The sequence below is a fragment of the Flavobacterium movens genome (genome assembly GCF_039581425.1).
GTDB lineage: Bacteria > Bacteroidota > Bacteroidia > Flavobacteriales > Flavobacteriaceae > Flavobacterium > Flavobacterium luteolum.
This window is the reverse complement of the sequence record NZ_JBCPXY010000013.1, coordinates 57672-115342: the sequence shown is the minus strand read 5'-3', so window position 1 is coordinate 115342 and position 57671 is coordinate 57672. Positions and strand designations below refer to the sequence as shown.

Sequence of the window (57671 nt, the reverse complement as noted above, 5' to 3'; positions counted from 1 at the left end):
TGGACTACTTTTAAATCTAATCTGTTAGATGGAATTGAGTATTATAAAAATTTATTTGAATCGACGTCAGTCTTTAAGGGTCATCTTGATCAACTCGATTCTTGTAAATCAGAATTAGTTGGTATTAAAATTCCCGTTTCAGAGTTGGTTTAAAATTGAAAACCCCAAATTAAAATTTAATTTGGGGTTTGTTTTTATTTATAGAATAATTATTCCTTCTTCTTATTTTTACTATCAATAACAGCTCCTGTTCCAGTTCCTAATGCTGCTCCCGCTAAACCGCCAATAATGGCACCTTCGCCTTTTTTCTTACTGACAATTGCTCCTGTTGCAGCACCTACTCCAGCACCAATTACAGCTCCTTTAGCAGTTGCGCTCCAACCTTTCTTTTTAGCTGGTGCAGCTGCCGTTGTTGCGTCTTGCTGATGCACTACTACAACTTTCTCTTTTTGAGCTTCGATCTTTTCCTCGTTTAATTTCGCCATTTCAGTCTTCATCGAATCGATAACACGCTGTTTGTTAATCTCAACTTTCATTGAATCAATACTGGCTTGCTTGGCTTTATTTATATCTACTTTGCTCTGATTTTGGCAAGAAGTTAAAAATATCACGGTTAATAAAATATATAAGCCTTTCATGATTGTAAGTTTTAAAAAATTATACATTACAAAGTTCTTAATATCTGCTATAATGATTATTACAGAATTTCTTAGAAAGTTTATAAGATTTGAAGATTTTCTCGCTGCGTTTTATTTTTCAAGCTGAATGAAATTAATCTCGCAAAGTCGCTAAGACTCAAAGTTTTATTTTTTTTAAGCTTAATGGCTTCCAGCTTCAGCTGGATGAAAAAAAGTGATCAAAAGAAAAAGGCTTTAGCCAAACTGCACTAGTTTGGCTAAAGCCCCCTTAACTTCATCTTTAATACCCCAGCTAAAGCTGGAGGCTATTTAAAAAATCTTTTTAATCCTTTTAATCTGTGGCAAAAAAACTTTGCGCCTTCGCTCCCGATAGCTATCGGGATTGCAAGATTAATAAATTCTTACTTTCCTAAAATTCCTTTTTTAAGAATTTGCCCGAAATCGTACATATCTTCATAAGAACAATACAAAGGAACAGGCGCCAGACGAATTACGTTTGGTTCACGCCAATCTGTAATAACTCCGTTTTTCATTAAATAATCAAATAAAGCTCTTCCTTCACCGTGAAGAAAAACAGATAACTGTGAAGCTCTTTCTTCTGGATTTGAAGGCGTGATGATTTCAAAAGTACTTTCTACTTCTTTATCAATTTCATGAAGAATAAACTCTAGATAAGAAGTAATATGGTCACGTTTTTTGATTAATGCATCCATTCCAACCTCAGCAAACATTTCTACTGAAGCTAAATATGGTGCTAGAGAAAGAACTGGAAGATTACTAATCTGCCATCCATCTGCTCCGTGAACAGGATCAAAGTTTGGTTCCATTTTAAAACGACGCTCTTTGTTATGTCCCCACCATCCTGCAAATCTTGGCAAATCTGAATTATGATGTTTTTCGTGAACAAAACAACCCGAAGCATTTCCTGGTCCTGAATTCATATATTTATAACTGCACCAAGCAGCAAAATCTACATTCCAATCGTGAAGTTCTAATTTAATATTTCCAGCAGCGTGAGCCAAATCCCAACCCACTTTTGCTCCAGCTTTTTGTCCTGCGGCTGTAATGGTTTTAATATCAAAAACTTGTCCAGTATAATAATTTACTCCTCCAATTAATACCAAAGCCAGTTCGTCGCCAACTTCTTCAATCTTGGCTAAAACATCTTCCAGACGAATATTATGTTCTCCTTCTCTTCGTTTTATTTCTACAATTGCATCTTCAGGTTTGTATCCGTGAAAATTCACCTGACTTTGAAACATGTATTGATCTGATGGGAAAGCTTTCTCTTCGCAGATAATTTTATAACGTTTGCCTTTTGGCTGATAAAAAGAAACCATCAATAAATGAAGATTCACTGTTAAAGTGTTCATAACCGTAACTTCAGACGGAAGTGCGCCCACAATTTTACTCAATGGTTCAGCAAATCTTTCTTGATAATCCCACCAAGGTTTTTCGGCATAAAAATGACCTTCGACAGCTAGCTCTGCCCAGTCATTCATTACTTCATCTATATAAGCTTTAGTGCGTTTTGGCTGTAATCCTAGAGAATTTCCTGTGAAATAGATTACTCGTTTATCGTTTACTTTTGGAAAAATAAATTGCTCTTTATAATGGTTTAATGCGTCTTTCGAATCTAGCTCTCGTGCAAATTCGCGTGTATTTTGAAAAGTCATTGTGTTTTTGTTTTGGATGCTAAAATAACAAAAATTGTTTGTTTTGTTTCAGGTTTAAAGTTTCAAGTTGATATACTTAGTGTTTTTTTAACCGCAAAGTTCGCAAAGGATTTTTTATCAGGGCTATTGGTTACAAACGCTAAGTTCGCAAAGCTTTGTGTTCTTTTGCATTTGGCAAGCACAGACTCAGTAAAAAGTCCTTGCGAACTTTGCGGTTAAATTTCACAACGAACTTCAAACTTAAAACCTGAAACTTGAAACTTGAAACTTGAAACCATTAAAAAACAAAACCCGACAGGTTATAAAACTTGTCGGGTCTTCTTTATAATATAAATTCTAATTAAAGAATTAACATCGCGTCTCCGTAAGAATAGAATTTGTATCCTTCTTTGATTGCTTCGTCGTATGCTTTTTTCATTAAATCGTGTCCACAGAAAGCAGAAATCATCATTAATAATGTTGATTTTGGTGTGTGGAAGTTTGTAATCATACAGTTTGCAATACTGAAATCGTGAGGAGGGAAAATAAATTTATTCGTCCATCCTTCATAAGGATTCAAAGTATTAGCAGAAGAAACAGAACTTTCAATTGCACGCATAGAAGTTGTTCCTACAGCACAGATACGTTTTTTCTTTGCTTTTCCTTCATTAACAATATCGCAAGCTTCTTGAGTAATGATTAATTCCTCAGAGTCCATTTTGTGTTTAGATAAATCTTCAACCTCAACTGGGTTAAAAGTTCCTAAACCAACGTGTAAAGTTACCTCAGCAAAATTTACTCCTTTGATTTCTAATTTCTTCAAAAGGTGTTTTGAGAAGTGTAAACCCGCAGTTGGTGCAGCTACAGCTCCTTCTTCTTTTGCGTAGATTGTTTGGTATCTTTCAGCATCTTCAGCAGTTACTTCTCTATTGATGTATTTAGGAATTGGAGTTTCTCCAAGTTCTGTCAATTTATTTCTGAATTCTTCATAAGAACCATCGTATAAGAAACGTAATGTTCTACCACGAGAAGTTGTATTGTCAATTACCTCAGCAACTAACGAATCGTCATCACCAAAATAAAGTTTGTTACCAATACGGATTTTTCTAGCTGGATCAACTAAAACATCCCAAAGGCGTTGCTCTGAATTTAATTCTCTTAATAAGAAAACCTCAATTCTCGCTCCCGTTTTTTCTTTGTTTCCGTACAAACGCGCAGGGAAAACTTTTGTATTGTTAAGAATTAAAACGTCTCCGTCATCAAAATAATTGATAACATCTTTAAACATTTTATGCTCGATAGTGTTTTTTTTACGGTCAATTACCATTAAACGAGATTCATCTCTGTTTTCTGCTGGAAATTCAGCCAAAAGTTCTTTCGGTAAATTGAAATTGAAGTGTGATAATTTCATATTTGAGTTGTTGATTTTAGAGTGTAGCTTTTAGATTTGTTTATCTAAAAATTTAAATCGGTTGCAAATATACGATTGTGAGATAGGCGTTGTCAAGTGTTTTGATGTTTATTTTCAAAAGTCCTTGATTTACTGCACTTTCAGATTGACTTAAAAAGCTATTCTTTAAGTCAATTTTAACTTTTTTGAACTATATTAGAAACATAAGTTCATTTAAAGCAAACCTATAATTTGGCTAAAGCCAAAAAAACATCTATAAAACCTTGAGCTAAAGCTGAAAGCAAATCAATTACAAAAAAACATCTAAAATTCAACCATAAAAAAACCTCTGGTTAAAACCAGAGGCTATGTTTTTAATTTAAATGAACTTATGTTTCTTACATGGTTCAAAAACTACAATTCTGAGATTTGAAAGTTCAAGGCTTTTAAATCGTTCCAAAAATCTGGATATGATTTAGAAACTACTTCGGCATCATCAATAATAATTGGAACTTTTATTGCCAAAGGCGCAAATGCCATTGCCATTCTATGATCATTATAAGTTGCAATATGAATATCGTGTTTTATATTATCAGACTTTACTAAAGTTAAACTGTCGTTTGTAACAGAAATATTTGCTCCTAATTTAGTCAGTTCTGTTTTTAGCGCTTCTAGTCGGTCTGTCTCTTTAATTTTTAAAGTGTGAAGACCTGTCAAATAACATCCAATTCCTAAACCTAAACAAGTTACTACTATTGTCTGAGCAATATCTGGCGTATTGTTTAATTCAAAATTTACATCTTGATAATTAAACCCTTCCACTTTCTCCAAAGTCATTTTGTTGTTTTGGAAAGTAGTTTTTACACCCATTTTTTCATAAAGAGAAACTAATTCTGAATCTCCTTGAAGGCTGTTTTCTTTATAACTGCTTAAGGTTATTTTTGCAGCATCAGATAAAGCTACAAGACTAAAGAAATAAGAAGCCGAACTCCAATCAGATTCTACAACCATTTCTTTTGATTCAACAGTTTCTTTCGGATAAACTTTGATTACATTTCCTTCAAAACTTGTTTTAATATCTAAATCATTAAGCAAAGCCAAAGTCATTTTGATGTACGGAATCGAAGTAATTTCTCCTTCTAAAGTCAATTCTAGACCGTTGTCTAATTTTGAAGCCACTAATAAAAGTGCCGAAATATATTGGCTGCTCACATTTGCCGCCAAGTTTACTTTTGAAGCCGTAACTTTTTTTCCTTTAATTCGAATTGGCGGATATCCTTCTTCCTTTTCATAAGAAATCTCAACTCCTAATTGTCTTAAAGTGTCTACTAAAATTTTGATTGGGCGTTCCTGCATTCTACTAGAACCTGTCAAAACTACTTCTCTACCTTCGTTAACCGAAAAATAAGCAGTAAGAAAGCGCATTGCAGTTCCAGCATGATGAATATCTACAATTTCGTCATTTCCTGCTAAAGCTTTCTGCATTACTTCGCTGTCGTCTGAATTTGAAGTATTGGCTAAAGTAATATTGGGAAATAATGCTTTTAATAACAATAAACGGTTCGTTTCACTTTTAGAACCGGTGATATTTAGTTGCGAATCATCAATGGTGAATGGTGAATTCGTCGTTAATTTTAAATTCATGATATTAGTTATGAGTTGCAAATTATGAGTAACATAATCCAAGCGCGCAATTTACCACTCCTCGCTCGTAAATCAAAATTCACACTGAAATTTCACAATTATTTCAATTTATCGTTGTTTTTGTGACGATCTTTATCTCTAACCGATTTTAAGTCCATTTTTTTATCAAATGCAGCCTGTAAATCTATTCCTGTCTGATTTGCCAAACACAGCACAACAAAAACAACATCTGCTAATTCTTCTCCTAAATCTTTGTTTTTGTCGCTTTCTTTTTCAGATTGTTCGCCATAGCGGCGTGCAATAATTCTGGCAACCTCTCCAACTTCTTCGGTTAGCTGTGCCATATTAGTCAATTCGTTAAAGTAACGAACTCCATGTTCTTTTATCCAAGTATCAACATCCAGCTGTGCATTTTTCAAATCCATCTTCTATATTTTTTTAAGAATTATTTTTTCATTTTGGCTTACGATCATTTTCTGAAAAAACTCTTTTATCATTCCGTAATCCTCAGCTGCAAAAATACTATTGTTGATTTCTTTTTGACTTACAATTTGAATTTTGTTTTCAGTAACTGAAAAATTTAAGATAAAAGACATCTGTTTGTCTTCTGAAGTTATCTTTACTGGTTTTGGTATAGATTCGACAACATATCCTTCTGGAATCTGAATATTAAAATTATACTTTTCCATGTTTTTATATCCGAAATAAATAGGCATTTGTCTTCTTTCCTGATTGAAAGGGTTTTTGCTTCGGGTAAAAAACAACAATGGATTGACAAAAATCTTTCCCTGAATAATATCTGAACGACTGCCCGAAGAAAAAGAAAAAGTTTCAATAACAGACTGATCTAAATTTGATTTCTGATTTTCTATTTTATAATTTGAAATATTCAAACCTCCTAAATTATTTTCAAATTTTTCAAGATAAGCGTCTTCCGTTTTGGCTTTGTTTTCCTCTCTGAAACTGTATGCATCATATTCTGTTCGCTGCACTCTACCTTGACCATTCATTTTTCCGTCAGGGTCAATTTTGACTATAAGGCTGTAAATTTCTTTTGACTGTACTGCAGGATCTAATTCAATTTCTTGAGAATTTCCATCTTTCATAATTAATCTTCCCTTCCAATTTAAAACATTTAATGGTAAAATGTTAGGAGCTGTAAGCTTACGAGATGCATCCAAAAGAATTCTTTTCCCGTCAATTTCGGCTGCCGCTATAACGTAATTGAATCCTGTTCTTGTGGGATAAACCGGAAGTCCGTTCTGGATTGTACTTACTAAAACCGGATTTGCTTCTATACCAGCCGCGCGAAGCATATTTATCAGAATAAAATTGATTTCCGCAACATTTCCTGTTTGTTCTTTATAAGCTTTTGCGACGCCTTTTTCTGTATAACAACTATTAATTTCATTCCAGTTCATTCGATTTTTAACGTAAGTAAAAATCAGGTTTAATCTTTCATTTTTATCTTCTACGTTAGACAATAATTTATTTAAATCATCTGTAAATAATGTAATTTCATTAAGCTGCTTACCAAAACTTTCGTCTTTAAAAATAGTTTTGGCAACACCTTCCCAAGTTAAACTGTAATCTTTAACAGGCTGATCAGGAAGACGAACCCTTTCAAGTTCCTGCTGAATGCTTCCGCGATAATTTTCGAGGTTATTGATGTATGGTTCTTCTTTTAATGCCGGAACGTCTTTTCCTGTATAAAAAGTTTCAATTTGTTTATAGCTAAATGAGTTTGTCTGATTATAAGCGTTATCAAAGTTCTGACTGGCATTTGTAAATTTAGATTCCGTTTCTAGCGGAATTCCTCCGATTAAAAGCGGTTTATAGATATAAAACTCTGGAATCTGTGTTTTATAATAAAAATAGTTAACAGGAATATCAAACTGAATATCGAAATCTGGAAATTTTATAAGGTTTTCAGATCTTAAAACATATTTGTATTCAATAATAGAACCTTCTTTCACATTTGGCAGAGTGATCGTTTTTTCTTTCCAATACTTATTAATCTTAGTTTTAAATTCTCCCTGATTATTTAGTTTTGTTTTTACAATGTCTCCGTTCTCTAAATTATAGGTCATTGCTTCCGAAAATTCTAAACGATCCTCGTTTAACTTTTCATAACCAATATAAAAACGCACTTTCTGATCGGCCCAACTTAAACCTTCTTTCTTATAAATTTTAATTTTTACCTCGCAGACATGATTGGCATAAAATCCAACATCCTTGTTGTAGCCAAAATAAGTCCTACCTTTTTTAAACAAGATAGCAGCGGGTGCGCTGCTGTCTTTAGGATGGACTTTCTCATTTAATTCTGCAATCGTTACTTTGCCCAATTCATAATTTTGAGCTTGAATGGTTATTGTACTCCAAAAAAAGGCGACACATATTAGGAGAAATCTTGGCATACTATTTTTAGATACGTTTTAAAACTATTTTTTCAGTCTGTTTTGCAATCATTTCTTTATAGTAATCTTTAAGAACTCCATATTGTTCTCTAGATACTATAGGAGAATTAATTTGGTTTGATACTAACAACTGCAGCATATTATCCTTAACCGCAATATTATATCTAAAAACTCCAAGGCCTCCCTCCATTGACAATACGCCTGCAAGAGGAACTGTTTCTAAAGCAAATCCCTCGGGAATTCTTATACTAATAGTGTATTTTTCTACAAAAGGGAATCCAAAATCTACAGGATATTCTCTTGTTTCCTGTTTAAAAGGGTTTTCTGTATTGGTAAAAAAAAGCAGTGGTTTAATATATATTTTATCTCCAATTAACTCACACAAATTGGCACTAGCAAATGAAAAACTTTCTACAGCTGGCAATAAGATATCTTTTTGATTTAAACGGCTGTATTCGGTTATTTCGATTTTACCATACTTGTTTTCAAGATCGTCGATATAAACATCTTCTTTAACGTTTTCAAAATTATTTCTAGACTCCATTCCTTTGTGTTCGGTATACTGACGTCTTACTTTTCCATTTATTATATCTCCAGATTCAATTGTATAATCAATCGAAATATTATCAACTGCAAATTTTTTAGGGACTAAGTCAATGCTTTCTGAAGTTCCATTTTTACGAATTAATCTTCCTAACCAATTTAAATCTCTCAAAGGAAGTACATTTGGAGCTGAAAACGGATCTGTTGCATCGAGTAATATCATTTCACCTCCTGTTTCAACAGCTGCAATTACATAATTAAAAGCAGTCAAATTAGGGAAAAAAGCAATTCCGTTGGAACGCGTACTAATCAAAACAGGATTTGCAGTAAGTCCAGCACTTCTAAGCATTGCTGTGAGCATCAAATTAACATCTGCGCAATTTCCTATTTTTTCTTTGTATGCTTTTCGGACACCTTTTTCGCATGAATATCCCGTATGATTATTCCATTTTACGTTTGATTTCACATATTCTAAAATCGCTGCAATTTTGGCGGTAACGGTCGTCTTTCCTTCCAATACTATTTTAAGATCATCTTCAAAATACCCTGATTTGTTTAATTCCTGCCCAAAAGAATCGAAATCATAAATAGTTTTAGCAACACTTGTCCAATCTGATGAAAATGTTTTAGACAACTGTCCAGGAACGGCAATCCTTTCTAACTCAAAAGAAATCCCTGTTCTATAATTGTCAATATTATTTACATAAGCTTCTTCTCTAATTGCTGGGAGATTTTGAAAAACGTAGCTTGTTTCTGTAGCGACATAATTATAAGTATTTGCAATTTTTGAATTTATTTTAGGAGGAAAAAAACCTTTAAGATTTCTTTTAAATACAAAGGCATCTGGGAAAATTGTTTTAAATTCAGAATAATTAACTGGAATGTTTTCTTGAAAATTGAAATTATAAGTACTTAAAAATCCTCCTTCTTCTGTATACTGATATTCAATAATAGAACCTTCTTTTACTTCTGGAAAAGCTATTTTTTTTATCCAGTAATTATTATTGGTTTTTTCAACAAATTCGTTTTCAGGCTTTAACTTTGTCTTTACAATCTTTCCGTCTACTAAATTGTAGGTAAATGCACTGACAATATTTACATAATTTGTTTTTCCAGCTGCGAAATAAATCTGGACATTTGACAGATTATAACCTTCTCCCTTATAAATTTTAATTTTTTTTGCGGTAGTCTTTTGAGAATTTCCATTCATATGAAGATCTATAGTAACATTGCTATACAAAACAGCAGCAACAGAAGCAGAATCTTTAGGATATTTTTTTTCTTCCAGCTGTGCTATTGTAACATTTCCCAAAGAGTTATTTTGTGCATTGCCTTTTAGAAATGCACAAAACAAAAGAATCGAAATTAAGAGCCTCACCATAATCTAAATACGTTTTAAAACGATTTTTTCTGTTTCTTTGGCTATCATTGTTTTATAATATTCCTTTAGCATTTCGTACTTTTCGGCAGAAACAATAGCCTCATTTATCTGATGTAAGATAGCCAATTGTAAAGTATCTCCATTGGCTATAATATTAAATTTAAAAGCCCCAAGATTATCTTCCATAGATACAACAGCTGGAGCTGGCAATGTTTCTACTGCAAAACCTTCTGGGATTTTAATCGTAATATTATACTTATCTGCAAAAGGATAGCTAAAATCAACTGGATATTCTCGCGTTTCTTGTTTAAAAGGGTTTTTATCGTTGGTGAAAAACAACATCGGACTTACATATATTTTATCACCAATTAGTTCGCATAAATTATTTCCTTTAAAAGAATAAGTTTCTATAATAGGAAGAAGCATATCTTTTTCATTAGTTCTAGAGTAGTCACTAATTTCTATTTTATTATTTTGGTTTTCTAGCTTCTCTAAATATTCTTCTTCTTTTAAACTTTCAATATTACTTCGGGTAATCATTGCATTATAATCCATGGATTGTCTTCTTGTTTTCCCTGTAATCATTCCAGTATTATCGATACTATAAGTTAGAAAAACATTATCAGCTGATGTCTTTTCTGGCATTAAATTAATTTCTTCTGACGAGCCGTCTTTTCTAATCAATCTTCCTGACCAATTTAAAACTCTTAGCGGTAAAATATTTGGAACCGAAAATTTTTCTGATGCATCTAGTAAAATATATCCATTTGGTGTTTCAACCGCAGCAATTACATAATTGAATGCTGTTCTATTAGGAAACAAAGCAATACCATTTGATCGCGTACTTACTAAAACTGGATTGGCAGTTAAACCCGAATAACGAAGCATTGCCGTTAACATTAAGTTTATATCTGCAATATTACCTGTTCTTTCTTTGTATGCTTTCTTAACTCCATTATCACAGCCATAACCAACATAACTATTCCATTTTACGTTTGATTTTACATGATTTAATATAACAGCAATTTTCTCTTCAGGGGTGCTAATTCCTGTAAGTATTTTTTTTAAATCCTCTTCAAAATAACCCGTTTTATTTAATTCAGGACCAAAATCTTCATATTCATAAATCGTTTTCACCACAGAATTCCAATCTGTCGAATATTCTTTCATTGGACTATTCGGGAAATGTGTCAATGACAGTTCATGCTGAATACTAGAAGTATAATTATCGATATTATTTACAAAACTTTCTTCTTTTAAAGCGGGAAAGTCTTGAGCCACGTAGGTAATCTCTGTTTCTAAATAGTCTATTTTATCAGAATAAAATTCCGTTTGAGATACACGCCCTCCACTTCTTTCTTTTCCGTTGATTGTTATTGATCTCGAGTTTTTTAATGTTGTTGCTTTTGGAAATATATACCCTTTCTGTCTTGGCTTAAAGACATAATATTCTGGATAAGCTACTTTTAACTCTGAATAATTTACAGGAATTGAGGTTTGAAAATCCCAATCACGAATAATACCAGCATTTGGACATTTGATCGTATAGCGAAATTCTATTACCGAGCCTTCCTTTACATTTGGCATTGCGATTTTCTTTTGCCCCCTGTATTTAGAAATAACTTCATCAAAAGTTCCGTCGCTTTTTAATTTAGTTTTTTCAATTTTGCCATTAACTAAATTATAAGTTACTGCATCAGCAAAAAATACGCGTTCTTTTAAGTTATTCGTATTATAGTACCAAACTTGCTGATTAGCCCATTCGTAACCTTCTTTTTTATAAATTTTAATACGCGTTTCTACATCGGTCATCATGTAAAAACCATCATTTTGATCATACTCCATTCTAGAAACACCTTTTTTATAAAGGATTGCCGCTACAGCCGAAGTATCTTTTGGATGTACTTTCTGTTCAAGTTCTGCAACAGACACTTTTCCGAGTTTAAATTCTTGCGAAATTATTTTTGGACCAAGTAATAAAATCGCACAAAGGCTAAATAGTTTAATAATTTTCATTGGTAATTTTTGGTTGGTTTTGGTTTAAAATAGTTAGTTCTTGGTTAATATAATCTTAGCATTATCGTTTCTAGAAACTTGTTCCATAAACAAACGGTATTCATCATATTCTTTATTTGAATATTTTCCTTTGTTAAGGAACATAGATCTTTTATACGTTAATTTGTTATTGTCTTTTTTAATAATCTCGGTCTTGTATTCACCAAATTTTCCTTTTAGCTCATAATTTGACGGAAGAAATTCGATACTGTATCCTTCCGGAAGAGTAATCTCTATTTCATCGGTATCCAAATAGCCACGCTGAATTTGAAATGGATTTTTACGATTTCGAACCCGTTTTATATTCCCTGTATTCTGATTAAAGGCATCAACAACAAAAATCATTTTATTACCCGTCAGCGTTCCATAATTTGCTGCACTTAACTGAACATCCTCAGTAAAACGAATATTCTCTTTATCGTTGCTAAAAGTAATCTTACCCAATTTCAAATTATTGATATTCTCCCAATAGTCCTTATAATGCTCCTCTTTTTCATTTGGTTGCATGTTTTCTACTCGAGATTTAAGTGCGTATTGGCTTCCTTGGGATGCTATTTTTAATGTTCCTGAAAAATTCCCAGTCCCATCAATTGTATACGTTCCTTTACCGTCTTGAATATTTCCTTTGTCATCGTAAATTTTGGTGCGAACAATTTCTCCTCCTTCTGGTTTTACCACCAAAACATCACGATCGTCTGTAAAAATTCCTTGGTAACCAAAAGGATCATCTTGGCTTGTACATTCTAGCCAGATGTAATTATCTTTATTCGGAATCGCCAAAATCATGTGGTTTCCCTGCATCGAAACAAAATCAGACTGAATATCGGATTTATAGCGATCTCCGTATAAAATAGTGTTATACGAAGGAACGTCTACAGCCTGTAAAAGTGCTTTTGTATAATTAGACAATGCTTTGCAATCTCCATATCCTAGACGATCAACATCAGTTGCAAGCATAGGTTTCCAACCACCAATACCAACTGCAATGTTTACATATCGGGATTTTTTCTGGACATAATCATAAATGATTTTAGCTTTCTTTATATGATCTTTTTCATCACCAACAAGAGCTTTAATTTTGGCTTTGGTTTCTTCAGTTAAAACTGTAGTTCCAGTTAAGATTTTATCATCATACCATTTGCCAAATGCTTCCCAAGTAGTAGCATTTCCATCAACTCCTTCCAAGTGGAAGTTTTCTAATCCCATCATAACCTTAGGAAAAAGATCTGACGGAGAAGGACTAAGATCTTCTTGTTTTTGAGCAACTATATTTGTTGCTAAATAACTTAAATTGGTGTCGGTATCTGCTGTTTTTTTTATATTGAAATTATCAAATCGGAACTCTTTTTTCTTAAACCCCAATCCTTTAGGAAAAGTAACATTCAAAATACATTTTTCTATGCTTACGTAATAATTACCAATAAAATACCATTGTGGAATAAATGCTGTATTTGAAGTTTCTGTTTCGCACGTAAAAGCAATTGTAAAAGGATATGAAATTGGGGTATAGTCCAAATAAACTACTCGATTATCTGAAAAAAGAGTGCTTCCGCTTACTGCGCTTTGATCTCTAAAATCTTTTCTTTTGATTTTCTTTATCTCATTTCCTAAAGCATCATAAACGATTGCTTCAATATTTTTTATTGACTTTGTTTTATCATAATGACTAAAAGCGTCAATGTGATTCAATCCTTTTTCATTTAAAACAGAAACGACCCTTTGAGTTTTAATGTTCATGCTTCTTTGTGAAGCAATGACAATATCCATCTGGTCTAAACGAAGAACAGCGTTGGCATTTTGCGTTAAACTATCAGGAATAGAAAATATTGGATAAATGTTCTTTTGAGCAGAAGAATTCGCAGTATATAATAAAAAAAATAATGCGCAAAAAAGGTTTTTCATTAGTAGGTATTTTCGTCAAATATATATTATTTTCAGAAATCCTTAACAAATGTTTAATAATATTTTTATTCCCTATTTTTGCTGTCTATTACAATAGTAACTGGACCGTCATTTAGAAGACTAACTTTCATATCGGCACCAAAAATTCCAGTTTGGATTTTCTTATCGAATTCTTTTTCAACCACTTGAACAAAGTTTTCATACATTGGAATTGCAAAATCTGGTTTTGCTGCTTTTATGTAAGAAGGACGATTTCCTTTTTTAGTGGATGCGTGAAGCGTAAATTGACTGACAACGATTATATCTCCGTCAACATCTTGCACCGAGCAGTTCATAACATCATTTTCGTCTCCAAAAATTCTCATTTTAATGATTTTTCCAGCAAGCCAATCAATATCTTCCTGAGTATCGGCTTCTTCTATTCCGACTAAAATTAATAAACCTTTTTGTATATCGGCAACAATTTTAGAATCAACTGTTACTGACGCTTGGGAAACCCTTTGAATTACTACTTTCATTTATTTTTAAGTCTGAAAGTCAAAAGTCAAAAGTCAAAAGTCTAGCACGTTTCTAAAAAACTTTAAGACTTTTGACTTTTGACTTTCGACTAATTTTACTTTCTCGTTTCATCACTCGCAGCACGATCTTCGCCATAAGTATCGGTACGATAATGTTCGTCGTCACCTTCAAGGATTTTAAGGTAACTATTATAGCGTGACCAAGCAATTTCATCTTTTTCTAAAGCTGCTTTTATGGCACAATGTGGTTCTTCTTTATGCAAACAGTTATTAAACTTACATTGATCTTTCAATTTAAAGAATTCTGGAAAATAATCGGTGATTTCTGTTGGCTCCATATCAACGATTCCGAAACCTTTAATTCCAGGAGTATCAATAATTCGGGCATCAAAAGACAAATCGTACATTTCGGCAAAAGTTGTAGTATGCTGGCCTTGTTTGCTTTGTTCTGAAATTACCGAGGTCTTCAAATGAAGACTAGGTTCCATTGCATTTACCAAAGTTGATTTTCCAACACCCGAATGTCCAGAAAACATACTTACTTTTCCAATCATCATTTCTTTTAGCTTATCAACACCTTTATTTTCTGTTGATGAAATTCGGAGACATTTATATCCAATTTCCTGATAAATATGTTGCAAATAAAGCTGATCATCTAAAGTCTGTTCTGTTAAAGTATCGATTTTATTAAAAACTAGAACAGCTTCAATTCCGTATGCTTCGGCAGTAACCAAAAAACGATCAATAAAGCTAGTCGTTGTTGGCGGATTATCAATGGTAACCAATAAAAAAACCTGATCGATATTGGAAGCAATAATATGAATCTGCTTGGACAAATTAACCGATTTACGAACAATATAGTTTTTTCGTTCATGAATATTATGAATCGTACCGGTAACAGCATCCGAAGTTTCATCTAATTCATAATCGACAATATCGCCTACAGCAATAGGATTGGTACTTTTTATGCCCTTAATTCTAAATTTCCCTTTCATACGGCATTCCACAAAATCTCCTTGTTCAGATTTTACGGTATACCAGCTTCCTGTAGATTTGTATACGGTTCCTGTCATTCTTTTATTTTAGATTTCTGATTTTAGATTTTAGATTAAAACCTAAATCTTTTGCAAAGATAAATGAATAATTTTAAAGATGACTCACAGTTGAAACCGTATGCTATATTATGCAAAACAAAAATCCCCACCACTTTTTTCAAAGCAATGGGGATTTTAAAAAAACAATCTATTTTTAATATTGTGTTATAAGAAAACTTACCATTAGTTGCGAAACAAACTTAAATCAACTTATATCACTTATATACTTTAAGACAAAATTATGCGTTGAAAATTTTCTCTTGGTGACCAATACTTTCTTGGTGGATCGCTTTGAACATTCTCAAAACGAATTCTTCAGTAAGACCTTTTTTCTCACCTTCTAAAATCATTTTCCCTAAGATTTCATTCCAACGGTTGTTTTGAAGGATTGCAACGTTAGCATCTTTTTTCACCTGACCAATTTCGTCAGCTACTTTCATACGTTTTCCTAACAATTCTAATAAGTTAGCATCCAAAACATCAATGTTAGCTCTTAATTTTTTCATTTTTTGGCTGTACTCATCTGTAGTATCATCCGTTTTTCTGATAGTCAAATCTTTAATGATTTGTTTCAAAGCCTCAGGAGTTACTTGCTGAGCAGCATCAGACCAAGCATTATCTGGATCGATATGCGTTTCGATAATCATACCATCGTAATTCAAATCTAAAGCCTCTTGAGTCACTTCGAAAATCATTTTACGATCTCCAGTAATGTGAGATGGATCGATGATTAATGGCAAATCAGGGAATTTATTTTGCAATTCGATAGCAATCTGCCATTCTGGAATGTTTCTGTATTTTGTTTTTTCGTAAGTAGAGAAACCTCTGTGAATAACACCTAATTTCTCGATACCTGCCATGTGTAAACGCTCAACACCACCTAACCATAAAGCTAAATCTGGGTTTACAGGGTTTTTAACCAAAACAATTTTATCAGTTCCTTTTAATGTATCAGCAATTTCCTGAACTGCGAAAGGGTTTGCCGTTGTACGTGCACCAACCCATAAAACGTCGATATCGTGTTCTAAAGCCAGTTTACAGTGAGCTGCAGTTGCAACTTCAGTTCCCATTAATAAACCAGTTTCAGCTTTAGCTTTTTGCAACCATTTTAATCCAATTTCTCCAACACCCTCAAATCCTCCTGGACGAGTTCTTGGCTTCCAGATTCCAGCTCTGAATACGCTTACTTTTGAATCTTTTAATTCGTGAGCAATTTTTAAAACCTGATCTTCAGTTTCTGCACTACAAGGTCCAGCTATCACAAGTGGGTGATTTAAATTGAAATCTTCTAACCACTTTCTCATTTCTTTTTTATTTTCCATCGTTTTTATAGTTTACTTTTTTATAGTTATTCCGTTTAATATTTCTCTAATTTTATTTACACTTTCCATTTCTTCAAAAATGGCGTTGTAATTGTCGTCTGCTAGCAAATCTCTAAATTGAGTCAAATTTGCAATATAACCTTCTAAGGTTTCCAGAACGTATTCTTTGTTTTGTTTAAAAATGGGTGTCCACATTGCGGGTGAACTTTTTGCTAGACGAACGGTACTCTCGAATCCACTTCCCGCCATATCAAAAATATCCTGCTCGTCTTTTTCTTTTATCATTACTGTTTTTCCTAGCATAAACGAACTAATGTGCGATAGATGCGAAACATAAGCAATGTGTTTGTCGTGCGAAACTGGATCCATATATCGAATTCTCATTCCTATTTCGCTAAAAAGCTGTAACGCTTTTTCCTGCAATTTGAAAGCGGTTTTTTCCACTTCACAAATAATGTTTGTTTTTCCTTTAAACAAACCTTTTATCGCTGCTGAAGGCCCAGAAAACTCTGTTCCTGCAATTGGGTGCGTAGCAATAAAATTTCTTCTTTTTGGATGATTGGCAACCACATCGCAGATGGGCTTTTTGGTCGATCCTACTTCAAATACAATTGTTTTGTCTCCACTTGCATCCAGAACTTTAGGCAACACTGTCAGCGCCACATCCACCGGAACCGAAACGATTACAAAATCTGCTTTTTGTAAATCTTCGAAGCTTCCCGCTTCATCAATAACTCCAAGATCAATTGCTTCCTGCAAATGTTTTTCGTTATTGTCAATTCCGAAAATAATCGCATTCGGATGCTTTTCTTTGATGTCTAACACCATCGAACCGCCAATTAATCCTATTCCTATTACGTATACTTTCATAATTTTTTAAATTCCAAAATTTTAAATTCCAAATTCCAATTAAAAAGCTTCAACTTCGCTCAGCCTGACAATCTGGATAAAAATCTTGATTCTTGATTCTACAATCTTAATACTCTAAAATCGATCAATCGCTTCTTGTACTTTTTCTTCTTTCACACACAATGAGAATCTGATATATCCTTCGCCGTTACTTCCAAAAATGGTTCCTGGCGTGATGAAAATATGTTTGTCATATAATATTTCGTCAATGAACTTCTCTGCTGATTCAATTCCTTCTGGCAATTTCGCCCAAACAAAAAGACCAACTCCTTCTTTATAAACTTCGCAACCTAATTTTTCTGCAAGTTTTTCTGTCAATTCTCTACGGCGTCTGTAAATTTTGTTTTGGTCTTCGAACCAAGATTTATCACATTTTAAAGCAGCGATAGCACCTTTTTGAATTCCGTAATACATTCCGCTGTCCATGTTACTTTTTACTTTTAGAACTGCATCGATAATTTCAGCATTTCCTAAAACCATTCCGACTCTCCAGCCAGCCATGTTGAATGTTTTACTTAATGAATTCAGCTCTAAAGCCACATTTTTAGCGCCTTCAACCTGCAATAAACTCATCGGATTATCATTCAAAACAAAACTATACGGATTGTCATTGATCAATAATATATTGTGTTTTTTAGCAAAAGCAACCAATTTTTCAAATAACGCTAAACTTCCTCTCGCTCCTGTTGGCATGTGCGGATATCCCAGCCACATAATTTTCACTTTCGAAAGATCCAGTTTTTCTAAAGCTTCAAAATCCGGTTCCCATCCATTTTCTTCTTTCAAATCATAATAAACCGGAACTGCCTGAACCAAATTAGTTACTGATGTATAAGTTGGATAACCTGGATTCGGAATCAAAACGTGATCGCCTTCGTTTAAAAATGCTAACGAAATGTGCATAATTCCTTCTTTTGAACCCATAAGAGGTAAAATCTCATTATTAGGATTCACTTCAACACCAAACTGATCACGATAAAAATCAGCCATCGCCTGTCTCATTTCTGGCAACCCCTGATAGCTTTGATAACCATGCCCGTTTTCGTCTTGAATTGCTGCAGCGACTGCCTCAATTACTGCTTTTGACGGACTCAAATCAGGGCTTCCAATTCCCATATTGATGATCGATTTTCCTTCAGACATCAGCTGTCTCACTTCTCTGAGTTTTGATGAGAAGTAGTATTCTTCAACTGTGTCTAATCGTTTTGCTGTTGTAATCATTTTTTTTATTGCTTTAGGCCGTAAGCTTTAGGCTTTAGGCTCTTTTAAACTCTTTAATTTATTTTTTTGACTTTAAGACTTTCGACTTTCCAACTTTATGACTAAAATTTAAGACTCACTTAAAGGTTTTGTATTTTTATATTCTCCTAACACTTTAAAATATTCTGCCATGATGTTTAATAACGTTTTGGCTTTTGCGAAATCTTCGTATTTGTCGAATGTCACATCTACGAAGAATGAATATTTCCAAGGTGTTTCAATTTTTGGAAGCGACTGAATTTTTGTCAAATTCAGTTTGCAGTCACTCATAACATTTAAAACCGCTGCCAAACTTCCTCTTTTGTGATCTAATTCAAATTTTACAGAGGCTCTGTTGATTTCGTTTTCTGGCAAAAATGAATTTTGCTTTTTAATGATTACGAAACGAGTCATATTGTTTTTGATCGTTTGAATCGATGATGCAATAATATCTAGATCGTACATTTCAGAAGCGGTTACACTTGCAATCGCTGCAATTCCAGTCAATTGTTTTTCTTGAATTCTTCTAGCTGTTTCAGCCGTATCTTTATCCTCAACCAATTTGATATTTGGATATTGTTTCAAGAAATCCATACACTGCAAAAGTGCCATCGGGTGTGAATGAACTTCTCTTATGTCTTCAATTTTCTGACCTTTTAAAGCCATTAAATTCTGCTGAATGTTTAAATAATGCTCTCCAATTATGTGCAAATTATTCTTATCAATCAATGCATAATTCGGAATAATTGGCCCTGCAATTGAATTTTCGATCGCCATAACGGCCTGATCAGATTTTCCGGCAATAAGGCTGTCGATCAATTCTTCAAAAGACAGACATTCATCAATATCCACATTTCCAGAGAAATACTCTTTTACAACCTGATGATGAAATGATCCTTTAATACCTTGTATTGCAATTTTCGTTGTCATATAGTCAAAAAAAAATCCTGATTTGCATCAGGATTGTATATTAGTTTTATTTGTCTTAAATTTTATCTCAAATAACCATAGCACAATCCTGACTTCTACTAAAGAAGAAATAAAAATTGTTGCTAAAATAAAAACGGTTACTAGCCATTTTGTTTGTGTTTTGTTTTAAATTCTCTGCGAATGTATAAATTATTTTTAGCGCACCAAAAAAAAGATTGCATTTTATGAAACAAAAAGGGATTTCTTAACAAATTTAGCAGGTTTTGTATGATAATATAAAAAAATCGGCTTAAAATGAGAATATTAGAATGAGGTTCTAAGATTCTGAGATGCTAAGGTTCTAAGTTTTTTCGCCACGAATTCACGAATTAGTACAAATCTTTGTGGTTGATTCATTCAAATTACACAGATTACTCTCGATGTTTTTGTCATTTCGAGGAACGAGACTCGAGCGATAGCGAACAGGCGAAGCAAATCTCCACAAGAAGCTCGACAAAGATTGGCGATTTTGATTGTAGAGTTACTCGCGAAGATTTCTCGTTCCTCGAAATGACAAGATTGCGGTTATCCAAACAACCCCGAAACTGGTTTATTTATAATCCCAATTTTAGAATAATCGAAGTTCATTTTTTCTTTTAATAAAGAGGCATAGACACTTCTGAAATCAATTTCATATTTTAAATCGCCATTATCTAAGTCTGCCAGATTTGGATTTCTTCCTAAAATAGTTCCTTTATTATTTCCTCCTATGATAAACATTGGCGCTGCAGTTCCATGATCGGTTCCGTTGCCGTTGTCTTTTACTCGTCGCCCGAATTCTGAAAAAACTACAACTGTTACATTCTGTAATAACTGCGACTGCTTTAAATCAGAATAAAAACTATATAAGGAATCATTTAAATCAGTCAATTTTCGTTCGTGGATCGAAAGTTGATTATCGTGTGTATCAAATCCATTCAAGGATGTATAATATACTTTTGAGTTTAAATTTCCCTTTATCAATCTCGCAATCCATTCTAAATTTTTAGATAATTCAGTTTTTGGATAACTGATTTCTGTTTTAGATTTCGCCAAAGCTTTCTGAATTTCATCTGAACCTTCGGTAACTGAATTCGCAATTTTTCGAACAAAATCCAAATGCGGATTTTTGGACAATGTCACATCTTCTTCTCTAGATTTTACCTTAAATCGGTTCGGATCTTTTACAGTTATAAAATTCGGCTCCAATCCTTTTAAAGCCAAATTATCAATCGAATCTAAATTGATTCCTGCAGTCACCTGATGTCCGTTGCATTGCAAATCCAAAAATCTTCCAAGCCAGCCTTCATTCATATATTTGTTAGAATCGGTTGCAGTCTGCCAAATCTCCTGGCTTCTAAAATGGGAACGAATTGGTTCTGGATAACCCACATTCTGAATTACGGTCAAATCTCCGTTTTGTTGCATTTGGGCAAAATCTTTCAATGAAGGATGAAAAGCCATCCCTTTATTTTTACTAATCACCAAATCTTTATTTAAAGCAATTTTGGTCCTATAGTCATAATATAATGGATCATCGTACGGGATAAAAGTATTTAAACCGTCGTTTCCGCCATTGAGCTGTACAAAAACAACACATTGTTCCCCCACAATCAAATTGTTCTGAGAACCAAAAGCGTGTAAAAAATCAGGAAGTACAAGCAATCCGCCTGTAAAAGTTCCCGTCAATGTTAGAAAATTTCTTCTGTTCATGATTACTGCTTTTTATATTAATTGATATTCGGGAAGTTTTGTGATGTAGTTAAAAAGTCTGACCACAGCAAAATCAGCGTGCGGATCTTTGGGATCAAAATCGTATTTCAGAAGATTTTCCATGTCTTTTTGCATCGATTCGTTTACATCAAATAAAAGTCTATTCGATAATTGGGCAATAATGGTTTTATTGTTTCCGCTGGAATCAAAATCAATCTTCACATCGATTTTTTCGAATTCTGCTTTTGGCGACTGAATTTGCCCATCCATTGTGTTTAATATTTTTCTCGAAATTGTCCTTCCTTTACAAAGTAAATCTGAAGTATTGTTTCGCTGCAAATAAACCTGAGAAGTCAACCAGGAATTTCCGCCATCCCAACCTTTTACATTCACCTGATTATACAAATCCATTCCTTGTTGTCTCAAGAAAAGTGCAATCATAGCATTGTCAAAATCTTTAATTTCTAACTCATCAATAAGCTGAATAATATAAACCAATGGATCTTTGATTTTGTTTCCGGCATTTTCTTTGGCATATTCTTCTGTGAAAATTTTAGTCAGCAAAGGTTCAATTTCGAAGTTTTTCTTTCGAAAGTAATCGCCATAATGAACCACCAAATCTTCTGGCGGATTATCATAAACAAACCATTTAAGAATTTTTCGCGTGATTAAATATGGAATGTTTTTCTGTTCAAAAATAATATCGACTAAATCGTCTGCTTTCCAGTTTCCAGTTTTTCCGAAATAGATTTTATCGCTGTTGTCTTCTATATTTTTTCTGTAAACTGCGCCATCATCACCATAATTTAACCCTGCCAAAGCTCGTGCGCCGTTCTTAATATCGCTTTCTGAATAATTCCCAATTCCGATTGTGAATAATTCCAATAATTCCCGACTTAGATTTTCATTGAATTTGCCTTTTTTATTATCGACATTATCCAGATATTTAATCATGGCATTCGATTTCAGAATCTGTTTGGTTAATTCCTTAAAATTACCAAAAGCATTTTCGCGCAAAATCATGTTGTGCTGATAAATCCAATAATTGACTTTAACTTTTTGGGTTGTTGACACGAAGTGATTGTGCCAGAAACAAACCATGTTTTCACGAAGCGGAAATTCATCTGTCCGCATTTTATCAATCCACCACTTTCTGAATTCTATAGCCGAATAAACTTCTCTTTTGAGAACTTTCTTCTTAGCTACTGAATCAGCATCTTTAATGGATCGTTTTAATTCCTTTAGTTGAAGAAGTGTTTTAGGATCATCTTCTAAAAAAGCGGGGAGTTGTTTGTCAACTTTTGAAGCATAAGATTTTTTCAGAAATTTTTCAATTCCCAATTTCTCGATTTCATCGGCTTCTTTTCCTGAGAAGCCTAATCGTAAGGACCAAAGACTGCTTTTTTTCATCGTTCAGAAATTATTACAATAAGACTTGAATTTCTTTTAAAGGTTTAATTTTAAAAGAGACTAAGGTGCTAAGATTCTAAGGTGCTGAGTTTTGAAAAAGTCTTTGGTAATAATTAGAACGGGGAATTTTTGAGGATATTGTTTACACAATATTGGACAATCATAATCAAATATAGCCCGTGGTTTCAACCACGGGGAACGGATTATGGTTATGCCTTGTGTTCCCGTGGTTGAAACCACGGGCTATGTTTGAGTAAAAAGCTATAACAAAAAAAGCAGTTATCATGACGATAACTGCTTTTCATATATCAAATCTAAAATCTAAAATCTCAGATCTAAACTCTAAAATCATTAAGACCCACACATTTCACAATCCTCAGGATCTGCGGCTTGTGCTTTTAAAAGCATCGCTTTGTAATCCTCAACGCTGATTGCTTCAGTTTCCTGAACTAATGATGGAGCTGTTTCTTCTTTTTTATCGTTGTTTAATGTGAATTTAATCGCATCTACAGCCGCTTTTGTTCTTAAGTAATACATTCCTGTTTTTAAACCAGATTGCCAAGCGTAAAAGTGCATTGAGGTTAGTTTAGAATAGTTAGCATCTTGCATGAACAAATTTAGCGATTGAGACTGGTCAATAAAATATCCTCTTTGACGAGACATATCGATAATGTCTTTCATAGACATTTCCCAAACTGTTTTATAAAGATCTTTCAAGTCTTGTGGAATCTTATCAATGTTTTGAACAGATCCGTTATGACGCATAATTTCTTGTTTCAAATCTTCGTTCCATAAACCTAGTTTCACTAAGTCTTCTAGCAAGTGTTTGTTTACTACGATGAACTCTCCAGACAATACACGACGAGTGTAAATGTTTGATGTATATGGTTCGAAAGCTTCGTTGTTTCCTAAGATTTGAGAAGTCGATGCAGTTGGCATTGGCGCTACTAACAATGAGTTGCGAACTCCATGTTCTACCACTTCTTTTCTTAATGAAGCCCAGTCCCAACGTCCTGATAATTCTTCATCTTTCATTCCCCACATATTGTGTTGGAATTCTCCTTGTGACATTGGCGAACCTTCGAAAGTTGAATACGGTCCTTCTTCTTTTGCCATTTCCATAGAAGCGGTTACAGCAGCGAAATATAAAGTTTCGAAAATCTCTTGGTTTAATTTTTTCGCTTCATCACTTGTAAACGGCATACGCAACATAATGAAAGCATCTGCTAAACCTTGTACACCTAAACCAACTGGACGGTGGCGTAAGTTAGAGTTTTCAGCTTCTTTTACTGGATAGTAGTTTCTGTCGATTACTTTATTCAAGTTACGCGTTACACGTTTTGTAACATTGTAAAGTGCTTCGTGATCAAATTTTCCGTTATCAATAAACATTGGCAAAGAGATTGAAGCCAAGTTACAAACTGCGATTTCATCTTTAGAAGTAAACTCCATAATCTCTGTACACAAGTTAGAAGAACGAATTGTTCCTAAATTCTTGTGATTCGATTTACGGTTTGCTGCATCTTTGTACAACATATATGGTGTTCCAGTCTCGATTTGAGATTCTAGGATTTTCTCCCATAACTCACGAGCACGGATTGTTTTTCTTCCTTTTCCTCTAAATTCATAATCCGTATACAATGCTTCGAATTCTTCTCCGTAAACATCATATAATCCTGGACATTCGTTTGGACACATTAAAGTCCAAGTTGAATCTTCCTGAACGCGTTTCATGAATAAATCTGAAGTCCACATTGCGAAGAATAAATCTCTCGCACGCATTTCTTCTTTTCCTGTATTTTTCTTTAAATCCAAGAAATCAAAGATATCAGCATGCCAAGTTTCGATGTAAATCGCAAAACTTCCTTTACGTTTTCCGCCACCTTGATCTACGTAACGAGCTGTATCATTGAAAACTCTCAACATTGGAACAATTCCGTTTGAAGTTCCGTTTGTACCGCGAATGTAAGATCCAGTCGCACGAACATTATGAATAGAAAGTCCGATTCCTCCCGCTGACTGCGAGATTTTTGCTGTTTGTTTTAATGTATCGTAAATTCCGTCAATACTATCATCCTGCATTGCCAAAAGGAAACAAGAAGACATTTGCGGCTTTGGAGTTCCTGCATTAAACAACGTTGGCGTTGCATGCGTAAAGAACTTTTTAGACATTAAATCGTAAGTTTCAATTACTGATTTTAAATCGTCTAAGTGAATACCAACAGAAACACGCATTAACATATGCTGTGGACGCTCCACGATTTTTCCGTTTATTTTAAGAAGATAAGAACGCTCTAAAGTTTTGAAACCAAAGTAATCGTAATTAAAGTCTCTTGTATAAATAATATGAGAATCTAAAAAAGCAGCATTTTCTTGAATCACTTTGTAAACATCATCAGCAATTAACGGTGCATCTTGACCGTTTCTTGGGTTTACATAGTGATACATATCTTTCATCGTTTCTGAGAAAGATTTTTTTGTATTAGAGTGTAAATTTGAAATTGCCACACGCGCCGCTAATTGTGCATAATCCGGGTGGGCAATCGTCATAGATGCTGCAGTTTCTGCCGCAAGATTATCCAATTCAGAAGTCGAAACTCCATCATACAATCCTTCGATAACTCTCATCGCTACCTTTACCGGATCTACAAGCTCATTTAAGCCGTAGCACAATTTTTTGATTCTTTCTGTAATCTTATCAAACATTACGGGCTCTCTGTGGCCATCTCTTTTTACTACATACATAAGCTTACCTTTTATAGTTATTGAAAAAATGAAAGTACCTAGAGAACGGACTCCAGCACTTAAACATTGCGTGTTTTTAAATTAATTTTTGAGAATTACCAAATTCTCAATAGTTACTCATTTCAAATTCGAAAATCGAATTTAAATGCGTCAAAAATTGCTATTGAATCTGCGACTTGGGGAAAGAGATTCAACCTTAAAATATTCTTGTAATCTTTTTTTAGTGTCTCTAGAAGATAGACACTAAAAGTATTTTTGTTGTCTAAAAATCTGCATCAAATGAAATTTTCTGAGCATCACTATCTGTGTTCATCACACCAGATTTTTGATACTCTGCAACACGTTTTTCAAAGAAATTAGTTTTTCCTTGAAGAGAAATCATGTCCATGAAATCAAATGGATTCGCTGATCCGTAAACACGCTCGCAACCTAATTCTACTAAAAGTCTGTCAGCTACGAACTCTAGGTACTGTGTCATTAAACCTGCATTCATACCAATTAAACTTACCGGAAGAGATTCAGTTACAAACTGTCTTTCGATATCTAAGGCATCGACAATAATTTCTTTAATTCTTTCTTTTGGCACTTTATTTACCAAGTGATGATTGTGCAAGTGAACCGCAAAATCACAATGTACGCCTTCGTCACGAGAAATCAACTCATTAGAGAAAGTTAAACCTGGCATTAAACCACGTTTTTTCAACCAATAAATTGAACAGAAGGCTCCTGAGAAAAAGATTCCTTCAACTGCAGCAAAAGCAATAAGTCTTTCAGCAAATGAATCTGACTCGATCCATTTTAAAGCCCATTCTCCTTTTTTTGCAATAGCAGGAAATACTTCCAACGCATTAAACAATTCTGTTTTTTCTGCTTCGTCTTTTACATAAGTGTCAATCAATAAAGAATACGTTTCACTATGAATGTTTTCCATCATAATTTGGAAACCATAGAAAAACTTTGCCTCAGCATATTGAACTTCGTTTACAAAATTCTCAGCAAGATTTTCATTTACGATTCCGTCAGAAGCAGCAAAGAATGCTAAGATATGTTTAATAAAATATCTTTCGTCGTCATTCAATTTATTATTCCAGTCTGTCAAATCTTGGTGTAAGTCAATTTCTTCTGCAGTCCAAAAACTAGCTTCCATCTTCTTATACCACTCCCAAATATCATGATGTTTAATCGGAAAAATAACGAAGCGATTTTTATTTTCTTGTAATATTGGTTCGATTTGTGACATGACAGATTCAGTTAATTTTTTTATAGAATTTTTACACATTCAGTGCACTACAAAGATTGTCAATTAACGTCAAAAATAAAAGCCAAACTTATTCACAATCGGACGTAGTTTTTAACAAAGGCTTAAATTTGAAAAATTTTTCAGACAATAATTAATTTACTGCAAATGAATGATTTAAAAGCTATTTTACACTTCAAAAGCCCCGTAAAATATAGACTTTTTAGATTAAAAAGCAAGAAATTTTAAATAGTTTTAAAAAGTTTTTTTCGAGTCAAAAATTTATTTTTTTGAATCAAAAGTTGTAGTCAAAAAGACTATAATTTTTACTGTGGATTTTTATGAATTTTTGAGTTCTTCGGCAACTTTTTCTAGCTCCAAGTACCAGTCTTCGCCAAAACGTCTTATCAACGCTTCTTTTACAAATTTGTAAACTGGAACTTCCAATTCTTTTCCTAACGAACAGGCATCATCACAAATATCCCATTTATCATAATTGACTGCAGCAAATTCTGTGAAGTCTTTTACACGAATTGGATACAAATGACAAGAAACTGGTTTTTTCCAATCAACAAGTCCTTGGTTATAAGCTTGCTCAATTCCGCAAAGCGCAGTTTTTCCGTCAAAAATTACGTAAGCACAATCTTTATTATCAATAAGCGGCGTTTCGAGATCTCCGTCAGTTCCTTTTACCCAAGTGCCTTGAGCTTCGATTGCAGCAATTCCTTCTTTTCTTAAAAAAGGCTTTACTTTTGGATAGATTTCTTCTAAAATTTTTGTTTCGGCTTCGTTTAAAGGCGCGCCGGCATCTCCATCAACACAGCAAGCTCCCTTGCAAGCTGATAAATTACAAACAAATTCTTTTTCGAGGATGTCCTCTGATACTATGGTTTTTCCTAATTGAAACATTTTGCAAAGGTAACTAAAGATTCAGGAAATAAAAACACTCCCAAATATATGTTCTTAGTCTAAATAACCTGACTTACAAACCCATTTTACATGAATTTATAATCTGATTTATTAAAAGTAAAAGCGCTCTTTTCTAAACTAACACATTTCAGCGTTGTCACTTTTTTGCTTTTTAGATCTTTCATAGTCATATCCATCAGCAGAGTGCGTTCTTCAGGTTTAAAGTAATTTACAAATTCATCTGGCACTTTCCAGCCTTTTTGATTTTTAAACATATCTCCAAAACTCACTTTTGCTTCGTTTGTGTAATAACAAATAATATCGTGTTCATCGTTTGTCATTTGTATTCCTTTACAATTGTATCCTAAAAAAGTTTTATTTGGTAATGTCTTAATTGTGTATTTTGATTTTTCTCCCTCTTTTTTTGCCATTGCCGAATAATCTGGCATTTTTGAAGCTGTCGCCATTTTGCTTTTACCGTCACCAAAACCCGTCACCGTTATATTATTCTTAGAATCCATTATCATCATCATATTCTGCCCTTTCCCCTGATCAATATTCATTGCAAAATAAGAAGCGTTGGGCTCCAGAAAATAATTTGCATTCATTACCTTGCCTTCATCCGTTTTAATTTCCATGATATATTTCCAGCTAAAAGAATAAGAATCTGGAACTACCGAAGGATCAACTTTATTTTTTCCATAATTTAAAACAGCATTTTCCATACTTGCATTTTGATCAGCAGTTTTACTGCTATTCTGCGTTTTTTGTTCAGCTGCTTTTTTAATTTGCTGCCAGATTTGGGCTTGTGAACTATTGAACGAAAACAATAAACACAAGAAAACTATAACAAACACCATCTTTTTCATAACCTCCTCTTTTTAAATTAGAACAAATTTACCAATTGATTTTCAGTAAGTTATATTTTTTAACGTTTGATTTCATGAACTTTATTAAGACAGGCATTCAAATAAATTAAGTTCAGAAACAAAACGTCTTTTTTTCTTCGAATCAATAATTTAAACACAATAATGTTATAAATATCACATTTTACACACGCAATAGATGTTTTTATAACAAAAATACATTGTATCGAAAAAACACCTAACTTTATTAACTACTTTTGCAGCAGTTTTTTAAACCCTAAAAATCAAAGCGATATGTTAGAAATCGATTTTAAAGAAATCATTACCGTTAGTATGGTGCTTTTTGCCGTAATTGATATTGTTGGTTCAATTCCGATTATTGTGAATTTAAGAGCTAAAGTCGGACATATCGAATCTGAAAAAGCTTCTATCGTGGCCGGAGCCATCATGATTGTTTTTCTTTTTGTTGGAGAAGGTTTATTGAATTTAATTGGTATCGATGTCCATTCGTTTGCCGTTGCAGGATCGTTTGTTTTGTTCTTTTTAGCTTTAGAAATGATTTTAGGAATCAGAATTTATCGTGACGAAGAACCTGGTTCTGCTTCTATCGTGCCATTGGCTTTTCCTCTAATCGCTGGAGCAGGAACGATGACAACCCTACTTTCACTTCGATCTCAGTTTCATACAATTAACATTATCATTGCAATTGTGTTGAATATTATATTGGTTTACATCGTTTTAAAGTCATCCAAAAAAATCGAAAATCTATTGGGAGAGAACGGACTTGGAGTGGTTCGCAAGACATTTGGAGTAATACTTTTGGCGATTGCTGTTAAATTATTCGCTGCTAATGTTAAAGGTTTGTTTGTCTAAAATTTATTTTTATAAATTTACCCCGTAAAATTTCTAAAATACAACTTTAAGGCATTTTCTCCATAGAGTTCTACTTTATTATTTTAGGCAAAAACAAAAACAACCTTATGAAAATTTTCACTTCAATCTTAGTGCTTTTGGCATTAGCTTTAATCGTTTTTAATATTACGCTATTAGACTTTCAAAACCCTTTCCAAGGAGATAGTATGGTAGCTTTTATTGGAATCGCCGCTTCATTTTGCGCTGTTTTGATTCTTTTGATTTTTAGGATTTCAAAAAGAATTGAAGAAAAAATGAATGACAACAGATAATATGTTTGATGTTTTAATTATCGGCGGAGGAGTATCTGGAATGTCATGTGCTCTTATCTTAGGGTCCGCAAAAAACAAAACTTTTGTTACTGATAAAAAAATCGGAATTTTTACCCACCAGAAAAATTCTTCTTTACAAGAGGCAATATTTTATAACGCTTACGGAATTACACCAGGAAAATTAGGTTCTGAACTGCTTTCTGAAAGCACACAGGATTTAGCGACAACGTACCCGCACATTACACAGATTCCAAATGAAAAAGTAATGAAAATTGAGGGCAGTTATCCTGAATTTATAGTAGTGACCAACAAGAATTCATACAAAACAAAAAATATCGTGGTCGGAATTGGTTCAGCCAATACTTTCGACATTGAAGGTTTAATGCAATTTGTTGAACCTCACAAAAAAGCACTTCCAGAAAAACAACGAATTCAACTTAAAAATGAAGATCATAAAGTTACTGACGGCATTTATGTAATCGGGACTTTAGCGGGTTGGAGAAGCCAATTGGCAATTGCTGCCGGAAGTGGTGCAGCTGTAGCAACAGACATTCTTACTTTATGGAATAACGGTGTACAGACTCACGCTCACGATAGTATTCGATAAAATTATTAAACCATATAAGCAATATAAGTTCATTTAATCTATACGCAAAGTATAATATGAACTTATATCACTTATATGGTTTATTTTTTGAGTGACTGTTTTTTTTATTTAACCGAAACGATTTGGGTTACTTTAATATGGTTTTCCTCCTCGGTTTTCCATTTTTCTCCTTTAACAGATACTACATCTCCAATTTTTAGTTGTTTGTAGTTTTGAGGGCCGCCTACGTTTACAATACTAATTGTTGCAAAGTATACTTCTTTGCTTCTTTGGCGTCTGTTGTAATTTTTGCTGTGTAGCCATCTTTACCAGCTTCTATACCGTCTACTTTTCCTGAAACTACAGCATTTGCATCGTTTTTCATAGTCGTACAAGAAATTACAAAGGTCATTAAGAGTACTAGAAAACTTATTCTTTTTAAATTTTTCATATATTTTAGCTTAACCGCGAAGTTCGCGAGGATTTACGCAAGGTTCGCAAAGTTGTATTTTAAGTTAACATTAAATTATTTAATCAAACTTTACGCCAGCTGAACACAGCTTCCTGCTATAACTTTCAAATTTTTCCCTATTTTTTTCCAGACTCTTATATACTTGAAAACCCCATTAATCGGATTTCCATCATAAGACCCATTTAATGCAACTGTAACAGTAACTACAGCCGAGTCACCAATAATATTAACGATTTGATCAGAACCTTCCAAAGAATCAATTTTAATCTTTCCAGAACGATAGGTCTGTAAATCGAAATCTTTAGTAATGGTTTGCCCATCTGGCATATTAAACAATAAATCATCATGAAGAATGGTTTCCAAAGCCATAACATCCGATTTTTTAATTGCAGTTAGGAGTTCAATTTCTGCATTAACAACGGTTTCTATTTTCATGCTATAAAGATTTGAAGTTATTTCTTCGGAGTCAGAATTGTTTTTATCATGGCATCTTCTTTTAAGATCACATCATAATAATACAACTCTCCATACAACTGTCGGGCAAATTCAGCTGTAATATGACGGTTTACAAGTGCTTTCGTTTTATCCAATTTCAAATCCAGACCTGTCATCAAAATATAATTTTTGAACTTTTTAAAATACACGTCTGAGTTTTTCATTTTAGCCAAAAAAACAGCGAAACTATCACCTGCAAAAGCATTTCTATTTTTATCCAATTCTTCGAAAACAAAATGACCAACAATTCCTGTTTGCAGCAAATAAGCAACATTTTCATTTCCGTGCTCTGCTTCCATTGGCACAAAAACGTCAGGGACAATTCCGCCGCCGCCGTATACTATTTTACCTTTTGGAGTTTTAAATTTTAATGAATCAGCTACCTTTATGCTGTCTTTCGCATACAACTCTCCAGTAGCAATTCTAGATTCTGATTCTTTAAAATATTCTTCGTTCCCTTTTTTATATGGCTTCTGAATCGATCTTCCTGTCGGAGTATAATAACGTGCTACAGTTAATCGTACTGCAGATCCGTCATTGAAATCCATTTCTCTTTGAACTAGACCTTTTCCAAAAGAGCGCCTTCCGACAATTGTTCCGCGATCATTATCTTGAATTGCTCCAGCTAAGATTTCGCTTGCAGAAGCACTATTTTCATTAATTAAAACATAAACTTTGCCTGTTTCAAAACTTCCTGCTTTTGTGGCGTATGTTTTTTCGGTAGAACCGTTTTTGCTTTTTGTGAAAACGATTAATTGTTTGTCTTTCAAAAATTCATCTGCAATGGCAATCGCTTCTTCCATATAACCGCCTCCATTGTCGCGAAGGTCAATTACAAGAGACTGAATTCCTTTTTGTTTTAATCTCGTTAAACCTGTTTTGAACTCGTTGAAAGTAGTTTCTGCAAAACGGTTTATTTTGATGTAACCTACATTATCCCCAACCAACAAAGAAGCATCAACACTCTTAATCGGAATGATATCTCGTTTTACTTTAAACTTTAATTTCTTTTGTTCTGATTTTCTAAAAACAGTCAATTCAATTTCTGAACCTTGAAGGCCTTTTAATTTAGAAAACAAACTATCAGAAGGCAGTTTTCTGCCATATAATTTGGTTTTTCCTGCAAATAAAATACGATCGCCAGATTTTATTCCTGCTTTTGCCGAAGGTCCATTTTCGACTGGTTTTATAATGGCAACCGAATCTTTATACATGTAAAAATTGATTCCAATTCCCACGAAATCACCTTTCATGCTTTCGGCAACCTCAGCTTGCTCGCTTGGCGGAATATAAACCGAATGCGGGTCTAATTTGGAAAGAATATTATCGACTGTAAGATTTACAATCGAATCGGTATTGACGCTATCAACATATTCAGTATTGATAAAGTCAATGAGTTTATTAAGTTTGGTTTTAGAGTAATTTTTAGCCAAAAGCTGGTCGCTTGCTGGAGCATTCATAAGGCTACCAGCAATTGTTCCAAGAGCAAAAGTTGCTCCTATGACTATTGGCAAATATTTCGGATTAAATTTCATTACTCTTCTAAAACAGGAATATGTTCTACCTCTACGCCTGCTTTTATTAAAAATTGAATTCCAGAATCATCACGATATCCATCTTTATACACCACTCTTTTTATTCCTGACTGATGTATTAATTTACTGCATTCTTTGCAAGGCGAAAGCGTGATATACAATGTTGCGCCTTCACAAGACTGAGTCGATCTGGCTACTTTTAGAATGGCATTTGCTTCGGCATGCAAAACATCCCAGCGTGTTAATCCATCTTCGTCTTCGCAGCAATTTTCAAATCCAGAAGGCGTTCCGTTGTAACCATCGGAAATAATCATTCTGTCTTTTACAATAATCGCTCCGACTTGTTTTCGTTTACAGTAAGAAAGCAGGCTCCACTCTTTTGCAATTCGCAGATATGCTTTATCGTATTTATTCCTTTTTTTTACTTCCATTTAATTTATCTGTTCCAAATTGGGCTTTCGATAATCATCGGAATTACAACTCCAATAATAAAAGCCGACATTACAAGTGCCCAATCACGTTTTGAAAAACGGAAAACGGTCTGCACTATATATGAAATTACCAGAACCACAAAAACTACTACTAGCTGAGCAGCTTCTATTCCTAAGGCAAACTCTCCCAAAGGTAACAATTTTGAGGTTGCAGAACCTCCTAATATTGTTTTGAAATAATTAGAAAAACCAAGTCCATGAATAATTCCAAAGAATAAAGTTATGAAAAATACCAGATTTACGCCATCATTTTTTGAGGTCTTTCCAGCCGTAAATAAATGATAAAGAGCTGTTACCAGAATTGTAATCGGAATCAGAAATTCTACAACATCTACTTTTATGGCAATGATGCCGTAAACAGAAAGAATTAAAGCCAAAGTATGACCAATTGTAAAAAGAGAAACCAATAAAAAAATTCTTTTCCAGTCTTTAAAAAGATACGGAACGGTTAAGGCGATTAAAAAAAGAACGTGATCGTAAGCATTGATATCTAAAACGTGTTTTAATCCTATTTGAAAATAAATCCAAAATTGTGACATAGGTGTAATATAATTAAATAATTAGGGGTTGTAAACTTACGATTAATTTTCAAACTTAAATATTGAAGCCATCAAATCCTTCAATAAAGAAAAGTTAAATTTTATGAGAATTTTAAAATCGATAATTTAAAAATAAGGCTATATTTGTTTTACAAAAACTTTACAATTATGTCATTTTCAGAATTATTTGATAGCGAATTCAAGCAAAGAAACAAAGGACACTTTTCTGCTATCGTTCGTGTAGCATTAGCTGATGGAGTTGTATATCCAGAAGAAAAAGCCTTTTTAGACAAACTTGCTTCTCGTTTAGAAATTACAGAATCGGAATACGAAGAAATTCTTAGCGATCCGTTAAAATATCCGATCAATCCACCTTATTCATATGTTCAACGTTTAGAGCGTTTATATGATTTGACAAGAATGGTTCATGTTGATCATCATCTTGAAGACAAACAAGAAGTATTATTGAAAAAAATAAGTGTTGCGCTAGGATTCACACCAAGCAACGTAGATTATATTATTGCAAAAGCATTGTCATTGGTTGACAATAAAGTGGATGCTGATACTTTTATCTACGAAATGCAGCACATGCATAAATAGTATTCAGTAATCAGTTTTTAGTGTTCAGTTTTTATACTGAAACTTGACTGCAAACGAAAATTAAAAACACAAAACCCGATATTGATTTTATCGGGTTTTGTGTTTTAAACCCTTTATTTTGACTGCGTGATATTTATATTATCAAAATAGTTTCCTGACTGTAATCCTATATTAAGAACCCTTTCTGCACCCGTTGTATTTTTACTCATCGTAATAATCAAAGTGTTTCCGTTTTTCTTTTCTACTTCGAAAACATCATTTTTAAAGATAAAATTTTCAGAAGACAAATTTACAGTTCCTTTATCAATTCTTACTTTGTCTAATGCAAAGCTATTTACCCACCATCCTTTATATTCTGCAGTAATCGTAACTGTATTGGCCTCTGCCGTAAAAGAAGCTTCTTTCTTGGAAAGTTTAATCTCGTCTCCAGATGGTCCAAGCGGATAGTCTTTAATTTCATCGCTGCTGCAGGAAACAAACAAAACTGAAAATATTCCGAACAGAATCATCAATAGTTTTTTCTTCATCATAATTTACTTTTTGGTTTTTGATTAGTTTTAAGGCGCTTACAAAAAATTAATCCATAATTTCTCATAAACATTTGGTTCTTTTTAAAGATTGACAAAACTAAAAATGGTTGCGTCTTTTTTTTAATTATCTTAAAAATAAAACCCGACAGGTTTTAAAAATCTGTCGGGTTTGCCGTTCATAGTCAAAAACAACTTGAAACCTGAAACTTGAAACAAAAAAAACTTTAATTCGCTTCAGCCATAAATTCCTCAGCTTTTTCTACCATATTATAGCTTCCACAGAAAAAAGGCACTCTTTGGTGCAATTCAGTTGGCTGAATTTCCATAATTCTTCCGAAACCGTCTGTTGCTTTTCCTCCTGCCTGTTCTGCCAAAAACGCCATCGGATTACATTCGTACAACAAACGTAATTTTCCTTTTGGTGCTTTTGAACTTGTTGGATAAATATAAACACCGCCTTTAATCATATTTCGATGAAAATCGGCTACCAAACTTCCGATATACCTTGAAGTATACGGTCTGTCTCCTTCTTCTCGCTGGCAGTATTTAATGTAATTTTTCACTCCCTGCGGAAAATGCACATAGTTTCCTTCGTTTACCGAATAGATATTTCCGTTTTCTGGAAACTTCATGTTTGGATGCGAAAGATAAAAAGTACCTATCGCTGGATTTAACGTAAATCCATTTACTCCATGTCCTGTTGTATAAACCAGCATTGTAGAAGTTCCATAAATTACATAGCCTGCTGCAACTTGATTGATTCCCGGTTGTAAAAAATCCTCGCTAGTTACCGGAGTTCCAATTGGAGTTACTCTTCTGAAAACAGAAAAGATAGTTCCCACAGAAACATTTACATCAATGTTTGAAGATCCGTCAAGCGGATCCATTAAGATCACGTACTTATTATTATGACTGTTGTCGCTCCCCTGAACAGTAATAAAATCGTCGTTTTCTTCGGAAGCAATACCACAGACAATCTCACGGTTTATTAACGTCTGGATAAATACTTCGTTTGCATAGACATCTAATTTTTGCTGGTCTTCACCTTGAATATTCTGCGCGCCTACAGCGCCCACAATATCTACTAAACCCGCTTGGTTTACTTTATGATTGACCACTTTTGCTGCCAATCTAATAGAGTTGATAATTCGCGAGAGTTCTCCCGACGAATACTGAAATGCTTTTTGGTTCTCAATAATAAACTCTCCCAGTGTTTTATTGCGTTCTTCCATTTCTAAATCGTTATAGTTTTATTTTTAAGTCACAAATATCGCTTATTTTGTGAGAATGATTTAAAAATTATTTTGTTTGTATGCTACTATTGTATATTTGCTAATAATCTGCAAAAAGCACTAGTTAAAATGGAGCTTTTTTAGATAATAAATACGTAAAAATAAGAATACATGAATATTAGAAAAGGAAATCCTGAAGATATGAAATCGGTGTTAGGGCTTATTCAGGAGCTGGCTATATTCGAAAAAGAACCCGATGCGGTTGTCATTACAGAAGATGATTTGATACGTGACGGTTTTGGTGAAAAACCATTATTTAATGTTTTTGTAGCAGAGATTGAAAACGAAGAAAAACAGAAAGAAATTGTCGGAATAGCATTGTATTATTATCGCTATTCTACTTGGAAAGGAAAGACAATTCATCTTGAAGATTTGATTGTAAAAGAAAAGATGCGTGGGACAGGTTTAGGTTCTGCCCTTTATGCCGAAATCATGAAACAAGGAAAAAGAGATAATGTTAGAAGGGTTGAATGGAATGTTTTAGCCTGGAATACACCAGCAGTTAATTTTTACAAGAATTCTGGCGCAAGAATTCTAGAAGACTGGCAAGTTGTGCAAATGGATGAAGCAGGCGTTAATTCATTCTTAGAAAAATTATAAAAAAAATATTTAGCCACAGATTATAAAGATTAAAATGATTTTAAAATCTGTGTAAATCATTTTATCCCGATAGCTATCGGGAGTGGCAAAAAAACAAATACTAGGTTTCTGTTTGAGTCTGAAATCTAAAATCTAAAAATCTATTAATTAAAAAATGAGAGTATTTAAATTTGGAGGAGCATCGGTAAAAGATGCAGATGGAATTAAAAACGTATACGACGTTTTACAAAAAGTAGGTTACGAAGACGTAATTCTTGTAGTTTCGGCTATGGGAAAAACAACAAATGCTCTTGAAGTTGTAATCAAGAATTACTTTGAAAAATCGACAGAACTAAATGCTTCTGTTCAGGAAATTAAAAAATACCACAATCAGATCTTATTGGATTTGTTTGAAGATGAAAATCATCAAGTTTTCACTGCTGTAAATGCACAGTTTGATGAATTAGAATACTTTTTAGCTCATAATAAATCTCCAAATTACAACTTTGTTTACGATCAGGTGGTAAGTTTTGGTGAATTGATTTCGACTAATATCTTAAGCCATTATATGAATTTCAGAGGAATTCAGACGCAATGGCTTGACGTTCGCAATTTCATTAAAACCAATGCAAACTACAGAGATGCAGAAGTTGATTGGGAAACTACGCAGCAAAACATTAGTAAAAATGTTCCAAGAAAACAATTAAATATTACGCAAGGTTTCTTAGGTGCAGATGAAAATAATTTCACCACAACTCTTGGCCGTGAAGGTTCTGATTATACTGCTGGAATTTTTGCTTACTGCTTAAATGCGGAAAGTGTAACAATCTGGAAAGACGTTCCTGGAGTTATGAATGCCGATCCGCGTTATTTTGAAAATGCAAGTCTTTTAAACCAGATTTCATATCGTGAAGCTATCGAGTTGGCATTTTATGGAGCAACGGTTATTCACCCAAAAACATTACAGCCATTACAGAAAAAAGAAATTCCGTTATACGTAAAATCTTTTATCAATCCGTTATTAAAAGGAACTTGCGTTTCTAAAGGGGTAGATTTAGAACCACAATATCCATGTTTTATCGTAAAAAGAGAACAGCTTTTAATTTCGCTTTCGTCAATTGATTTTTCTTTTATTATGGAAGAAAACATCAGTGAGATTTTCGGTCTATTCCACGAATTCAAAATCAAAGTAAATTTAATTCAGAATTCTGCTATTAGTTTCTCTGTTTGTGTGGAAGATAAATTTGGAAATTTCCCAGAATTGAATGCAATTCTTTCTAAAAAATTCAAAGTAGAATACAACGAAAATGTAACCTTATATACAATCCGTCACTTTACAGAAGAGGCAGCACAAACTGTTGAAGCTAACAAAGAAGTTTTATTGAAACAAGTTAGCCGCGAAACTATGCAGATTGTCACTAAAGAATTAATCTAATATTGCTTTATAAAAGGTAATTATTTCAATTCAAATATATTTAAAAAAGGCTTCACTTAATTGTGAAGCCTTTTTTATACTCCTAACTCTTCCAAACTCTTTTTTCTTAGTATCAACAATATTAGAAGAAAATTATTACATTTATAAAAAATATAGAACCCGTTAACGATCGAATAATTTTAAAACCATATAATATATTATGTATAAAAGTGTAAAAATCATGACTTGGGTTGTTGTAGCTATTATCATGCTTGATGCCAATCAACATTTTCTTTCGGACAAAATGTTTGCCAATATAATGCTTTTGTTATTAGTTGCTTTCATCATAAATATAATTGGTTTGGGTCTCAAAAAAGATTAACTCAAAAAATAAAGAGAATAGTAATAATCTAAAAAAACTTAAAATGACCAAAAAGAATTTTTTACTTGTTTTTATCGTTCTTGGTTTATTATACATCGGTATCTCTTTAAGTCCATTGCTTACAAAAGATATTAAAGACATTTCTTATTCCGATTTTAGATTGGTAATTGGCCCTTTTCTCTCTACAATCGGAATTCTTATTACTTATACACAATTAAAAAAGGGAAAAGCAAACAAACAATAGCGATTTTCTACGGACTGAATTATCAATACTTGTTGTCTTGATATTATGTATTGTAAATGTATTATATAAAACAGAAAGGAATTTAAAACTAAACAAATCTAAAAATCATGAATAACATCTCATTCATCATGCCTCTGCTGGTAATCATTATTGCACTGGGATATCGATACAATAAAAGTAATTCTTCAAAAAAATGAAACAGAACCAAGAATCTTCTGAAGAAGAAAAAAACAATTGGAACCAAGATCCAAATAATTGGGTTTGGGGACTTTTCTATTACAATCCAAAAGACAAAAGATTATTTCCTCCAAAGAAAATTAAGGAATTAGGCTGGACGATTAATTTTGCCAATCCCAATTCGGTTTTTCTTTGTGTTGTGCTGATTCTGGTCTTGATGATTATATCTGAAAGTGTAAAATAATTTACCTCGCCCTATTATTCTCCGACTGCTCCACTTCTGACTTTTTATAAGTCGTCCTTTTTGAATCTCCAAAACTGTATGTTGCAATCAATTTAAAATAATTGCTGGTATACGTTCGATGATAATAAATCTGGGTTTGTCCGACGTTATAATCACCCGAAACCATAAACTTATGGAAGATGTCGTTTGCGCTAAAATTGAGTTTTAATGCATCTTTAAAAAAGTTTCTCTCAATTCCTAAAGTTACGGTCGAACGGCCATTTTCGCTTCCCAATCCATAACTTCTATCGCTTAAATACCAAGCCAAAACTTGCAATTTAAAAAGTTTAGGAATCGTAAATGTATTATTAGTATATAAATAGATCTGAGGCTCTACAGGACTAAACGCAAATGCATAATAATTGTCTATCGATTTCTGCCAGGTAATGCTTGCTGTATTAACAGAATTCCACCATTTGTAATTGAAAGATCTAGAAAGCGAAGCAAAAAAAGTATGCCCTTTTTCAAGATTTAATGCCCTTAAAATATAACTGTTTGGTGTGTCTCCACGTAAAGCCGCCGCAGAAATAGGATCAATTTTATACATATAGCCAACTTTAAAATCGAACTTTTTATACATCGCACCTATTTCAAAAGCATGTGTTTTTTCTGGAAGCAAATTCGGATTTCCTTCAATTGTCGTAAACGGATCCTGATAAATCACATACGGATTTAGAGCCTGATATCTAGGTCTTGTAATTCTGGAAACATACGAGAAATGCCCTTTCCAATCTTCTGAAAGATTAAAATTTAAAAGCACGTTTGGAAAAAAATTGCTGTACATTTTATCAAATTTATGAATTCCGTTGGCATTTGTAAATAAATCGTAACTCGTTTTTTCCGCTCGTACGCCAAGAGAAAAATTGACTTTTTCGTTCAATGTTCCGATATAATTAAAGTAAGTTGCTGCAATATTTTCGTTGTACTCAAAATCACTTGAAAGCTCATCGTCGAGCTCAAAATTTATATCATCATCAGAAATTAAAAAATCGGTTCCCGAGTTTATTGTGGCGTAGCTAAACTTCGCTCCTATTTCGAGTTTTGTTTTTTCATTTATTTTCTGCGAATAATCGGCTTGAATTGCTATTATATTAATTCGGCCTCCCACATTATTCTTTAAATATCTCTCCGAATCTGTTTCCTCAATCTCACTATTTTCGTCAATAAAATCTCTTATCGTCTGATTGTAATTCGAAAATTGTGATCCAATAAATAGTGTCGAACCTTTAGCCGTTGTCCAATTATAATTCAAATTAATAAACTGATTTAACAAAACATCATTTCGGTCAACATCTGTGGCATAAAAACTTTTTCCTGAATTATTAGTTATCGAATTTCTGCTTTCTGTAATTCCACCCAAATCATTCACATTGCCACTATAAGCCAATGAAATATAATTATTTGAAGAAAAACTATATTGAAGTCCGAATCCAAAATTAGAATAATTATTAAATCTTCTTTTCCAATCGGTTGTCAATTCCGATTTCATATAATCATCAGGATTTGGGCGTGTTCGGGTTGTATACAGCAATTCGCGATTTCTTCCTAATTGCAATCCATAATTGGTGACAAACGAGAATTTTCCTTTAGAATAACTAAAATCAAAAAGCGTGTTATAACTCGTTCCGCCAAATTTAGAAACGGTTACATGCTGATTAGCAGTCCCGATTATACCGTCTTCACTTTTTTTTTTGGTTATGATATTGATGACCGCTTTTCCTTCGGCATCGTATCTCGCAGAAGGATTAGAAATAACTTCAATTTTTTGAATTTGCGAAACGGGAATAGCGGCAAAACGTTCATAATTAATTAGAACTCCGTTGAGATAAATAATGGCTTCACCTTTTCCAACAACGCTTATTTCACCGTCGGCAACCACAACATTTGGCACTCTTCCCAACAATTCGTTTACCGAACTGCTGGTTGCCAAAACGGTTCCGTTTACATTGACATCAATATTTCCGTTGGCTCCATATTTTAATAATGAAGGTTGGCTTTTTACAACCACTTCATTTAACTCATTGTGCTCATTCTCTTTTTCATTTCCTTTCTCTTTAATGATTAAAGTATCTTGAGCAGGCTTTAATAACTTTCCGAAGAGCACATCATCACTATAATGACTTTTATCTGTAACTTTTTTTATGCGTTGTGCTTTTATCTCTATTGATGAAAAGACCAGAAAAAAAACATAAAGAATGACCAATTTTAACAATCTCATAAACTTTTACAATTAACAGTTTGACTTTTATTTGAAACAAAAGTCATCTGAAAATCAATAAATGAGATTCCAAAAAGCGAAATCAGGAGTACGAATTTATAAATCAGCACTTCATTCTAGGACTGCACAGCTTGCATTTGGTAATTTAACGGCGTAGTTCCCGTATGTTTTTTGAATGCTGTGAAAAAAGTTGATTTAGAATTAAAACCAACATCATAACCAACGGATTCCAAAGTTAATTTATCTGAAGAAGTGATAATTTTACAAGCTTCGTTGATTCTAAATTCGTTTACATAACTGGTAAAATTCTTTCCCAAATTATTATTCAGAAACTGTGATAATTGATGGCTCGAGATATTAATTTCCTGAGACAAATCTTGAAGTGTCAAGTTTGGATTTTTATACAAACTCTTTTCATTCATAGCATTATTCAGTTTTTCAAACCAGATTACAGCTTCTGCCGAATCTATTTTTTTATTCGAAATCTTTCCATTCAATAAAAACAAATCGTCTGTTTTTTTTCTGTATAAAAGAATCGAAATTCCTAAGTATAAAATGAATGAAAAAACAACCGCTCCACTTATATAGGTAGCTCCTGGTGCTCCCATAATCGCCAAGAAGTAAAATAGAAACAGTAAACAATTTCCAAAATAGAGCATTGAAAACCACATTTCGGCTGGAGTGTTTTTTTCTTTTCGGCTCAGGATTTTTTTCAAAATGCCACGAAGCTCAAAACCAGCAAAAACAATATAAACAAACCATTGAAAATAAATGATTCTTATGAAAAAGCCTCTCCAAAATTTTGGGTATAATTCATACGGATACAAAATGCCGATAGCAACGATTAATGTTCCCCAAAATGCTAGAATAAATTTCCATGATTTGGGCATTATCTGAACTTCATCGACTGCCGATTTAATAAAATAATACAAACATGGTCCGATGAAAAAACAAGCTGTAAGTCCAAACTGAAGATACATTTTTGGCAGTTCGGGATGAAAATAAACAAATACAGATTTTGCGATTCGGATACTTAATGCAAACAAAAGTGCACCCAGAAAATAATTCGTCAGATGCTTTTTCTTGGTAAAAAAGAAAAAATACACTCCGAGAATAATTCCGTTGAAAGCTCCTAAAGCACTAAAAAAGAATAAAAGTTCTTTGCTAGTATCCATAATTTAAATTGATTATATCCTAAACAAAGCTAAAATATTATTTTTAAATGGAAATTAATTAACTTTATAACAGTCAAATAATTCCATGAATTATGAAAAACATTAACGATCCAAGCGAAGAAACTAAAAACCAATGGGAAAATGATCCCAATAATTGGATTTGGGGAATGTTTTATTACAATCCAAAAGACAAAAGATCTTATTTTCCAAAAAGAATAAATGAATTTGGATGGCACGCCAATTATGCAAATCCCGTTTTCATTATAATCATCGCGTTCTTTGTTTTGATAATTTTGGCTTTTATTAAAAATGGAAAATAAGATATACTATTGACCAATAAATCTAAAATAACCTACACTGCAATTCACAATTATAAATACTACTTTTGACTTTTTAGAGTTAGAGTATTTATGTTGAAAAAATTACTGTTTTTGACGGTTTTCTTCTGGTTTTCTGCGCTTCAGGCTCAGGAAACTGAATCACTGTACAAAACCAAAAAAGTAATCGTTTCAAAAGACACTATTCGTCTTGAAAAAGTTGCCATCAACTCTGGATTTTTTGAAATCTTAAATACCAAAAACCAACCAATCGATTCTACTTCTTATAAAGTCGATTTTCAAAAAGGATATTTACTCTTAAATGAAAATTTCCAATCGGTTTCAGATACCTTAATTGTCAATTATCTTAATTATCCAGATCTTTTAACTAGAGAATACAGCCTTTACAAATCGGATCAGATTGTAAGCGGCGATGTTGGATCAGACAAATTATACCGAATCGATAATAACTCAAATGTAAAAAAAGTAACTCCTTTTGACGGACTGGAAACTTCTGGAAGCATTACTCGAGGCGTTACGGTTGGTAATAATCAGAGTACGGTTTTAAACTCCAATTTAGATTTACAGATTACAGGAAAGATTTCAGACAAAGTGAGTTTAAGGGCTTCGCTTCAAGACAATAATATTCCGTTGCAAGATGGAGGTTATTCGCAGAAACTCGATCAGTTTGATAATATTTTTATCGAACTTTTTAGTGATGACTGGAACATTCGCGCCGGCGATGTCTTTTTAGAAAACAGGAAAACTCAATTTTTGGGCTTTAATAAAAAAGTTCAGGGACTTTCTGCCAATTTTGATTTTGATACCGAAAAAAGCAAAACCAACGTTTTTGCTTCGGTTGCTTTTGTAAAAGGCCAATATGCCAAAAGCACGTTTACAGGTCAGGAAGGCAATCAAGGTCCGTATAAACTAAAGGGGCAAAATGGCGAATTGTATGTTTTGGTAATTTCGGGTTCGGAGCGAGTTTATGTAAACGGCGTTTTATTAAAAAGAGGCGAAAACAATGATTATGTTATCGATTATAATGCAGGAGAAATTGTCTTTACGTCGCTTTTTACCATTACTTCAGAAATGCGTATTAATGTGGAATATCAATATTCTGAACGAAATTACAATCGCCTTGTAACATATGCAGGTGCAACTCACGAAAACAAAAACTGGAGCTTTGGCGGTTATTTGTATTCTGAAAATGACATGAAAAATCAGCCTTTACAGCAAAATCTTTCTCCAGAACAGGTTCAGATTTTAAGTCAAGCGGGCGATGATGTCAATTTGATGAAAGCGCCTTCTGCTTACGAAGATACTTATGCCGAGAATAAAATCTTGTATAAAAAGACACTGATTAATTCGGTTGAAATTTACGAATATTCGAATAATCCTGCCGATGTTTTGTACAATGTGCGATTTAGTCAGGTTGGTGCAAATGCAGGAAATTATATCATTCAAAACAATAATTCTGTTGAGCGTATTTATCAATATATTGAACCAATAAACGGTGTTCTTCAAGGAAATTACGAACCAATTGTACAGCTTGTTGCGCCAATAAAACTTCAAGTGGCAACATTTTTAGGAAAATACAATCCTAATGAGAAAACATTGGTTGACTTTGAATTGGCCGTAAGCAACAATGACCAAAATTTATTTTCTGATATTGATGATTCTAACAACGAAGGAATTGCTTTTAAAACCAATCTTAAAAAACGTCTTTTTTCTAGAAGCTGGAATTTAGATGCTTTTGCGAATTATCAATTTGTACAGCAGAATTTTAAATCGGTGGAACGTTTGTATAACATTGAATTTAACCGTGACTGGAATTTAACGGGAACGCTTTATGGCAATCAAAGCCTTTTGGTTACGGGTTTGAATTTTGATTTATTTTCGAAAAAAGAAACCTCTAATATTGGTTTGTTAACGTATCAATTTGAGAAATTGGATTTTAGCGAAAGCTACACTGGAACAAGACATACAACAAATGCTTTATTCAAACTAAAAAATTGGACGATCGAAAACAATGGAAGTTTCTTAAATTCTGATGCTACAGCTTCGACTTCAAAATTCATTAGAAACCAAACCAGAACCAAGTATCATTTTGGAAAAAATTGGGTTGGAGGAACTATGCAATTGGAAGACAACCAACAAAAAGACAAAGCTACCAATCAGTTTTCGGCTTTAAGCCAAAGATTTTCAGAATACGGTTTATTTACTGGGCGCGGTGATAGTACAAAAGTTTTTGTTGAAGTAGGTTTTCTGCAGAGACGAAACGATAGTTTGCAAAACGGAATACTGCAGCATGTCAACAATTCGCAGACATATTATTTAAAATCAAAACTAATTCAAAACAAAACAACCGATTTGGCGGTTTATGCGAGTTACAGAAATTTAGATTTTACAGATAAATCCAGACAGAATGAACCTTCTTTAAATTCAAGAATTCTGTACAACGATCGCTTTTTTAATCAGTTCATGCAAATTGGAACGGCTTACGAAACGAGTTCAGGAACTATTGCCCAACAAGAATTTACGTATGTAGAAGTGCCAACAGGTCAAGGAGTTTACACTTGGAACGATTATAATGGAAACGGAATTCAGGAATTGGAAGAATTTGAAGTTGCAGTTTATCAAGATCAAGCGCGTTATGTTAGAGTCTTTTTACCGAATCAGGTTTATATAAAAACCAACCAAAATAAGTTTTCGCAATCCTTAACTCTGAATCCGTTACAATGGCAAAATGAAAAAGGATTCAAAAAATTGCTATCTTATTTTTATAACCAGACTTCTTTTATAATGGATCGAAAGATAAAAAGTGATGGTGAAAAATTAGAACTCAATCCGTTTGATTCTTCAGAAGAAAATATTTTGGGTTTGAATTCGAGTTTCAGAAACAGTTTATTTTATAACCGAGGCAAACAAAAACATTCGGTTACGTATTCTTATCTTATAAATAAAGGCAAGAGCCTGCTTTCTGTTGGTTCGCAGCACGTGCAGAATTATTCACATCAAATTCAGTACACACATTTATACCAAAATAGCTGGCTATTTAATTTCTTCAGCAAAACCATAAAAACCGATTTGGTTTCAAAAGATTTTGCTGAGAAAAATTATGACATTCAAGGTTGGCAGCTGGCACCAAAAGTCAGTTATTTATTTTCGAAAAACACCAAATTGGATTTCTTTTATGAACTTCAAAACAAAAAAAATCAAATTGGAAATCTCGAAACTTTAGACCAAAACAGAATCGGGACTTCTTTTTCTTATGCAGGCGAAAAGAAGGTTACGGTTAATGGAGAATTCTCTTTTTATGAAAATAAATTTAATGGAAATGAATTTTCATCAGTCGGTTTTCAAATGCTCGAGGGACTTCAAGCGGGATCAAATTTGGTTTGGAAACTGCTTCTGCAAAAGAACATTACGTCATTTTTGGATATTAATTTAAATTATCAAGGAAGAAAAAGCGAAACCGGAAATACGATTCATACAGGAAATGTTCAGCTTCGTGCATATTTTTAATGTAACACGAAAAAGATGACAATAAATTGTTTAATTTTAATTGAAATTTAAACTTTTAGCCTTATGAAAAAATTAGTATTGTTCTGTTTGATGGTTGTTTTCTCTTCTAATTTTTATGCTCAGGAAACAACTGCAAAAACCACGAAAAGTAAAACTGAAACTTCGGCGAAAAAAGCGAAAGCAAGTGCTGACAAAGCTTCGGCTGACGCAAAAAAAGAAGCCACAAAATCTAAAAAAGCCGCTGACGATGCAAAAGCTGCTTCAACAAAAGCCAAAAAAGAATCTGATGACGCCGCAAAAAAGACTGCCGATAAACAAGCGACAAAAGCTAAAGCTGATGCCAAAAAAGCTACTGTAGAATCTGATAAAGCAAAAACAACGGCTGACAAAGCAAAAAGCACGGCTGACAAAACCAAAGCCGACGCTAAAAAAACAACCGCAAAAGCTGACGCTACGAAAAAAGACGCCACTGCAGCAAAAAAATCGGCTAGTAAAACTTTAAAGGAAACTAATGAAAAAGCGCCGTCTGTACCAGACAAAGTAACCGGCGAATACAACGGTAAAAAAGTATATACGGGACCAAGAGGTGGTAAATACTATATTAACAAAAATGGAAATAAAACGTATATTCAAGATTAAGGTACTGAGGGACTAAGGTTCTGAGGTGCTAAGGTTTTAATACGAGACTTTGAAGAAGCTGTCCTTTTGGACAGCTTCTTCTTTTTGTAAGCTTCGGAGAAGCAAAATATTTATAGAAATTGCAATTCCTAGTGATTAAAGAGCTCCAGTGAAGCGACATATATTCGATTATAAAAAACATATCGCTCCGCTGGAGCTCTTTGCCTTTGCGCAATTGGATTTCTATAGATATGTCGCCCCTCTGGAGCTTCTTAATATGTTTGTAAAATCTTTTTTATTTAAATTAATTAAATCTCAGAACCTTAGTTCCTCAGCAACTTAGCACCTTAAATTAATAATTTAGTAATACCTTCGAAATAACAAAGAAAACATATTTGTCTATCTTCGTTTTTAAAACGTGTTAAAAATGAGCATTGATTATTCTGCGAATAAAACAATTTTAGTAGCTCCATTAAATTGGGGACTTGGACATGCCACTCGATGCATTCCGATTATCAAAGCGCTTCAAGAGAATAATTATATTCCAATTATCGCCTCCGACGGCGTTGCGCTGGCTCTATTACGAAAAGAATTTCCTTATGTACAAACTTTAGAATTGCCTTCTTATCATATTGAGTATGCTAAGAATGGTAAAAATTTTAAATGGAAGCTGATTAAAAATCTTCCGAAAATGATTACTGCCGTTTTGGATGAGAAAAAAATGGTGAATCATTGGATTAAAAAACATGGCATTGATGGCATAATCTCAGATAACAGATTGGGGGTTTTCAGCAAAAAAGTGCCTTCTGTTTTTATGACTCATCAATTGAATGTAATGACTGGAAATACGACTTGGTTTACCAGTAAATGTCATCAGTATTTCATAAAAAAATATAATGAATGCTGGGTTCCTGATACTAACGAAAAAGTGAACTTAACGGGAGATTTGGGGCATTTAAAAAATAATGAACTGAATCTAAAATACATCGGCCCGTTGAGCCGTATGAAAAAAAAGGATACTCCAAAAATATATGATTTGATGATTATATTGTCTGGACCTGAACCTCAGCGCACTTTCTTGGATGAAAAACTGCAAAAAGAAGCTGCAAATTATCCGGGAAAAGTAGTTTTTGTGCAAGGTAAAGTAGAAAAATCGCAAGAAAAATGGCAGGCTGGAAATGTTACCTATTACAATTTTATGAACTCAAAACAGCTGGAACAGACTTTTAACGAAAGTGAGTTTGTATTGTGCCGTTCGGGTTATACTACAGTAATGGATTTGGCAAAGCTGGGCAAAAAAGCTTTTTTTATTCCGACCCCAGGACAATATGAACAGGAATATCTAGCAATAAAACTTCAAGAAGAAAATCTTGTGCCGTATGCCATGCAAAACGACTTCACAATTGATGATTTATCAAAAGTAAAATCGTTTAAAGGATTATCCCAATTTGAAAATAATATCGACTGGGATTCGCTATTTACTGTTTTCGAAAACAAAATAGCATAATTGCACCAAACTAGTTCACCTAAAGCCTTATCATTACAATAAAAAACCTCCAGCTAAAGCTGGAGGCAATTCAAATTTTAGATAACAAAATCAGTTTTTTCAGCGTCTTTGCAATAGTAAATCCGTTTAATCTGTGTCTTTTTAGAAGTTAAATTGTGCTTGCAGTCTCAGGACGTTTCCTTGTTGTCTGTTTATTGGCAGTGCACTATCTTCAAAAGTTCTGTCTGCTACTACATATTCTGCAGTTAATTCTAATGCTTTGATTGGCTGCCATTCAATACCGAATTCATAATCTCTAACTACGTAGCTTCTAGCATCTTTTTCATATTTTTTTCCTCCGTCATAATATTGAAATTTGGCGAATGGATAAATACGTTGTTTTTTAATATCCCATTTATAGTTTAATAAAACGTAACCTCCGTTCAAATCGGTTTGGTCGATTGTATTGGTAAGTGTATTGTATCGAGGTCCTGTTCCGATATTGTATTCAGTCTGAATACCAAATGGTCTAGGATATAAAACAAAAGTTGCCCCCACTCGCTGATCTTTTACATATTGAGGATCGTTAACAGTAACTCCTGGCGAAACTTCTCCAGTAAAAGCCCACTTACCGGTATAAGCCTGAATTCCTGGTTCTATAATCTGACTTCCAACTACAAAAGGATATGATACTCTCGTTACCACATTTAAATCTCGATTCCCATCCAATTTATTGGCAATCTGCCCATTATAAACACCAAAGGCAAAAACTCCAAAATCTCCAGAACCTTTATAGCCATCTCTAACCAACATTTCAAAACGCTGTCTAATTTCGGCTGGAGCCCAATAAAAGAATATCCCTAAATCACGTTCATTTAAAATTGAGCTGTTGATAGCGTCGGCACGATCTAAAGATAAACGCTGTGAACTTGACTGCATATTTTCGAAGCCGTATGGAATTTTACTCTGTCCAACGCGAACACGATATTCTCTTTTTTTATCAAAAGAAAGATCAAAATACAAATCACGAATCTGTACGAAATTATTAATACCGCTAACTGGAGAACTCGCAAAGTCTGGTTGGAAATAGAAGAATACATTCGGGTGAACTTGTCCTGAAAATACTAAACGGGCACGACGAATAAAAAGTCCGTTGTTTGCTTTTGCATCTGGAGCTGTAGAAGTTGTTCCCCAAGATTTATCACATTGTTCGCAAGAAACTTTATCATTTGTAGAAAAAAGACCATTGTATCTAATTTGTGCATAACCTCTTAAAGAGATTCTGTCATACCAATGTTCTTCAACTCCTCCTCCAGATTTAGTTTCCGGAAGTTTCGCTTTATTTATAGAATCTAAAATACGCATTACCTCGTTTTTTACATCCTGTTTGTTTAATTCTTTTTTATCTGTTTCCTGCGCATTAGCAGCAAAGGTTAGCAGTAATAAAACAGCTACTAGTTTTCTTTTTATCATTAGTTCTCTAATTCCCTTAATTTCAGGATGCAAAGATGGAGCACCTATGTTAAGAAATCATTAACCAGATGTTACTATAATAAAAATTTAATGTTATGACCTAAATCCAAATGTTTATTTATCGTTAAACACCTTTGTTTTAGGGCTTTTAACAAAACTGACGTTACGATTTTTTAACGTCAGTTTTTGTTGTTTTATTTGCTTTTTCGAGCGTAAAAGAGAATTCAGAGCCAATTCCGAACTCACTTTCTACATAAACTTTCTCCTTATGCGCTTCAATAATATGCTTTACAATTGCCAGACCTAAACCAGAACCACCTTCAGATCTTGTTCCGCTTTTATCCACTCGATAAAAACGTTCAAAAAGTCGTGGAATGTTTTGTTTTTCAACGCCTTCTCCGTTATCGCTAATACGAATTAAGACTTTTTTCTTGGTTAAATTTACTACGCCAACTTCAGTCAGACCACCTTCTTTTCCGTACTTAATAGAGTTTACAATCAGATTTTCTAAAACTTGCTGTATTCTATCCTGATCTCCTCGAATCATTACAGACTGCACATTTTTACTTTCAAAAGCCAATTTGATTTTCTTTTTATCGGCTTTCATTTCAAGCAGTTCGAAAACATTTTGAATTAATTCGACAATATCAAAATCAGTCATATTGAGATCTAAATCGCCCGATTCTAATTTGGTAATCATATCCAAATCTTCAACAATATATATAAGACGCTCTACTCCTTTTTCGGCACGTTTTAAATATTTCTTTCTGATATTTTTATCGTCCATTGCGCCGTCAAGCAAAGTTGAAACGTAACCTTGAACAGTAAATAAAGGTGTTTTTAGTTCGTGTGAAACGTTTCCTAAAAACTCTCTTCTATATTGTTCGCGGATTTCGAGCATTTCGATTTCTAGTTTTTTATCTGTCGCGAACTTTTTCACTTCACGCGAAAGCGTTTCCATATCGGTATTAATCGGCTGATTGATTAATGTTGTGGATTCTAGCAACGAAACCTCATCGTAAATTTTCTTCACTCTTCGGTAAATAAAGCGTTCTACACGATATTGTAAAACCAGAAAAGAGAAAATATAGATTACGATTATGAAAATTATTCCAAACGCAACTTGATGTTTTAATTGATTTTTATAAAATAATGACATTAACATCAGTACAAATGCTGTTGTAAAAAGACTGATATACAATGCCGATTTTATGGCGAATTTGTATGTTTTTTTAAAATTAATCTTCATTGAAAAAATTGAACCATTAAGAAATTAAGAAAATTAAGTTTTGCTTTTAAGTTATATTCTTTTGAATAATCAAAAAACAAAAAAAGGAATAACTCAAAAACCATATAAGAAAATGAAGATCATACAGCTTCAATTCTTATATGGTTTAAATGTATTGAATATTTTTAAAAGAATTTGAATGGGTTTAAAAACTAAGTGCCTTAGCAACTTAGTATCTTAGAACCTTAGCATCTTAAAAATCTAAACTTCAAATTTATAGCCTACACCTTTTATAGTCTTAAAAAGATCTTCGCCTATTTTTTCGCGTAGTTTTCTGATGTGAACATCGATTGTTCTTCCTCCAACCACAACTTCGTTACCCCAAACTTTATCCAAGATTTCGTCTCTTTTAAAAACTTTTCCAGGTTTTGAAGCCAACAGATAAAATAATTCGAATTCTTTTCTTGGCAAAGCAATTTCTACATTGCCTTTTATGATTTTGTATTCCTCACGATTAATCTCGATTCCGCCTACATTTAAAGTATCTGTAACAACTTCTTGTTCCTTTAGCCTTCTTAACAGCGCCTTTACTTTTGATACCAATAATTTTGGTTTAATTGGTTTTGTAATATAGTCATCGGCACCTGCATCAAAACCAGCTACTTGAGAATAATCTTCGCTTCTTGCTGTAAGGAATGTTATGATAACATTATTTAATTCAGGAATTTTTCTAATATGCTCGCAAGCCTCCATTCCGTCCATTTCTGCCATCATCACGTCCATAATGATTAATTCTGGCAACTCTTTCTGTGCTTTTGCTATAGCATCTTTTCCGTTAGAAGCTGTAACAATCTGATAGCCTTCCTGAGCAAGGTTATAGCCAACGATTTCTAAGATATCTGGTTCGTCGTCAACTAATAAAATCTTAGTTTGTGTTTTTTTCATAAATAGCAAAAATTGAGATTTTTATATCGAAACTTCTTCATTAAACATTCGATATTTCTTATTTCACAGGGTAAATATACTAACAAAAGAACCTTTAAAAAATGGTGTTAACCGTAATTTAATCTCGTAACAATTTGATAATCTTAACAACACAAAAACATAACAAGTCGGTAACATGGACTTCACAGAGCGGTTCTTTCTTTGCACAAAAATAATTAAGACACAAACACAACACTGAAAAAAATGAAATTCAATTTAAGATTTCTCTTTATTGCATTATTTATCTGTACGATTTCGATCGCGCAAAACAAAGGTACGATTTCTGGAGTTCTGACTGACAAAGATTCGAACAACGCAGCTCTACCATTTGCTAATGTTTTAGTTAAAGGTACAAATATTAGCGTAAATACCGACGTTGACGGAAAATATTCGTTAAGCGTAAATCCTGGAAATTATACTTTAATTTTTAGTTTCTTAGGATATGAATCTGTAGAAGCTCCGGTTGCCGTAAAAGCAAACGAAACTGTAACAGTTAATCAAGTGCTTTCTTCTGGAAGCTATACTCTTAAAGATGTAGTCGTAAAATCTTCTGCAGGAAACAAGCAAAAAGAATCTGCATTATTATTAGATCAAAAAAATGCAGTTCAATTTAAAGCTGCTATTGGTGCTGAGGAAATTGCAAGAAAAGGAGTTAATGATGTTGCCAACGCTGTTGCAAAAGTGAGCGGGGTTTCTAAACAAGACGATTCTGGAAATGTTTTCGTACGTGGATTAGGTGACCGTTATAACGTAACTACTTTAAACGGACTTCCGTTGCCATCAAACAACCCTGCTAACAAAAACATTCTTTTAGAAATTTTCTCTACAAACATTGTAGATAACATTGGAATCAGTAAAACTTTTGAAGCTCAAAATTATGCCGATTTCGGAGGAGCTAATATCGATATTAGTGCAAAGAAATTCAGCGGAAAACCTTTCATCAGCTTTTCAGTTGGTACTGGTGCAAACACAAATGTTTTAGGACAAGATCATTTTTATCTTCAAGACGGACCTACTTATACAGGATTTAAAAAAGTTGGCGTTCCAGATGCTCCATTATTGCCATACAGCTATGCAACAAGCTGGGACAGACAAGAAAGTAAAAATGTATTAAATGCGTTTTACACTTTATCTGGAGGAAAAAGATTTCAAATAAACGACGAAAGTTCTATTGGTGCTTTTGTTACAGGATCTTTCAGTGCAAAAAACAAATTCACTCAAGGTTACAGCAGAGGAGGAATTACTTCTGATGGAGATATTTATTCTGACTTTATCAGAACAGCTTACAAACATAACACTACAACAACGGTTATGGGTACAGCTGATTACAAAATCAACAAAAACCATTCGATCTTCTTTACTTCTTTATTCTTAAACTCTAGTGAGCAAGATTATAGCGAGTACGAAGGAACTAACATCAACTTTGATGGTGGTGGAGATGCTCAACAGCAAATTAGCGGTTTTATCAAACGTGGAACTTTCGAAAGAACGCAATTAGTGGTGAACCAATTAACAGGGAAAAGCAAATTTAGCGATCGATTGAATTTAAACTGGGGAGTTGGATACAGTATGTCTGACAGTGCAATTCCAGATCGTATGCAAAACTCTTTCGTGTATGCTCCTAATGCTATTGATTATACATTTTTCACCAACTCAAACATCAACAACCACAGATTTTTTCATGACTTAAAAGAAAATGAAATTGCTGCAAATATTGCTCTTTCTTATAACTTCAAAAAAGGAAGTGATGATACTTACAAAGGAAAAGTAACGGTTGGATATTCTGGAAAATTCAAAAATGTAGATTACGACATGCAACAGTTTTCGTTCTTCCCGAACAGAACTACAATTTCTTTCCCAAAAGAAGATATTCACCATGTAGATAACTACTTAGATCCTGCACATTGGGGTTCATCTTACTCAAACAGAATTCACCAAACGTATAATGGAAATTTAGATATTAATGCTGCATTTGCTAACGTTCAATATTCTTTAACTGAAAGATTAAGCGTAATATTAGGAGCAAGATTAGAGCAATTGAATCAGAATGTATTCTATATCACAACAACAGTTCCATCTGGAGGAAACTCTGACGATTCTAAATTCAATATTTTACCAAGCTTAATTTCAAAATATACTTTGAATGAAAGACAGAATTTAAAATTCTCTGCTAGTAAAACGTATACACTTCCTCAATTTAAAGAAAAAGTGCCTATCATTTATGAGGACGTTGCTCAAGCTTACGAAGGAAACCCAAGATTATACGCTTCAACAAATTACAATTTTGATTTAGGATGGGAATTTTTCCCAAAAGCAAGTGAATTAATTTCGGTTACTGCATTTGGTAAAATCATTCAAAACCCAATCAACGAAATGTTCTTGAATTCTTCTTCAAATGATATTTCTTATGCAAATACAGGAGACAAAGGAACAGTAGCAGGAGTTGAAGTTGAGTATAGAAAAGATCTTTTTGAAATTGAAAAAAGAGATAACTTAAAAACAAAACTTTCTTTTGATGCAAACGGATCATATTTATATACCAAACAAGATCTAAGCAATGAAAAAGTAAACAATGAAAATGATTTTGGAGCGAACTTTACTTTTACATCAAGTAAATTAACAGGAGCTTCTAATTTCCTTGCCAATGCGAATTTATCTTTCTTAAATGAGTTTTCAGAAAACACAGATATTTCGGCAACAGTTTCTTACTCTTATTTTTCAGATAAATTAGCTGTAATTGGAACTTCAAGAGTTGGAAACATGGTTGACAAAGCGGTAAACAAACTAGACTTTATTGTAAATTCAAGTTTGACTAAAAACTTAAAAATCGGTCTTATTTACAACAACATTTTAAATCCAACTTTTAAGCGTGTACAAGAACAAGGAGAAGTACCTGGAAAAGAGTCTGTAGGAGATATTACTGTAACTTCATACAAAGCAGGTTCAGATCTTAGACTTACTTTAAACTATACATTCTAAGAAAAAGATTTTCAATAAATTACAAGAGGCGATTGGTTATTCCAATCGCTTTTTTTTATCCAAAATTGCAATGTAAATTTTATATTAAGGCGATGCGTTTTTACCCCATTATACTTAATAGATTGTTAATATCGTCTTAACTCAGCAAAAACATATGTTCGTTTACTTTGCCTTGAATAAATAAAACAATAAAACACAACAAAAATGAAAAAAAGTTTATTTGCAATGGCTGCAATATTAGGACTTGCTTTAACAAGCTGTAGTTCTGATGATAACAACAAAGACACAAACAACAGTTCTTTTGTTTTAAAGGTTGACGATTTAAAAGGAGAAATTAAAGACGGTACTGTAACTTTAGATCCTACTCAAACTTATACATTAACTGGAGGTTTAGTAGTTAAAGGTGGAGCTACTTTAGTAATTCCTGCTGGAACAGTAATTAAAAGTTCTCCTACTGCAGAAGCAACTTCTTTATATATCGCTGTAGAAAGAAACGCTAAAATTAACATCAACGGTACTGCTGCTAAACCAGTTGTTATGACTTCTGGAAAAGCATCTCCTGCTCAAAGTGACTGGGGTGGATTAATCATCGCTGGTAACGGTAAAGTAAACACTGGAGACAATGGTACTTCTGAAGTAGGTGGTTTAAGCTACGGAGGTAATGACAATGCAGATTCTTCTGGAAACATTAACTTCTTGAAAATTTCTTACACAGGTTCTAAATATACTGCTGAAAAAGAATACAATGGAATTTCTTTCTTCGGAGTAGGTTCTGGAACAGTAGTATCTGATATCTATGCTTTCGAAAGTGGTGATGACGGAATTGAGTTCTTTGGTGGAGCTGTAAACGCTTCTAACTTGACAATCATTAACTCTTATGATGATTCATTAGATTTCGCTGACGGATGGCAAGGTACTGCTACAAACGTATACATTAAAGGTGTTTCTAAAGCAGGTGTTGAAGGATCTACTAACGCTAAAGATCCAAGTGGAGCTTCTCCAATGACTAACGCTAAAGTTACAAACATCTCTATCGTTAAAGGTGGTGCTACATTCTTAGCTGACGAAAAAGCAATCAACTACAAAGAAGGTGGTGGAAAACAAACTTACACAAACGTATATGTTGCTGACGGAATGCCTGCTGCTTTAACTAAATTATCTGCTGATGCTGGTGTAACTGCAAATCTTGCTGCTGGTAACTTTACTATCACAAACTACACTTTTGGAGCTTCTGTAACTGATCTTACAGGTCCTAAATTGGCTGGAACAAGTACAGGAAACCTAGGAGCTGGTAATGGTGCTGAATTACCAACTTGGGCTAACTGGACTAAATAATAAAAGTTAGATTCTAAATAATAAAAAGCTGTCTGAATATTTCAGACAGCTTTTTTCATTTTAGCTTTTACAGCACCAATAAAACCATATTATTTCCTAATCACTTCGAATACATAATGTTAAAAACATCCTAAAAATTTAGCATGTTTTTTTTTGGCGTCATTTTTGTAATTTTTTTTGTATATTTACAGTAATCAAATACATGCGATGGCAAAAAACTACTTTTATATTACTTTCTTATTGGCATTTTTCTTTACTGTAAGCGTCTCGGCGCAAGACAGCAAGCAACTACCAAAAACTCAAGAATCTACTTCTATCGAGGGTCTAAGCTTGTATCCTAATCCAGTAACAAATGGAAAAGTCTATATCTCATCTAAAAACGATTTAGAGAAAGAAATTATTGTGTTTGATATCTTAGGCAAAAAAGTATTACAGGCACATTTAGTCTCAAGAGAACTAAGTGTTACAGAATTGCCACCAGGTGTTTACATCATCAAAATAAGCGAACAGAACGCATCGGCAACACGAAAACTCATTATACGATAAAAAAAGCTCCGTAGGAGCTTTTTTTGTTTTCAGTCACAGTTTTCAGTTTATGCACTTTGCTGAAAACTGTGACTGAATACTGCGACTGAACACTAAATATAATATCTTTGCAAAAAAAAGTTTTGATTACAGCCAACGATATCTTTACCATTTCAAGTCAGAAACAATTTGAAAAAATAGCATTAAAAGTGTTTCGTTTTCAGCATGAAAACAATAAAGTGTATCGTGAATTCTGTGATTTTTTGAATGTTAATCCGCAACAGGTAAAATCACTACAACAGATTCCTTTTTTACCCATTCAATTTTTCAAAAGTCATGATGTCGTTTCTAATACAGATCCTGTACAAGTAACTTTTACCAGCAGCGGTACAACCGGAATGATTACCAGCAGGCATTTAGTGACCGATGTTTCCTTATATGAAGAAAGTTATCGCAAAGGATTTTCT

General features: G+C 33.4%; 51 protein-coding genes (2 of these 51 cut by a window edge). 18 read left to right on the top strand and 33 right to left on the bottom strand.

Annotation, left to right across the window (positions count from 1 at the left end; translation table 11 throughout):
- Positions 1–153 carry the final stretch of a hypothetical protein gene (locus tag AAYQ05_RS20175; protein WP_343545079.1) on the top strand. It extends 1644 nt beyond the left edge of the window, so the window shows 153 of its 1797 coding nt (coding positions 1645–1797); its start codon lies off the left edge, out of view; it ends in the stop codon at positions 151–153.
- A 56-nt stretch (positions 154–209) separates the two neighbouring features.
- Here AAYQ05_RS20175 and AAYQ05_RS20170 read toward each other — a convergent pair whose 3' ends face one another.
- From AAYQ05_RS20170 to AAYQ05_RS20070, 21 genes are all read right to left on the bottom strand, one after another.
- Positions 210–638 carry a YMGG-like glycine zipper-containing protein gene (locus AAYQ05_RS20170; RefSeq protein WP_343545078.1) on the bottom strand — a complete coding sequence of 143 codons (429 nt, stop codon included), beginning with the start codon at positions 636–638 and terminating at the stop codon, positions 210–212.
- A gap of 401 nt (positions 639–1039) precedes the next feature.
- Positions 1040–2314: a kynureninase gene (gene kynU / locus AAYQ05_RS20165; protein WP_343545077.1), complete on the bottom strand. Its 1275-nt coding sequence runs from the start codon at positions 2312–2314 to the stop codon at positions 1040–1042.
- 340 nt (positions 2315–2654) lie between these two features.
- A complete protein-coding gene (queA, locus tag AAYQ05_RS20160; RefSeq protein ID WP_177211934.1) occupies positions 2655–3704 on the bottom strand; it encodes a tRNA preQ1(34) S-adenosylmethionine ribosyltransferase-isomerase QueA in 1050 nt (349 codons plus the stop codon).
- 393 nt (positions 3705–4097) lie between these two features.
- Positions 4098–5327 (bottom strand): 3-phosphoshikimate 1-carboxyvinyltransferase, encoded by a 1230-nt coding sequence (gene aroA, locus AAYQ05_RS20155; RefSeq protein ID WP_343545076.1) that lies wholly within the window; start codon positions 5325–5327, stop codon positions 4098–4100.
- Between the two features lie 98 nt (positions 5328–5425).
- Positions 5426–5752 (bottom strand): nucleotide pyrophosphohydrolase, encoded by a 327-nt coding sequence (locus AAYQ05_RS20150; protein WP_012022600.1) that lies wholly within the window; start codon positions 5750–5752, stop codon positions 5426–5428.
- A 3-nt stretch (positions 5753–5755) separates the two neighbouring features.
- Entirely contained in the window at positions 5756–7744 is a 1989-nt protein-coding gene (locus AAYQ05_RS20145; protein WP_343545075.1) for a DUF3858 domain-containing protein, read from the bottom strand.
- Between the two features lie 7 nt (positions 7745–7751).
- Positions 7752–9668, bottom strand: coding sequence for a transglutaminase family protein (locus AAYQ05_RS20140; RefSeq protein WP_343545074.1), 1917 nt, complete (start codon positions 9666–9668; stop codon positions 7752–7754).
- 3 nt (positions 9669–9671) lie between these two features.
- Positions 9672–11684: a DUF3858 domain-containing protein gene (locus AAYQ05_RS20135; RefSeq protein ID WP_343545073.1), complete on the bottom strand. Its 2013-nt coding sequence runs from the start codon at positions 11682–11684 to the stop codon at positions 9672–9674.
- A 33-nt stretch (positions 11685–11717) separates the two neighbouring features.
- On the bottom strand, positions 11718–13625 hold the full coding sequence (locus tag AAYQ05_RS20130) for a DUF3858 domain-containing protein (protein ID WP_343545072.1): 1908 nt from the start codon (positions 13623–13625) through the stop codon (positions 11718–11720).
- A gap of 65 nt (positions 13626–13690) precedes the next feature.
- Positions 13691–14143 (bottom strand): D-aminoacyl-tRNA deacylase, encoded by a 453-nt coding sequence (gene dtd, locus AAYQ05_RS20125; protein WP_343545071.1) that lies wholly within the window; start codon positions 14141–14143, stop codon positions 13691–13693.
- Between the two features lie 95 nt (positions 14144–14238).
- Positions 14239–15216 carry a ribosome small subunit-dependent GTPase A gene (gene rsgA, locus AAYQ05_RS20120; protein WP_343545070.1) on the bottom strand — a complete coding sequence of 326 codons (978 nt, stop codon included), beginning with the start codon at positions 15214–15216 and terminating at the stop codon, positions 14239–14241.
- A 260-nt stretch (positions 15217–15476) separates the two neighbouring features.
- Positions 15477–16559, bottom strand: coding sequence for a bifunctional 3-deoxy-7-phosphoheptulonate synthase/chorismate mutase type II (locus AAYQ05_RS20115; RefSeq protein WP_281634009.1), 1083 nt, complete (start codon positions 16557–16559; stop codon positions 15477–15479).
- 12 nt (positions 16560–16571) lie between these two features.
- The gene (locus AAYQ05_RS20110; RefSeq protein WP_343545069.1) at positions 16572–17429 is read right to left on the bottom strand and encodes a prephenate dehydrogenase; all 858 of its coding nucleotides are present in this window, start codon (positions 17427–17429) and stop codon (positions 16572–16574) included.
- 114 nt (positions 17430–17543) lie between these two features.
- Positions 17544–18689, bottom strand: a complete 1146-nt coding sequence (locus tag AAYQ05_RS20105) for a pyridoxal phosphate-dependent aminotransferase (protein WP_343545068.1) — start codon at positions 18687–18689, stop codon at positions 17544–17546.
- 108 nt (positions 18690–18797) lie between these two features.
- Positions 18798–19637 (bottom strand): prephenate dehydratase, encoded by an 840-nt coding sequence (locus tag AAYQ05_RS20100; protein ID WP_343545067.1) that lies wholly within the window; start codon positions 19635–19637, stop codon positions 18798–18800.
- A 564-nt stretch (positions 19638–20201) separates the two neighbouring features.
- Positions 20202–21368 carry a DUF1501 domain-containing protein gene (locus AAYQ05_RS20095; RefSeq protein WP_343545066.1) on the bottom strand — a complete coding sequence of 389 codons (1167 nt, stop codon included), beginning with the start codon at positions 21366–21368 and terminating at the stop codon, positions 20202–20204.
- A 12-nt stretch (positions 21369–21380) separates the two neighbouring features.
- On the bottom strand, positions 21381–22778 hold the full coding sequence (locus tag AAYQ05_RS20090) for a DUF1800 domain-containing protein (RefSeq protein ID WP_343545065.1): 1398 nt from the start codon (positions 22776–22778) through the stop codon (positions 21381–21383).
- A gap of 351 nt (positions 22779–23129) precedes the next feature.
- Positions 23130–25523 (bottom strand): ribonucleoside-diphosphate reductase subunit alpha, encoded by a 2394-nt coding sequence (locus tag AAYQ05_RS20085; protein WP_343545064.1) that lies wholly within the window; start codon positions 25521–25523, stop codon positions 23130–23132.
- A gap of 262 nt (positions 25524–25785) precedes the next feature.
- A complete protein-coding gene (locus AAYQ05_RS20080; RefSeq protein WP_109190762.1) occupies positions 25786–26763 on the bottom strand; it encodes a ribonucleotide-diphosphate reductase subunit beta in 978 nt (325 codons plus the stop codon).
- A gap of 336 nt (positions 26764–27099) precedes the next feature.
- Positions 27100–27669 (bottom strand): DUF3109 family protein, encoded by a 570-nt coding sequence (locus AAYQ05_RS20075; RefSeq protein ID WP_177211919.1) that lies wholly within the window; start codon positions 27667–27669, stop codon positions 27100–27102.
- Between the two features lie 86 nt (positions 27670–27755).
- Positions 27756–28538, bottom strand: a complete 783-nt coding sequence (locus tag AAYQ05_RS20070; RefSeq protein ID WP_343545063.1) for a hypothetical protein — start codon at positions 28536–28538, stop codon at positions 27756–27758.
- Between the two features lie 291 nt (positions 28539–28829).
- On the opposite strand from AAYQ05_RS20070, the gene AAYQ05_RS20065 reads away from it, so the two are divergent.
- The 3 genes from AAYQ05_RS20065 to AAYQ05_RS20055 all read left to right on the top strand — a co-directional run bounded on the left by AAYQ05_RS20065 (position 28830) and on the right by AAYQ05_RS20055 (position 30326).
- Positions 28830–29408 (top strand): MarC family protein, encoded by a 579-nt coding sequence (locus AAYQ05_RS20065; RefSeq protein ID WP_008465051.1) that lies wholly within the window; start codon positions 28830–28832, stop codon positions 29406–29408.
- A 107-nt stretch (positions 29409–29515) separates the two neighbouring features.
- Positions 29516–29719: a hypothetical protein gene (locus AAYQ05_RS20060; RefSeq protein WP_095928256.1), complete on the top strand. Its 204-nt coding sequence runs from the start codon at positions 29516–29518 to the stop codon at positions 29717–29719.
- 1 nt (position 29720) lies between these two features.
- The gene (locus AAYQ05_RS20055; RefSeq protein WP_343545098.1) at positions 29721–30326 is read left to right on the top strand and encodes an FAD-dependent oxidoreductase; all 606 of its coding nucleotides are present in this window, start codon (positions 29721–29723) and stop codon (positions 30324–30326) included.
- A gap of 229 nt (positions 30327–30555) precedes the next feature.
- Here AAYQ05_RS20055 and AAYQ05_RS20050 read toward each other — a convergent pair whose 3' ends face one another.
- From AAYQ05_RS20050 to AAYQ05_RS20030, 5 genes are all read right to left on the bottom strand, one after another.
- Positions 30556–30717: a hypothetical protein gene (locus AAYQ05_RS20050; RefSeq protein ID WP_343545061.1), complete on the bottom strand. Its 162-nt coding sequence runs from the start codon at positions 30715–30717 to the stop codon at positions 30556–30558.
- 129 nt (positions 30718–30846) lie between these two features.
- The gene (locus AAYQ05_RS20045) at positions 30847–31212 is read right to left on the bottom strand and encodes a nuclear transport factor 2 family protein (RefSeq protein WP_343545060.1); all 366 of its coding nucleotides are present in this window, start codon (positions 31210–31212) and stop codon (positions 30847–30849) included.
- Positions 31213–31229: 17 nt separating this feature from the next.
- Entirely contained in the window at positions 31230–32807 is a 1578-nt protein-coding gene (locus tag AAYQ05_RS20040) for a S41 family peptidase (protein ID WP_343545059.1), read from the bottom strand.
- Positions 32807–33238, bottom strand: coding sequence for a deoxycytidylate deaminase (locus tag AAYQ05_RS20035; RefSeq protein ID WP_248728441.1), 432 nt, complete (start codon positions 33236–33238; stop codon positions 32807–32809). Before AAYQ05_RS20035 ends, AAYQ05_RS20040 begins: the two co-directional genes overlap by 1 nt.
- A gap of 5 nt (positions 33239–33243) precedes the next feature.
- The gene (locus AAYQ05_RS20030; protein WP_281634022.1) at positions 33244–33837 is read right to left on the bottom strand and encodes a HupE/UreJ family protein; all 594 of its coding nucleotides are present in this window, start codon (positions 33835–33837) and stop codon (positions 33244–33246) included.
- Positions 33838–34005: 168 nt separating this feature from the next.
- On the opposite strand from AAYQ05_RS20030, the gene AAYQ05_RS20025 reads away from it, so the two are divergent.
- Entirely contained in the window at positions 34006–34437 is a 432-nt protein-coding gene (locus AAYQ05_RS20025) for a TerB family tellurite resistance protein (RefSeq protein ID WP_177211913.1), read from the top strand.
- Between the two features lie 113 nt (positions 34438–34550).
- Here AAYQ05_RS20025 and AAYQ05_RS20020 read toward each other — a convergent pair whose 3' ends face one another.
- Positions 34551–34967, bottom strand: a complete 417-nt coding sequence (locus tag AAYQ05_RS20020; RefSeq protein WP_343545058.1) for a BACON domain-containing protein — start codon at positions 34965–34967, stop codon at positions 34551–34553.
- Positions 34968–35191: 224 nt separating this feature from the next.
- A complete protein-coding gene (fbp, locus tag AAYQ05_RS20015; protein WP_343545057.1) occupies positions 35192–36199 on the bottom strand; it encodes a class 1 fructose-bisphosphatase in 1008 nt (335 codons plus the stop codon).
- A gap of 171 nt (positions 36200–36370) precedes the next feature.
- Here fbp and AAYQ05_RS20010 point away from each other — a divergent pair, with 171 nt between their 5' ends.
- The 5 genes from AAYQ05_RS20010 to AAYQ05_RS19990 all read left to right on the top strand — a co-directional run bounded on the left by AAYQ05_RS20010 (position 36371) and on the right by AAYQ05_RS19990 (position 39299).
- Positions 36371–36859 (top strand): GNAT family N-acetyltransferase, encoded by a 489-nt coding sequence (locus AAYQ05_RS20010; RefSeq protein ID WP_177211910.1) that lies wholly within the window; start codon positions 36371–36373, stop codon positions 36857–36859.
- Positions 36860–37013: 154 nt separating this feature from the next.
- On the top strand, positions 37014–38273 hold the full coding sequence (locus AAYQ05_RS20005) for an aspartate kinase (protein ID WP_343545056.1): 1260 nt from the start codon (positions 37014–37016) through the stop codon (positions 38271–38273).
- Positions 38274–38472: 199 nt separating this feature from the next.
- The gene (locus AAYQ05_RS20000; RefSeq protein ID WP_343545054.1) at positions 38473–38634 is read left to right on the top strand and encodes a hypothetical protein; all 162 of its coding nucleotides are present in this window, start codon (positions 38473–38475) and stop codon (positions 38632–38634) included.
- 43 nt (positions 38635–38677) lie between these two features.
- Positions 38678–38878 carry a hypothetical protein gene (locus tag AAYQ05_RS19995; RefSeq protein WP_343545053.1) on the top strand — a complete coding sequence of 67 codons (201 nt, stop codon included), beginning with the start codon at positions 38678–38680 and terminating at the stop codon, positions 38876–38878.
- Between the two features lie 193 nt (positions 38879–39071).
- Entirely contained in the window at positions 39072–39299 is a 228-nt protein-coding gene (locus tag AAYQ05_RS19990; RefSeq protein WP_343545052.1) for a hypothetical protein, read from the top strand.
- Between the two features lies 1 nt (position 39300).
- Here AAYQ05_RS19990 and AAYQ05_RS19985 read toward each other — a convergent pair whose 3' ends face one another.
- Together AAYQ05_RS19985 and AAYQ05_RS19980 are read right to left on the bottom strand one after the other, a co-directional pair.
- On the bottom strand, positions 39301–41556 hold the full coding sequence (locus tag AAYQ05_RS19985; protein ID WP_343545051.1) for a TonB-dependent receptor domain-containing protein: 2256 nt from the start codon (positions 41554–41556) through the stop codon (positions 39301–39303).
- A 116-nt stretch (positions 41557–41672) separates the two neighbouring features.
- Positions 41673–42731: a helix-turn-helix domain-containing protein gene (locus AAYQ05_RS19980; RefSeq protein ID WP_343545050.1), complete on the bottom strand. Its 1059-nt coding sequence runs from the start codon at positions 42729–42731 to the stop codon at positions 41673–41675.
- 92 nt (positions 42732–42823) lie between these two features.
- Here AAYQ05_RS19980 and AAYQ05_RS19975 point away from each other — a divergent pair, with 92 nt between their 5' ends.
- The 4 genes from AAYQ05_RS19975 to AAYQ05_RS19960 all read left to right on the top strand — a co-directional run bounded on the left by AAYQ05_RS19975 (position 42824) and on the right by AAYQ05_RS19960 (position 48701).
- The gene (locus tag AAYQ05_RS19975; RefSeq protein ID WP_343545049.1) at positions 42824–43051 is read left to right on the top strand and encodes a hypothetical protein; all 228 of its coding nucleotides are present in this window, start codon (positions 42824–42826) and stop codon (positions 43049–43051) included.
- 90 nt (positions 43052–43141) lie between these two features.
- Complete coding sequence (locus tag AAYQ05_RS19970; RefSeq protein ID WP_343545048.1) at positions 43142–46576, top strand: DUF8818 domain-containing protein; 3435 nt, start codon at positions 43142–43144, stop codon at positions 46574–46576.
- 63 nt (positions 46577–46639) lie between these two features.
- Positions 46640–47215 carry a hypothetical protein gene (locus tag AAYQ05_RS19965; RefSeq protein ID WP_343545047.1) on the top strand — a complete coding sequence of 192 codons (576 nt, stop codon included), beginning with the start codon at positions 46640–46642 and terminating at the stop codon, positions 47213–47215.
- A 406-nt stretch (positions 47216–47621) separates the two neighbouring features.
- The gene (locus AAYQ05_RS19960; RefSeq protein WP_343545046.1) at positions 47622–48701 is read left to right on the top strand and encodes a glycosyltransferase; all 1080 of its coding nucleotides are present in this window, start codon (positions 47622–47624) and stop codon (positions 48699–48701) included.
- Positions 48702–48842: 141 nt separating this feature from the next.
- On the opposite strand, the gene AAYQ05_RS19955 is transcribed toward AAYQ05_RS19960, so the two are convergent.
- The 3 genes from AAYQ05_RS19955 to AAYQ05_RS19945 form a co-directional block, all read right to left on the bottom strand.
- Positions 48843–50153, bottom strand: coding sequence for a porin (locus tag AAYQ05_RS19955; RefSeq protein ID WP_343545045.1), 1311 nt, complete (start codon positions 50151–50153; stop codon positions 48843–48845).
- Between the two features lie 163 nt (positions 50154–50316).
- On the bottom strand, positions 50317–51402 hold the full coding sequence (locus AAYQ05_RS19950) for a sensor histidine kinase (RefSeq protein ID WP_343545044.1): 1086 nt from the start codon (positions 51400–51402) through the stop codon (positions 50317–50319).
- A 240-nt stretch (positions 51403–51642) separates the two neighbouring features.
- Positions 51643–52326, bottom strand: coding sequence for a response regulator transcription factor (locus tag AAYQ05_RS19945; RefSeq protein WP_008465097.1), 684 nt, complete (start codon positions 52324–52326; stop codon positions 51643–51645).
- Positions 52327–52569: 243 nt separating this feature from the next.
- Between AAYQ05_RS19945 and AAYQ05_RS19940 the strand changes: the two genes are divergently transcribed.
- From AAYQ05_RS19940 to AAYQ05_RS19925, 4 genes are all read left to right on the top strand, one after another.
- On the top strand, positions 52570–55344 hold the full coding sequence (locus AAYQ05_RS19940) for a TonB-dependent receptor (RefSeq protein ID WP_343545043.1): 2775 nt from the start codon (positions 52570–52572) through the stop codon (positions 55342–55344).
- Positions 55345–55548: 204 nt separating this feature from the next.
- Positions 55549–56679 carry a beta-helix domain-containing protein gene (locus AAYQ05_RS19935; protein ID WP_343545042.1) on the top strand — a complete coding sequence of 377 codons (1131 nt, stop codon included), beginning with the start codon at positions 55549–55551 and terminating at the stop codon, positions 56677–56679.
- A 207-nt stretch (positions 56680–56886) separates the two neighbouring features.
- Entirely contained in the window at positions 56887–57225 is a 339-nt protein-coding gene (locus AAYQ05_RS19930) for a T9SS type A sorting domain-containing protein (RefSeq protein WP_281634040.1), read from the top strand.
- Positions 57226–57347: 122 nt separating this feature from the next.
- Positions 57348–57671, top strand: the 5' portion of a protein-coding gene (locus AAYQ05_RS19925) for a LuxE/PaaK family acyltransferase (RefSeq protein ID WP_343545097.1). The gene runs 657 nt beyond the window's last position; 324 of the gene's 981 nt are visible here — the first part of the coding sequence; the start codon lies at positions 57348–57350; its stop codon lies beyond the right edge, outside the window.

Coding starts and splice junctions, on each gene's coding strand:
- AAYQ05_RS20035 (WP_248728441.1), bottom strand. CDS start 33,238: ATGGAAGTAAAAAAAAGGAATAAATACGATAAAGCATATCTGCGAATT.
- AAYQ05_RS20010 (WP_177211910.1), top strand. CDS start 36,371: ATGAATATTAGAAAAGGAAATCCTGAAGATATGAAATCGGTGTTAGGG.
- AAYQ05_RS20110 (WP_343545069.1), bottom strand. CDS start 17,429: ATGAAAGTATACGTAATAGGAATAGGATTAATTGGCGGTTCGATGGTG.
- AAYQ05_RS20170 (WP_343545078.1), bottom strand. CDS start 638: ATGAAAGGCTTATATATTTTATTAACCGTGATATTTTTAACTTCTTGC.
- AAYQ05_RS20095 (WP_343545066.1), bottom strand. CDS start 21,368: ATGAACAGAAGAAATTTTCTAACATTGACGGGAACTTTTACAGGCGGA.
- AAYQ05_RS20025 (WP_177211913.1), top strand. CDS start 34,006: ATGTCATTTTCAGAATTATTTGATAGCGAATTCAAGCAAAGAAACAAA.
- AAYQ05_RS20070 (WP_343545063.1), bottom strand. CDS start 28,538: ATGAAAAAGATGGTGTTTGTTATAGTTTTCTTGTGTTTATTGTTTTCG.
- AAYQ05_RS20130 (WP_343545072.1), bottom strand. CDS start 13,625: ATGAAAAACCTTTTTTGCGCATTATTTTTTTTATTATATACTGCGAAT.
- AAYQ05_RS19985 (WP_343545051.1), bottom strand. CDS start 41,556: ATGAGATTGTTAAAATTGGTCATTCTTTATGTTTTTTTTCTGGTCTTT.
- dtd (WP_343545071.1), bottom strand. CDS start 14,143: ATGAAAGTAGTAATTCAAAGGGTTTCCCAAGCGTCAGTAACAGTTGAT.
- aroA (WP_343545076.1), bottom strand. CDS start 5,327: ATGAATTTAAAATTAACGACGAATTCACCATTCACCATTGATGATTCG.
- AAYQ05_RS20090 (WP_343545065.1), bottom strand. CDS start 22,778: ATGAAAAAAAGCAGTCTTTGGTCCTTACGATTAGGCTTCTCAGGAAAA.
- AAYQ05_RS19965 (WP_343545047.1), top strand. CDS start 46,640: ATGAAAAAATTAGTATTGTTCTGTTTGATGGTTGTTTTCTCTTCTAAT.
- AAYQ05_RS20060 (WP_095928256.1), top strand. CDS start 29,516: ATGAAAATTTTCACTTCAATCTTAGTGCTTTTGGCATTAGCTTTAATC.
- AAYQ05_RS20135 (WP_343545073.1), bottom strand. CDS start 11,684: ATGAAAATTATTAAACTATTTAGCCTTTGTGCGATTTTATTACTTGGT.
- AAYQ05_RS20050 (WP_343545061.1), bottom strand. CDS start 30,717: ATGACCTTTGTAATTTCTTGTACGACTATGAAAAACGATGCAAATGCT.
- AAYQ05_RS19935 (WP_343545042.1), top strand. CDS start 55,549: ATGAAAAAAAGTTTATTTGCAATGGCTGCAATATTAGGACTTGCTTTA.
- AAYQ05_RS19990 (WP_343545052.1), top strand. CDS start 39,072: ATGAAACAGAACCAAGAATCTTCTGAAGAAGAAAAAAACAATTGGAAC.
- AAYQ05_RS19995 (WP_343545053.1), top strand. CDS start 38,678: ATGACCAAAAAGAATTTTTTACTTGTTTTTATCGTTCTTGGTTTATTA.
- AAYQ05_RS20075 (WP_177211919.1), bottom strand. CDS start 27,669: ATGTTTCAATTAGGAAAAACCATAGTATCAGAGGACATCCTCGAAAAA.
- AAYQ05_RS19940 (WP_343545043.1), top strand. CDS start 52,570: ATGAAATTCAATTTAAGATTTCTCTTTATTGCATTATTTATCTGTACG.
- AAYQ05_RS20000 (WP_343545054.1), top strand. CDS start 38,473: ATGTATAAAAGTGTAAAAATCATGACTTGGGTTGTTGTAGCTATTATC.
- AAYQ05_RS20105 (WP_343545068.1), bottom strand. CDS start 18,689: ATGATTACAACAGCAAAACGATTAGACACAGTTGAAGAATACTACTTC.
- AAYQ05_RS19960 (WP_343545046.1), top strand. CDS start 47,622: ATGAGCATTGATTATTCTGCGAATAAAACAATTTTAGTAGCTCCATTA.
- kynU (WP_343545077.1), bottom strand. CDS start 2,314: ATGACTTTTCAAAATACACGCGAATTTGCACGAGAGCTAGATTCGAAA.
- AAYQ05_RS20140 (WP_343545074.1), bottom strand. CDS start 9,668: ATGGTGAGGCTCTTAATTTCGATTCTTTTGTTTTGTGCATTTCTAAAA.
- AAYQ05_RS20040 (WP_343545059.1), bottom strand. CDS start 32,807: ATGAAATTTAATCCGAAATATTTGCCAATAGTCATAGGAGCAACTTTT.
- AAYQ05_RS20150 (WP_012022600.1), bottom strand. CDS start 5,752: ATGGATTTGAAAAATGCACAGCTGGATGTTGATACTTGGATAAAAGAA.
- AAYQ05_RS19930 (WP_281634040.1), top strand. CDS start 56,887: ATGGCAAAAAACTACTTTTATATTACTTTCTTATTGGCATTTTTCTTT.
- AAYQ05_RS19980 (WP_343545050.1), bottom strand. CDS start 42,731: ATGGATACTAGCAAAGAACTTTTATTCTTTTTTAGTGCTTTAGGAGCT.
- AAYQ05_RS19975 (WP_343545049.1), top strand. CDS start 42,824: ATGAAAAACATTAACGATCCAAGCGAAGAAACTAAAAACCAATGGGAA.
- AAYQ05_RS19970 (WP_343545048.1), top strand. CDS start 43,142: ATGTTGAAAAAATTACTGTTTTTGACGGTTTTCTTCTGGTTTTCTGCG.
- AAYQ05_RS20080 (WP_109190762.1), bottom strand. CDS start 26,763: ATGTCACAAATCGAACCAATATTACAAGAAAATAAAAATCGCTTCGTT.
- AAYQ05_RS20085 (WP_343545064.1), bottom strand. CDS start 25,523: ATGTATGTAGTAAAAAGAGATGGCCACAGAGAGCCCGTAATGTTTGAT.
- AAYQ05_RS20005 (WP_343545056.1), top strand. CDS start 37,014: ATGAGAGTATTTAAATTTGGAGGAGCATCGGTAAAAGATGCAGATGGA.
- AAYQ05_RS20115 (WP_281634009.1), bottom strand. CDS start 16,559: ATGGAAAATAAAAAAGAAATGAGAAAGTGGTTAGAAGATTTCAATTTA.
- AAYQ05_RS20065 (WP_008465051.1), top strand. CDS start 28,830: ATGTTAGAAATCGATTTTAAAGAAATCATTACCGTTAGTATGGTGCTT.
- fbp (WP_343545057.1), bottom strand. CDS start 36,199: ATGGAAGAACGCAATAAAACACTGGGAGAGTTTATTATTGAGAACCAA.
- AAYQ05_RS20020 (WP_343545058.1), bottom strand. CDS start 34,967: ATGATGAAGAAAAAACTATTGATGATTCTGTTCGGAATATTTTCAGTT.
- queA (WP_177211934.1), bottom strand. CDS start 3,704: ATGAAATTATCACACTTCAATTTCAATTTACCGAAAGAACTTTTGGCT.
- rsgA (WP_343545070.1), bottom strand. CDS start 15,216: ATGACAGGAACCGTATACAAATCTACAGGAAGCTGGTATACCGTAAAA.
- AAYQ05_RS19945 (WP_008465097.1), bottom strand. CDS start 52,326: ATGAAAAAAACACAAACTAAGATTTTATTAGTTGACGACGAACCAGAT.
- AAYQ05_RS20145 (WP_343545075.1), bottom strand. CDS start 7,744: ATGCCAAGATTTCTCCTAATATGTGTCGCCTTTTTTTGGAGTACAATA.
- AAYQ05_RS20100 (WP_343545067.1), bottom strand. CDS start 19,637: ATGACAACGAAAATTGCAATACAAGGTATTAAAGGATCATTTCATCAT.
- AAYQ05_RS20045 (WP_343545060.1), bottom strand. CDS start 31,212: ATGAAAATAGAAACCGTTGTTAATGCAGAAATTGAACTCCTAACTGCA.
- AAYQ05_RS20055 (WP_343545098.1), top strand. CDS start 29,721: ATGTTTGATGTTTTAATTATCGGCGGAGGAGTATCTGGAATGTCATGT.
- AAYQ05_RS19950 (WP_343545044.1), bottom strand. CDS start 51,402: ATGAAGATTAATTTTAAAAAAACATACAAATTCGCCATAAAATCGGCA.
- AAYQ05_RS19955 (WP_343545045.1), bottom strand. CDS start 50,153: ATGATAAAAAGAAAACTAGTAGCTGTTTTATTACTGCTAACCTTTGCT.
- AAYQ05_RS20030 (WP_281634022.1), bottom strand. CDS start 33,837: ATGTCACAATTTTGGATTTATTTTCAAATAGGATTAAAACACGTTTTA.